At 53.1% G+C, this 57,671-nt stretch carries 51 protein-coding genes and 1 tRNA gene (2 of these 52 cut by a window edge); 27 read left to right on the top strand and 25 right to left on the bottom strand.

The features are described 5' to 3' along the window. From napB to QNN86_RS02155, 10 genes are all read left to right on the top strand, one after another. Positions 1-264, top strand: partial view of a nitrate reductase cytochrome c-type subunit gene (napB, locus tag QNN86_RS02200; protein WP_096756433.1) — the 3' portion only. The gene continues 186 nt to the left of window position 1, outside the view; 264 of the gene's 450 nt are visible here — the last part of the coding sequence; the start codon falls outside the window, past its left edge; its stop codon occupies positions 262-264. A 9-nt stretch (positions 265-273) separates the two neighbouring features. Continuing rightward, a complete protein-coding gene (napC, locus tag QNN86_RS02195) occupies positions 274-876 on the top strand; it encodes a cytochrome c-type protein NapC (protein WP_096756434.1) in 603 nt (200 codons plus the stop codon). Between the two features lie 13 nt (positions 877-889). Beyond that, positions 890-1,516 (top strand): cytochrome c biogenesis heme-transporting ATPase CcmA, encoded by a 627-nt coding sequence (gene ccmA, locus QNN86_RS02190; RefSeq protein WP_414210653.1) that lies wholly within the window; start codon positions 890-892, stop codon positions 1,514-1,516. Continuing rightward, on the top strand, positions 1,513-2,172 hold the full coding sequence (gene ccmB / locus QNN86_RS02185) for a heme exporter protein CcmB (protein ID WP_045445367.1): 660 nt from the start codon (positions 1,513-1,515) through the stop codon (positions 2,170-2,172). The genes ccmA and ccmB overlap by 4 nt, the downstream gene beginning before the upstream one ends. A gap of 82 nt (positions 2,173-2,254) precedes the next feature. Further along, positions 2,255-2,992 carry a heme ABC transporter permease gene (locus QNN86_RS02180; protein ID WP_181637829.1) on the top strand — a complete coding sequence of 246 codons (738 nt, stop codon included), beginning with the start codon at positions 2,255-2,257 and terminating at the stop codon, positions 2,990-2,992. Continuing rightward, positions 2,989-3,201 carry a heme exporter protein CcmD gene (ccmD, locus tag QNN86_RS02175; protein ID WP_414210556.1) on the top strand — a complete coding sequence of 71 codons (213 nt, stop codon included), beginning with the start codon at positions 2,989-2,991 and terminating at the stop codon, positions 3,199-3,201. The genes QNN86_RS02180 and ccmD overlap by 4 nt, the downstream gene beginning before the upstream one ends. Further along, positions 3,198-3,677, top strand: coding sequence for a cytochrome c maturation protein CcmE (gene ccmE, locus QNN86_RS02170; RefSeq protein ID WP_096756438.1), 480 nt, complete (start codon positions 3,198-3,200; stop codon positions 3,675-3,677). The genes ccmD and ccmE overlap by 4 nt, the downstream gene beginning before the upstream one ends. Next, entirely contained in the window at positions 3,674-5,629 is a 1,956-nt protein-coding gene (locus QNN86_RS02165; protein ID WP_414210555.1) for a heme lyase CcmF/NrfE family subunit, read from the top strand. The genes ccmE and QNN86_RS02165 overlap by 4 nt, the downstream gene beginning before the upstream one ends. Beyond that, positions 5,626-6,183 (top strand): thiol:disulfide interchange protein DsbE, encoded by a 558-nt coding sequence (gene dsbE / locus QNN86_RS02160; protein ID WP_096756440.1) that lies wholly within the window; start codon positions 5,626-5,628, stop codon positions 6,181-6,183. The genes QNN86_RS02165 and dsbE overlap by 4 nt, the downstream gene beginning before the upstream one ends. Next, positions 6,180-7,229: a cytochrome c-type biogenesis protein CcmH gene (locus tag QNN86_RS02155; protein ID WP_117343445.1), complete on the top strand. Its 1,050-nt coding sequence runs from the start codon at positions 6,180-6,182 to the stop codon at positions 7,227-7,229. The genes dsbE and QNN86_RS02155 overlap by 4 nt, the downstream gene beginning before the upstream one ends. Positions 7,230-7,330: 101 nt before the next feature. Here QNN86_RS02155 and narP read toward each other — a convergent pair whose 3' ends face one another. The 6 genes from narP to QNN86_RS02125 form a co-directional block, all read right to left on the bottom strand. Further along, positions 7,331-7,978 carry a nitrate/nitrite response regulator protein NarP gene (gene narP / locus QNN86_RS02150; protein WP_279277910.1) on the bottom strand — a complete coding sequence of 216 codons (648 nt, stop codon included), beginning with the start codon at positions 7,976-7,978 and terminating at the stop codon, positions 7,331-7,333. A 270-nt stretch (positions 7,979-8,248) separates the two neighbouring features. Next, on the bottom strand, positions 8,249-10,513 hold the full coding sequence (locus QNN86_RS02145) for a cbb3-type cytochrome c oxidase subunit I (protein WP_182295672.1): 2,265 nt from the start codon (positions 10,511-10,513) through the stop codon (positions 8,249-8,251). A 322-nt stretch (positions 10,514-10,835) separates the two neighbouring features. After that, positions 10,836-11,126, bottom strand: a complete 291-nt coding sequence (locus QNN86_RS02140; protein ID WP_115257957.1) for a Bor family protein — start codon at positions 11,124-11,126, stop codon at positions 10,836-10,838. A gap of 366 nt (positions 11,127-11,492) precedes the next feature. Next, a tRNA-Pro gene (locus tag QNN86_RS02135) sits at positions 11,493-11,569 on the bottom strand. Positions 11,570-11,642: 73 nt separating this feature from the next. After that, positions 11,643-13,403, bottom strand: a complete 1,761-nt coding sequence (yejM, locus tag QNN86_RS02130; protein ID WP_414210554.1) for an LPS biosynthesis-modulating metalloenzyme YejM — start codon at positions 13,401-13,403, stop codon at positions 11,643-11,645. A gap of 31 nt (positions 13,404-13,434) precedes the next feature. After that, positions 13,435-13,662 carry a YejL family protein gene (locus tag QNN86_RS02125; RefSeq protein WP_096756447.1) on the bottom strand — a complete coding sequence of 76 codons (228 nt, stop codon included), beginning with the start codon at positions 13,660-13,662 and terminating at the stop codon, positions 13,435-13,437. Positions 13,663-13,796: 134 nt separating this feature from the next. On the opposite strand from QNN86_RS02125, the gene yejK reads away from it, so the two are divergent. Continuing rightward, positions 13,797-14,804, top strand: a complete 1,008-nt coding sequence (yejK, locus tag QNN86_RS02120; protein WP_005129293.1) for a nucleoid-associated protein YejK — start codon at positions 13,797-13,799, stop codon at positions 14,802-14,804. A 122-nt stretch (positions 14,805-14,926) separates the two neighbouring features. Here yejK and rplY read toward each other — a convergent pair whose 3' ends face one another. Continuing rightward, a complete protein-coding gene (gene rplY / locus QNN86_RS02115; protein ID WP_045445132.1) occupies positions 14,927-15,211 on the bottom strand; it encodes a 50S ribosomal protein L25 in 285 nt (94 codons plus the stop codon). A 124-nt stretch (positions 15,212-15,335) separates the two neighbouring features. After that, positions 15,336-17,096, bottom strand: a complete 1,761-nt coding sequence (locus tag QNN86_RS02110) for a DEAD/DEAH box helicase (protein WP_414210553.1) — start codon at positions 17,094-17,096, stop codon at positions 15,336-15,338. A gap of 152 nt (positions 17,097-17,248) precedes the next feature. Here QNN86_RS02110 and rsuA point away from each other — a divergent pair, with 152 nt between their 5' ends. The 3 genes from rsuA (at position 17,249) to QNN86_RS02095 (ending at position 19,841) form a co-directional block, all read left to right on the top strand. Next, positions 17,249-17,956, top strand: a complete 708-nt coding sequence (gene rsuA / locus QNN86_RS02105) for a 16S rRNA pseudouridine(516) synthase RsuA (protein WP_115258005.1) — start codon at positions 17,249-17,251, stop codon at positions 17,954-17,956. Positions 17,957-17,971: 15 nt separating this feature from the next. Then, a complete protein-coding gene (locus tag QNN86_RS02100; protein WP_115258006.1) occupies positions 17,972-19,168 on the top strand; it encodes a Bcr/CflA family multidrug efflux MFS transporter in 1,197 nt (398 codons plus the stop codon). A 328-nt stretch (positions 19,169-19,496) separates the two neighbouring features. Then, complete coding sequence (locus tag QNN86_RS02095) at positions 19,497-19,841, top strand: YejG family protein (protein ID WP_029139605.1); 345 nt, start codon at positions 19,497-19,499, stop codon at positions 19,839-19,841. Between the two features lie 3 nt (positions 19,842-19,844). Here QNN86_RS02095 and yejF read toward each other — a convergent pair whose 3' ends face one another. The 9 genes from yejF to QNN86_RS02050 form a co-directional block, all read right to left on the bottom strand. Next, entirely contained in the window at positions 19,845-21,434 is a 1,590-nt protein-coding gene (yejF, locus tag QNN86_RS02090; RefSeq protein ID WP_414210552.1) for a microcin C ABC transporter ATP-binding protein YejF, read from the bottom strand. Between the two features lies 1 nt (position 21,435). Further along, on the bottom strand, positions 21,436-22,461 hold the full coding sequence (locus QNN86_RS02085) for an ABC transporter permease (RefSeq protein ID WP_181617353.1): 1,026 nt from the start codon (positions 22,459-22,461) through the stop codon (positions 21,436-21,438). After that, complete coding sequence (locus tag QNN86_RS02080) at positions 22,461-23,555, bottom strand: microcin C ABC transporter permease YejB (RefSeq protein ID WP_096756455.1); 1,095 nt, start codon at positions 23,553-23,555, stop codon at positions 22,461-22,463. The genes QNN86_RS02085 and QNN86_RS02080 overlap by 1 nt, the downstream gene beginning before the upstream one ends. Then, complete coding sequence (locus QNN86_RS02075; protein ID WP_414210551.1) at positions 23,556-25,415, bottom strand: extracellular solute-binding protein; 1,860 nt, start codon at positions 25,413-25,415, stop codon at positions 23,556-23,558. A gap of 58 nt (positions 25,416-25,473) precedes the next feature. Next, positions 25,474-27,036 carry a cyclic di-GMP phosphodiesterase gene (locus tag QNN86_RS02070; protein WP_279277914.1) on the bottom strand — a complete coding sequence of 521 codons (1,563 nt, stop codon included), beginning with the start codon at positions 27,034-27,036 and terminating at the stop codon, positions 25,474-25,476. A gap of 182 nt (positions 27,037-27,218) precedes the next feature. Next, complete coding sequence (mepS, locus tag QNN86_RS02065) at positions 27,219-27,788, bottom strand: bifunctional murein DD-endopeptidase/murein LD-carboxypeptidase (protein ID WP_096756458.1); 570 nt, start codon at positions 27,786-27,788, stop codon at positions 27,219-27,221. Positions 27,789-28,201: 413 nt separating this feature from the next. Further along, the gene (locus tag QNN86_RS02060; RefSeq protein WP_414210550.1) at positions 28,202-28,915 is read right to left on the bottom strand and encodes a phosphatase PAP2 family protein; all 714 of its coding nucleotides are present in this window, start codon (positions 28,913-28,915) and stop codon (positions 28,202-28,204) included. 33 nt (positions 28,916-28,948) lie between these two features. Next, entirely contained in the window at positions 28,949-29,935 is a 987-nt protein-coding gene (locus QNN86_RS02055; protein ID WP_115258013.1) for a CobW family GTP-binding protein, read from the bottom strand. Positions 29,936-30,054: 119 nt separating this feature from the next. After that, positions 30,055-31,521 carry a mannitol dehydrogenase family protein gene (locus QNN86_RS02050; RefSeq protein ID WP_414210549.1) on the bottom strand — a complete coding sequence of 489 codons (1,467 nt, stop codon included), beginning with the start codon at positions 31,519-31,521 and terminating at the stop codon, positions 30,055-30,057. A 202-nt stretch (positions 31,522-31,723) separates the two neighbouring features. Here QNN86_RS02050 and uxuA point away from each other — a divergent pair, with 202 nt between their 5' ends. Continuing rightward, a complete protein-coding gene (uxuA, locus tag QNN86_RS02045) occupies positions 31,724-32,914 on the top strand; it encodes a mannonate dehydratase (RefSeq protein WP_181617347.1) in 1,191 nt (396 codons plus the stop codon). Between the two features lie 46 nt (positions 32,915-32,960). On the opposite strand, the gene QNN86_RS02040 is transcribed toward uxuA, so the two are convergent. Then, complete coding sequence (locus QNN86_RS02040; protein WP_414210548.1) at positions 32,961-34,433, bottom strand: PLP-dependent aminotransferase family protein; 1,473 nt, start codon at positions 34,431-34,433, stop codon at positions 32,961-32,963. 166 nt (positions 34,434-34,599) lie between these two features. On the opposite strand from QNN86_RS02040, the gene torC reads away from it, so the two are divergent. Genes torC through torD form a run of 3 tightly spaced genes read left to right on the top strand, consistent with a single transcriptional unit; the run spans position 34,600 to position 38,863 of the window. Continuing rightward, positions 34,600-35,727, top strand: coding sequence for a pentaheme c-type cytochrome TorC (torC, locus tag QNN86_RS02035; RefSeq protein ID WP_414210547.1), 1,128 nt, complete (start codon positions 34,600-34,602; stop codon positions 35,725-35,727). Positions 35,728-35,742: 15 nt separating this feature from the next. Then, on the top strand, positions 35,743-38,241 hold the full coding sequence (torA, locus tag QNN86_RS02030; protein WP_414210546.1) for a trimethylamine-N-oxide reductase TorA: 2,499 nt from the start codon (positions 35,743-35,745) through the stop codon (positions 38,239-38,241). Continuing rightward, positions 38,231-38,863: a molecular chaperone TorD gene (gene torD / locus QNN86_RS02025; protein WP_279277920.1), complete on the top strand. Its 633-nt coding sequence runs from the start codon at positions 38,231-38,233 to the stop codon at positions 38,861-38,863. The genes torA and torD overlap by 11 nt, the downstream gene beginning before the upstream one ends. Before the next feature lie 56 nt (positions 38,864-38,919). Here torD and yeiP read toward each other — a convergent pair whose 3' ends face one another. Next, positions 38,920-39,492 (bottom strand): elongation factor P-like protein YeiP, encoded by a 573-nt coding sequence (gene yeiP / locus QNN86_RS02020; RefSeq protein WP_096756467.1) that lies wholly within the window; start codon positions 39,490-39,492, stop codon positions 38,920-38,922. Positions 39,493-39,649: 157 nt separating this feature from the next. Between yeiP and QNN86_RS02015 the strand changes: the two genes are divergently transcribed. Beyond that, positions 39,650-39,904, top strand: coding sequence for a YkgJ family cysteine cluster protein (locus QNN86_RS02015; RefSeq protein WP_096756468.1), 255 nt, complete (start codon positions 39,650-39,652; stop codon positions 39,902-39,904). Here QNN86_RS02015 and setB read toward each other — a convergent pair. Continuing rightward, on the bottom strand, positions 39,901-41,082 hold the full coding sequence (setB, locus tag QNN86_RS02010; protein WP_181498407.1) for a sugar efflux transporter SetB: 1,182 nt from the start codon (positions 41,080-41,082) through the stop codon (positions 39,901-39,903). The genes QNN86_RS02015 and setB overlap by 4 nt on opposite strands. A gap of 368 nt (positions 41,083-41,450) precedes the next feature. Here setB and fruB point away from each other — a divergent pair, with 368 nt between their 5' ends. The 6 genes from fruB to QNN86_RS01980 all read left to right on the top strand — a co-directional run bounded on the left by fruB (position 41,451) and on the right by QNN86_RS01980 (position 48,791). Beyond that, positions 41,451-42,581, top strand: coding sequence for a fused PTS fructose transporter subunit IIA/HPr protein (gene fruB / locus QNN86_RS02005; RefSeq protein WP_096756470.1), 1,131 nt, complete (start codon positions 41,451-41,453; stop codon positions 42,579-42,581). Continuing rightward, the gene (gene fruK / locus QNN86_RS02000; protein WP_003834544.1) at positions 42,581-43,519 is read left to right on the top strand and encodes a 1-phosphofructokinase; all 939 of its coding nucleotides are present in this window, start codon (positions 42,581-42,583) and stop codon (positions 43,517-43,519) included. The genes fruB and fruK overlap by 1 nt, the downstream gene beginning before the upstream one ends. A 16-nt stretch (positions 43,520-43,535) precedes the next feature. Further along, on the top strand, positions 43,536-45,224 hold the full coding sequence (gene fruA / locus QNN86_RS01995; RefSeq protein ID WP_414210545.1) for a PTS fructose transporter subunit IIBC: 1,689 nt from the start codon (positions 43,536-43,538) through the stop codon (positions 45,222-45,224). A gap of 356 nt (positions 45,225-45,580) precedes the next feature. After that, positions 45,581-46,522, top strand: a complete 942-nt coding sequence (locus QNN86_RS01990) for a pseudouridine kinase (RefSeq protein ID WP_414210544.1) — start codon at positions 45,581-45,583, stop codon at positions 46,520-46,522. Next, on the top strand, positions 46,510-47,445 hold the full coding sequence (locus QNN86_RS01985) for a pseudouridine-5'-phosphate glycosidase (protein ID WP_414210543.1): 936 nt from the start codon (positions 46,510-46,512) through the stop codon (positions 47,443-47,445). The genes QNN86_RS01990 and QNN86_RS01985 overlap by 13 nt, the downstream gene beginning before the upstream one ends. 95 nt (positions 47,446-47,540) lie before the next feature. Beyond that, positions 47,541-48,791 (top strand): NupC/NupG family nucleoside CNT transporter, encoded by a 1,251-nt coding sequence (locus tag QNN86_RS01980; RefSeq protein WP_182269573.1) that lies wholly within the window; start codon positions 47,541-47,543, stop codon positions 48,789-48,791. 80 nt (positions 48,792-48,871) lie between these two features. Here QNN86_RS01980 and QNN86_RS01975 read toward each other — a convergent pair whose 3' ends face one another. The 3 genes from QNN86_RS01975 to QNN86_RS01965 form a co-directional block, all read right to left on the bottom strand. Continuing rightward, a complete protein-coding gene (locus tag QNN86_RS01975; protein ID WP_182269574.1) occupies positions 48,872-49,963 on the bottom strand; it encodes a sugar kinase in 1,092 nt (363 codons plus the stop codon). A gap of 2 nt (positions 49,964-49,965) precedes the next feature. Next, complete coding sequence (gene nfo / locus QNN86_RS01970) at positions 49,966-50,823, bottom strand: deoxyribonuclease IV (protein ID WP_182269575.1); 858 nt, start codon at positions 50,821-50,823, stop codon at positions 49,966-49,968. Positions 50,824-50,965: 142 nt separating this feature from the next. After that, positions 50,966-52,015 carry a YeiH family protein gene (locus QNN86_RS01965; RefSeq protein ID WP_181617335.1) on the bottom strand — a complete coding sequence of 350 codons (1,050 nt, stop codon included), beginning with the start codon at positions 52,013-52,015 and terminating at the stop codon, positions 50,966-50,968. 131 nt (positions 52,016-52,146) lie between these two features. Here QNN86_RS01965 and yieE point away from each other — a divergent pair, with 131 nt between their 5' ends. Both yieE and lysP read left to right on the top strand, forming a co-directional pair. Then, on the top strand, positions 52,147-53,016 hold the full coding sequence (gene yieE / locus QNN86_RS01960) for a DNA-binding transcriptional regulator YeiE (protein ID WP_181498402.1): 870 nt from the start codon (positions 52,147-52,149) through the stop codon (positions 53,014-53,016). A 160-nt stretch (positions 53,017-53,176) separates the two neighbouring features. Further along, entirely contained in the window at positions 53,177-54,652 is a 1,476-nt protein-coding gene (gene lysP, locus QNN86_RS01955) for a lysine-specific permease (protein ID WP_181617334.1), read from the top strand. 67 nt (positions 54,653-54,719) lie between these two features. Here the strand turns inward: lysP and QNN86_RS01950 are convergent, their stop codons facing one another. After that, positions 54,720-56,705, bottom strand: coding sequence for a ligand-gated channel protein (locus tag QNN86_RS01950; RefSeq protein WP_182269576.1), 1,986 nt, complete (start codon positions 56,703-56,705; stop codon positions 54,720-54,722). 275 nt (positions 56,706-56,980) lie between these two features. Next, on the bottom strand, positions 56,981-57,671 hold the 3' portion of the coding sequence (fghA, locus tag QNN86_RS01945) for an S-formylglutathione hydrolase (protein ID WP_414210542.1). 146 nt of this gene lie beyond the right edge of the window; the window shows 691 of its 837 coding nt (coding positions 147-837); its start codon lies beyond the right edge, outside the window; its stop codon occupies positions 56,981-56,983.

The following is a 57,671-nucleotide window of genomic DNA, read 5'->3' as shown; positions in this document are numbered from 1 at the left end:
CAGCCGCCGATGGTCCCGCACAGCGTTGACGGTTACCAGGTAACGACCAACACCAACCGCTGCCTGCAATGCCACGGCGTCGAAAGCTATCGCACCACCGGCGCGCCGCGCATTAGCCCGACGCACTTTATGGATAGCGATGGCAAAGTACTGGCGGAAGTCGCGCCGCGTCGCTATTTCTGTCTGCAGTGCCATGTCCCGCAGGCGGATGCTGCACCGATTGTCGAAAATACCTTCACCCCCTCGAAAGGTTACGGGAAATAAGAGGTCATTATGGAAAATTCTAACCGTAAACCAGGCTGGATTAAGCGCGTCTGGCAATGGTGGCGTCGCCCCAGCCGTCTGGCGCTCGGCACGCTGTTGTTAATCGGCTTTGTGGGCGGCATTATTTTCTGGGGCGGCTTTAATACCGGTATGGAAAAGGCCAATACGGAAGAGTTCTGCATTAGCTGTCACGAAATGCGCAACACGGTATACCAGGAATACATGGAAACCGTACACTACAACAACCGCAGTGGTGTACGAGCTACGTGTCCTGATTGCCACGTCCCGCACGAGTGGGGCCCGAAAATGATCCGTAAGATCAAGGCCAGCAAAGAACTGTACGCGAAAGCACTGGGGTTGATAGATACACCGCAAAAATTTGAAGACCATCGTCTGACGATGGCGCAAAATGAATGGCGGCGTATGAAAGACAATAATTCGCAAGAGTGTCGTAACTGCCACAACTTCGAGTTTATGGATTTAACTGCCCAGAAAGGCGTGGCGGCTAAAATGCATGACCAGGCCGTAAAAGAAGGGCAAACGTGTATTGACTGTCATAAAGGGATTGCACACAAACTGCCTGATATGCGCGAAGTCAAACCGGGCTTTTAACAGGATGTAAATAATCAGGATGCTTGAAGCCAGAGAACTGCTCTGTGAGCGAGATGACAGAATACTGTTTAGCGGGCTGTCATTTCGCGTTAACGCAGGGGAATGGGTGCAAATTACCGGAAGTAACGGTGCGGGGAAAACGACCCTGTTGCGGTTGCTTACCGGGCTGGCTCGTCCTGATGCCGGAGACGTTCTCTGGCAAGGTCAACCGCTGCATCAGGTGCGGGACAATTTCCATCAGGAACTGCTGTGGATCGGACATCAGCCGGGGATAAAAACCCGGCTTTCGGCGTTGGAGAATCTGCGGTTTTTCCATCATGATGGCGATATCGCCCAGTGTCTGGAGGCGCTGGCGCAGGCCGGTCTTGCCGGATATGAAGATATTCCGGTCAATCAGCTCTCCGCCGGGCAGCAGCGTCGTGTTGCGCTGGCTCGCCTGTGGCTAACCCGCGCCCGACTGTGGATCCTCGATGAACCGTTCACTGCGATTGATGTTAATGGCGTTGAGCGCCTCACCCAACGTATGGCACAGCATACGGAGCAGGGCGGCGTTGTTATTCTGACGACTCACCAACCTCTCAATGTAGAAACCAATAAAGTGCGGCGCATCGCGCTGACCCGCGAGAGGACAGCGCAATGATGTGGCGAATTTTCCGTTTAGAACTGCGGGTTGCGTTTCGTCATAGTGCGGAGATCGCCAATCCGTTATGGTTCTTCCTGATTGTGATTACGTTATTCCCGCTGAGCATTGGCCCAGAGCCACAGCTGCTGGCGCGCATTGCGCCGGGGATTATCTGGGTGGCGGCATTGCTGGCGTCGTTGCTGGCGCTGGAACGCTTATTCCGTGATGACCTGCAGGACGGTAGCCTTGAGCAGTTGATGCTGTTGCCGTTACCGTTACCGGCTGTGGTGCTGGCGAAGGTGATGGCGCATTGGGTAGTGACCGGTCTGCCGCTGCTGATCCTCTCACCGCTGGTGGCGTTGCTGCTGGGCATGGATATGTACGGGTGGCAAATTATGGCGCTGACGCTGCTGCTCGGCACGCCGACGCTGGGTTTTCTCGGGGCACCGGGTGTGGGGTTAACGGTGGGTTTGAAGCGCGGCGGCGTATTGTTAAGCGTACTGGTGCTACCGCTCACGATTCCATTACTGATTTTTGCTACCGCCGCGATGGACGCTGCCTCAATGCACTTACCCGTTGAAGGCTACATGGCGATTTTGGGCGCACTGTTGGTTGGTAGCGCAACGTTAAGTCCGTTTGCGACAGCGGCGGCGCTACGTATTAGCGTGCAGTAACTGTAGGCCGGATAAGGCGCAAGCGCGGTTATCCGGCACCAAGGTAATTTCATTTGTTTTGCTTGAGTCTGGTGACTGAACTATGTGGAAAATACTTCATCAACTGGCGATGCCCCCACGGCTCTATCAGATCTGTGGCTGGTTTATCCCGTGGCTGGCCATTGCCAGCGCAGTGGTACTGGTAACGGGCTGGATCTGGGGATTTGGCTTTGCACCCGCGGATTATCAGCAGGGGCAGAGTTATCGCATCATCTACCTGCACGTCCCGGCGGCAATCTGGTCGATGGGCATTTACGCCTCAATGGCGGTTGCCGCGTTTATCGGCCTGGTCTGGCAGATGAAAATGGCCAACCTGGCGCTGGCGGCGATGGCGCCCATTGGTGCGGTGTTTACCTTTATTGCCCTGGTGACCGGTTCTGCATGGGGTAAACCGATGTGGGGAACCTGGTGGGTGTGGGATGCCAGGCTCACCTCTGAACTGGTGCTGCTGTTTCTCTACGTTGGGGCGATTGCGCTGTGGCACGCCTTTGATGACCGCCGTGTAGCAGGGCGTGCCGCGGGGATTCTGGTGCTGATTGGCGTGGTGAACTTACCGATCATTCACTACTCGGTAGAATGGTGGAATACGCTGCACCAGGGGTCAACCCGTATGCAGCAAAGCATCGACCCGGCGATGCGCACGCCACTGCGTCTGGCGATCGTCGGTTACCTGTTACTGTTTGTCACGCTGACGCTGATGCGCATGCGTAACCTGATTTTGTTGATGGAAAAACGCCGCCCGTGGGTGAGTGAACTGATCTTAAAAAGAGGCCGCCAATGACCCCTGCATTTGCATCCTGGAGTGATTTTTTCGCCATGGGCGGCTACGCCTTGTATGTCTGGCTGGCCGTGGCGATGAGCGTTATTCCGCTGACGGTGCTGGTACTGCATTCCGCGCTACAGCACCGCGCGATTTTACGCGGCGTGGCGCAGCAGCGGGCAAGAGAATCCCGCATGCGTGCGGCGCAAGTACAACGGGAGGCGGCGTGAATATTCGACGTAAAAATCGGCTATGGATAGCCTGTGCGGTACTGGCGGGTCTGGCATTGACCATCACGCTGGTGCTTTACGCGCTGCGTTCCAATATCGACTTGTTCTATACGCCGGGCGAAATCCTCTACGGCAAGCGTGAAACCCAGCAGATGCCAGAAGTTGGCCAACGCCTGCGCGTGGGTGGCATGGTCATGCCGGGCAGTGTAAAGCGTGACCCGCAATCGCTGAAGGTGAATTTCAGCATCTATGATGCCGAAGGCGTGGTGGATGTGACGTATGAAGGCATCCTGCCGGATCTGTTCCGTGAAGGGCAGGGCGTCGTTGTTCAGGGTGAGCTGGGCGAGGGGAATCATGTTCAGGCCAAAGAAGTTCTCGCCAAACATGATGAGAATTACACCCCGCCGGAAGTCGAAAAAGCTATGCAGGAAAACCATCGTCGCCCGGAAAGTGTGTATAAGGATAAAACGTCATGATGCCTGAAATTGGCAACGGGCTGCTGTGCCTGGCGCTTGGCGTCGCATTGCTGCTCTCGGTTTATCCGCTGTGGGGCGTTGCGCGCGGCGATGTACGGATGATGGCCTCTGCACGGCCCTTTGCCTGGCTGTTGTTTATCTGTGTGATGGGCGCGTTTTTGGTGTTGATTAACGCCTTTGTGGTCAATGACTTTACCGTCACCTACGTCGCCAGTAACTCCAATACCCAGCTTCCGGTCTGGTATCGTGTGGCAGCCACGTGGGGCGCGCATGAAGGCTCGCTGCTGCTGTGGGTGCTGCTTATGAGTGGCTGGACCTTTGCCGTGGCGCTGTTTAGTCAGCGTATGCCGCTGGATATCGTCGCCCGTGTGCTGGCGGTGATGGGGATGGTTAGCGTCGGCTTCCTGCTGTTTATTCTGTTTACCTCCAACCCGTTTGCCCGCACGTTGCCGGACTTCCCGATAGAAGGGCGCGATCTGAACCCGCTGTTGCAGGATCCGGGGCTTATTTTCCACCCGCCGCTGCTGTATATGGGCTATGTCGGCTTCTCCGTTGCCTTTGCTTTTGCCATTGCGGCGCTGATGAGCGGGCGTCTGGACAGCACCTTTGCCCGTTTTTCGCGCCCGTGGACGCTGGCGGCGTGGGTGTTTCTGACGCTGGGTATTGTGCTCGGTTCGGCCTGGGCTTACTACGAGTTGGGCTGGGGCGGCTGGTGGTTCTGGGATCCGGTAGAGAACGCCTCGTTTATGCCGTGGCTGGTAGGGACGGCGCTGATGCACTCCCTGGCCGTTACGGAACAACGCGCCAGCTTTAAGGCCTGGACGCTACTGCTGTCGATCTGCGCGTTCTCGCTGTGCCTGTTGGGGACGTTCCTCGTGCGCTCGGGCGTACTGGTGTCGGTACATGCCTTCGCCTCCGACCCGTCGCGCGGGATGTTTATCCTGGCCTTTATGGTGCTGGTGATTGGTGGTTCACTGCTGCTGTTTGCGGTACGTGGGCATAAGGTTCGCTCGCGGGTCAATAACGCGCTGTGGTCGCGTGAATCGCTACTGCTGGGGAACAACGTTCTGCTGATTGCCGCCATGCTGGTAGTGCTGCTGGGCACGCTGTTGCCGCTGGTGCATAAACAGCTGGGACTGGGCAGTATTTCGATTGGTGAGCCGTTCTTCAATACCATGTTCACCTGGCTGATGGCGCCGTTCGCGCTGTTGCTGGGGATTGGGCCGCTGGTGCGCTGGGGACGCGACCGACCGCGCAAACTAAAAACGTTGCTGATTATCGCTTTTGTCACCACGCTGGTACTGTCCGTGTTGCTGCCGTGGCTGTTTGAAGACCGCATTGCCGCGATGACCGTCGTCGGAATGGCGATGGCCTGCTGGATATTTGTGCTGGCCATGTCTGAGGCAGTCCTGCGTATTTCACGTGGCACGAAGCTGACGCCGAGTTACTGGGGTATGGTGTCGGGTCACGTAGGGCTGGCCGTCACCATTGTCGGTATTGCGTTTAGCCAGAACTACAGCGTTGAGCGCGATGTGCGCATGAAGGCGGGCGATAGTGTCGGCATTCATGATTACCAGTTCACCTTCCGTGAAGTGAAAGATATCACCGGTCCTAACTATCGCGGCGGTGTCGCGATTATTGGCGTCACGCGTGACGGCAAACCGGAAGCGACGCTGCATGCGGAAAAACGCTTTTATAACAGCACCAGCTCGATGATGACCGAGGCGGCCATTGACGGCGGATTTACCCGTGACCTGTACGCGGCGCTGGGCGAGGAGCTGGACAACGGCGCATGGGCCGTACGTCTGTATTACAAACCGTTTATTCGCTGGATTTGGGCCGGAGGGTTACTGATGGCGCTGGGCGGATTGTTCTGCCTGTTTGATCCGCGCTATCGCCAGCGCACGCGTCCCCGCACTGCCGGGCAAGAAAAAGCGCCGGAGGCTGTATGAAGCGCAACGCACTGTTAATTCCGTTTATTATTTTTCTCGTGATTGCCGCAGCGTTGCTGTGGCAGCTGGCACGTAACGCGCAGGGCGACGATCCTACAAATCTGGAGTCGGCGCTGATCGGTAAACCGGTGCCGACATTCCGTCTGGAGTCGCTGGAGAACCCGGGTCAGCATTATCAGGCCGATGTGCTTACGCAGGGCAAGCCGGTACTGCTTAACGTCTGGGCGACCTGGTGTCCGACCTGTCGCGCTGAACATCAGTATCTGAACCAGCTTTCAGCGCAGGGCATTCGGGTTGTGGGTCTGAACTACAAAGACGATCGCCAGAAAGCTATCGTCTGGCTGAAAGAGCTGGGTAATCCGTATGCGCTGAGCCTGTTTGACGGCGACGGGATGCTGGGTCTGGATCTGGGGGTGTACGGCGCGCCGGAAACGTTCCTGATCGACGGGAAAGGCATTATTCGTTACCGCCATGCCGGTGATTTAAACGCCAGGGTGTGGGAGAGCGAGCTCAAACCGTTGTGGGATAAGTACAGTAAGGAGGCCGCGCAATGAGGTTTTTACTGGGCGTGCTGATGCTGATTGTCTCAGGTTCGGCGTTGGCCACTATCGATGTAATGCAGTTCAAGGACGAAGCGCAGGAGCAGCAGTTCCGCCAGCTTACCGAGCAGCTGCGTTGTCCAAAATGTCAGAACAACAGCATTGCTGATTCGAACTCGATGATTGCCACCGACCTGCGTCAGAAAGTGTATGAGCTGATGCAAGAAGGGAAAAGCCAGAAAGAGATCGTCGATTATATGGTGGCGCGTTATGGCAACTTCGTGACCTACGATCCGCCGCTGACACCACTGACCGTACTGCTGTGGGTGATGCCGCTGGTGGCGATTGGTCTGGGAGGCTGGATTATCTTCGCCCGCTCTCGTCGTCGCGTTCGCCTGAAGCAGGAAGAATTTCCTGACGATACCACACCGGATGGCACGCGGGGTGGATGGTGGCTGTTTGCACCTGGCGTGGTGGTGGCGCTTGTGGTGGGTGCGGTGAGCTATTATCACACCGGTAATTATAAACAGGTAAAAGTCTGGCAGCAGGCCACCGCCCAGGCTCCGGGGTTGCTGGAACGCGCGTTGGATCCGAAAGCCGAGCCGCTGAATGAAGAGGATATGACGCGCCTGGCGCTGGGGCTGCGTACGCGGCTGCAATCTGACGCCGGAAACGTTGAAGGCTGGATCATGCTCGGGCGTATTGGCATGGTATTAGGCAATGCCAGTACGGCGACCGAAGCCTACGCTAACGCTTACCGGCTGGATCCGAAAAATAGCGATGCCGCGCTGGGTTATGCGGAAGCGTTGACCCGTTCCTCCGATCCGGACGATAACCGCCGGGGTGGAGAACTGCTACGTCAACTAGTCAGAAGCGATCATGCCAACGTCCGTGTGCTGAGCATGTATGCGTTTAATGCGTTTGAGCAGCAGCGCTTCGGTGAAGCGGTCGCCGCGTGGGAGATGATGCTGAAATTATTACCTGCCAACGATACCCGCCGCTCGGTGATTGAGCGCAGCATTAAACAAGCGCTGGAACAGCTGTCGCCGCAGGAGAAATAAGCGTGGAAGATGCCGGATGGCGACGCAAAGCGTCTTATCCGGCCTACCGATGCACGCAACTTGTAGGCCCGATAAGCGAAGCGCCATCGGGCAATATCTGGTTATTGCATGCCGCGTGTTTGTAAAAACAGGATGGTAGCCGCAACGCGAGAACGCACGTTAAGTTTGCGCAGCAGATTGCGAATATGCACCTTTACTGTTTGTTCGGAGATATTCAACACTGACGCGATCTGTTTGTTTGACAGCCCCTGTGCCAGTTCGTGTAATACATCCAGTTCGCGTTCGGTCAGCATGCTGAATGGATCTTCTTCTGCGCCAAATAGCTCACGTTCACGCAGGTAGTTGCTGACGCGTTCGCTGAAGGCTTTACCGCCTTTCGCACCGCTGCGAATAGCTTCGAGCAACACTTCCGGATCGCTGTCTTTCAGCAAATAACCGTCAGCGCCAGCATCAATTAAGGCATAAACATCGCTGGCGGAATCCGATACGGTAAGAATGATAATTTGTGCTGTGATGCCATCCCGGCGCAGCGCATTCAGGGTATCCAGTCCGCTCATACCTTTCATATTGAGATCCAGCAGGATCACATCCAGGTCAAGCCGATTTGCCAGATCGATAGCACTCGCGCCGTCGCCTGCTTCGGCAACCACGTCAAATGCGTTATCCAGCTGCAGTAATTGACTGATTCCTCGCCGCATGAGTGGGTGGTCATCAACGATCATCACCTTAAAAGGTGTTAATTCAGGCATCTTCTTCTCCTGAGCACTCTTAATTTCGTTATATTTCGGGGCATGGGATAATCCTGATTTATCACGCAGATGATAAGGCAACGTGACCCTACTTTTTACAGGTGCAAATAGTATATCCTGACTCAAAAAGCTCTCATTGGAATTTTTACAAAGAATACTCTTTATGACTTGAATCAAGGTGCTGCCGGTTTGCGAGACGAAATAAAAAAACCGCAACGACTGGCGCTGCGGTTGCCTTTTAATTGCTGAGCGTCATCTTAAAAATGGCGCTTAGTTTTTCTCGTTTGCCAGCGTCATCGATTTAGCGTTGGCTTTGGTAAGCAGCTTCAGCGCAAAGAGCGCCAGCAGCAGTCCACCGATACCGAAGATGATGTCGCCCGGGACACGCAGCCAGACCAGTGTTTCAACGATATGCGAGTGAATCACTTCCGGAGAACGCGCGTACCACAGCCCTTTATCAATGCTGGCCCATGACTGATAAATCCCCACCGGCAGCAGCGAGACAAAGACCATCCACGTTAAGCCGATGTTCATCAACCAGAATGCCCATTTCAACAGAGAATCAACCCAATGGTTGTCCGGCAGCAGACCACGCAGACAGAACAACATTAGACCAATACCGAGCATACCGTATACGCCAAACAGCGCGGCATGAGCATGCGCTGCTGTCAGGTTCAGACCCTGTACGTAGTACAGTGAAATCGGCGGGTTGATGGCGAAGCCCAGCAGGCCAGCACCGACCATATTCCAGAATGCCACGGCCACGAAGAAGAAAATCATCCAACGGTAACGCTGTACCCACGGTGCCTTACGCGCCAGTGAGTAACTGTGTGCAGCTTCAATCCCCACCAGCGACAGCGGAACCACTTCCAGTGCAGAGAAAATTGAACCCCAGGCAATGACGGAGATCGGTGCGCCGGTGAAGTACAGGTGGTGCAGCGTTCCCAGAATGCCACCAAACAGGAAGATGATGGTCGAGAACAGTGTTGCTTTGTTCGCCGCGCTACTACGAATAAGACCCAGACGACAGAAGATAAGCGCAATCACGGCGGTGGCGAAGACTTCAAAGAAACCTTCTACCCACAGGTGAACCAGCCACCAGCGCCAGTATTCAATAATGGCGTAATGCGTCTTAAAGCCCCAAATCAGGGACGTAGAGTAGAACAGGCCGATACAAATGGCTGCCAGGAACATCAGCATGATCAGACCACGGTTTTCTGATGGACGGGTGAGGGCAGGCCATAATGCACGTCCCACCAGTACCAGCCAAATCATCAGGCCGATAAACAGCAGCCACTGCCACATGCGTCCCATGTTGGTGAACTCGAGACCCTGGGCACCAATATAGAAGTTCTGTTTGGCGTCCAGATAGCCCATTGCACCCAACCAGCCGAAGCCCAGCGAACCAACCACCAGAATCAGCAGCGCAACAAACAGAATATTAACGCCCAGACGCTGGAATGCGGGTTCTTTGCCGGAAATCAGCGGGGCGATATACAGACCGGTTGCCAGCCACGCGGTAGCAATCCACAGAACTGACAGCTGGGTGTGCCAGCTACGCAGTACGGTGTACGGTAAGATTTTCGATAGCGGGATGCCGAAGAAATCCTGGCCTTCCACGCTGTAGTGCGCAGTCATCGAACCGAGGAAAATTTGCACCATAAACAGGGCGATAACCACGTAAAAATATTTTGTGGTTGCGCGCATCGACGGTGTCAGGGTCAGCCGGAACAGCGGATCGCTGGCCGGGGAGACAATGGTTTCGTCTTCTTCGTTACGAAAATGGTACCAGACCAGGGCACCAATACCGCCCAGCAGCAGAATGACGCTGGCAATAGACCAGATGCCTAAGCTGGCACTTGGCGTATTACCCACCAGCGCTTCATGCGGCCAGTTGCTGGTGTAAGTGATGGTATCATTTGGGCGTTCGGTGGTGGCAGCCCAGGCGCTCCAGAAGAAGAAGGCGCCGAGATCCTGCCGGTCCAGAGAAGAGGAAAGTGTGTTTTCCTTCATCGCATAGTCAACGCGCAGCGCGTGGAAATCAGGCGCGTCGCTGAACAGACCGTCATAATGCGCGGCAACCTCACGAATGGCTTTGGCGCGCTCCGGTGTAATAATGATGACATTACGCAGCGCGTCATAGCTATTATGGCGCATCTCCTGTTTCATCAGGCCGCCCGCAACCAGCTGTTGTTCTTGCGTTAGCGCATCGAACGGTTGCTGATATTTTTTCTCGGCGATGATGTCGCGTAAGGCAAGCGCTTCACGGTGCAGCCAGTCCGCAGACCAGTCAGGCGCAACGTAGCTGCCATGGCCCCAAACGGAACCCAGCTGTTGACCGCCAGATTTAAACCAGGCTTCCTGCCCATCCTGAATTTGTTCCCCGGTGAAAACCTGCTCACCATCCGTCGTGATAACTTGTGCCGGAATAGGCGGAGCCTGCTGATAAATCTCGCCGCCCAGCCACAGTAGCACGCCAAAGGACGCCAGGCAGATAACGAGAAGCGTTAGCCATAAACGCTTTGAGTAATGCATAACCTAACCTTTTTTATTGTACAAAGCCTGAGCCATCGCGACGCAGGAGGGGGAAGGTACTTTCCCCTGACATATCTTTACACATATAAACATGTATTTTAAATACGACTTTGTGTGTATAAAGAGGGTTATGCGTTGATTTTGATTTATAAGTAAGTCGATGGGGCGAGTACGGAAGTGTCACTATCAACAGATAGCGTTAAATGTGTTTCTTAACGACACAAAAATTATTCAGTTATTACGTCACTATTTTTTAATCGTGTTAAATAATGCCAGGCACATTATTGCTAAGCAGGTATCCATCGAACACCTGCTCATCGTATTATTTAGCGCAATACACTCTCGCCTCACGAGGTGTGTAGATACCGATAGTAATAATACGCAAGAAAACATCCATTCCCGATTCCTGTACTTCGGTACGGATAACTTTGTCTGCACCACCACAAACAAGTGCTGCATCAATGGTTTGTGACTGGCCTATGCCGTGAACAAAAAAGCTCTGTTTGACCTCTTGGGTCGGTTTTTCGGCAATGCCGTTATTTATTTTAAAGGTTTGCTGTGCACAACCTGATAACGCTACAGCTGCCACTAATGCCATCATTAACTTTTTCATTTTTACCATCGTAGGGTTAGGATAGAAATGTCATGTTCTTATTTATTTTATTTCGCACATATCCGACCAGCGATTCATTCTGCTATGAAATGCTTAACGTTTAAGCAGGGTTTATTAAAGTGAAAAATTAATAAAATATTTGTGTCATTACTGTAATCTCGATTTGCTGTTTGACAACATTAATTAAATATCAACTTTAATGAGCGGCAATAATAAATAATGTTGATATTAAAGATGCAAGCAGCTGGAAGAGAAGTCAGCAGGGTGAATTATGCCAGGCACCGGCCAGGAAAGAGGGCGCTGAGTCCCGGCAAATTGCAGACATAAAAAAACCAATCGTAGAAGATTGGTTTTTTTGGGGAATTTTGGTCGGCACGAGAGGATTTGAACCTCCGACCCCCGACACCCCATGACGGTGCGCTACCAGGCTGCGCTACGTGCCGACACTATGGCGCTAATACTACTGCTTTCCACCACGATTGCAAGAGGATGGTTTACTAACTGATTTATAATTAATCAGTTAGCAATAAAACGTTTCTCATCCGTCAGAACCTGTAGCAGTAAGCTCAGCTGTGGTTTCTGATCTTTAATCTTCTCGCCGCGCAAATCATAGGTCTGGTAATTACCGTTGTTGTTGAGCACCAGCGTCATTTCTGGAGTGGTTATCGCCATTGTGCTGCTGTCGGCGGCCGTTACCCAATAGTGGCGTCGCGTGGCATTAAACAAATCCTGGCCTTGCGAATATTCGTTTGCCGGCGTGCTGACGTGCAGCAGTCGCTGCATCAGCGTGGTCATCAGGTCGGTATGATCGGTCAGGCTATTAATGCGCTGAGCGGGTGTACCCGGCCAGTGAATTATCAGTGGAACCTGAAGACGACCGCGCGACCAGTCGAAGCGATTCTCATCCTGCGACAGTGGGACACCCCGACCGGCGGTAATAATCACCACCGTGTTGTTGAGCTTACCCGAATCACGCAGGGCGCCCAGAACGCGGTTAATGTTCGCATCTACGTCCTGAGCGGCGTTGGCGTAGCGTTTAGCAAAGTTCTTCTGGTTGCTGTCATCAATGTTAGTCCCGTTAAAGGAGACCCATGAGAACCAGCGGTTATCTTCCTGCGCGTAGCGGCCCAGCCAGTTGATCCATTGGTTCGCCGTTTGTTCGTCAGATTGTGTCTGCACGCTTGGCATGGAGAAGTCTGACAGCAGCGCCTGGCGATAGAGCGGGCTGGTAAAGCCGTCAGAGGAGAATAACCCCAACTGATAACCTTGTTGATTCAGGGCAGAGATCAGCGCGGCAGGCGTTCTGCTTGCCAGAATGCCGTCCATATAGCTTGGTGACACGCCATAGAACAGGCCAAAAATACCGTTATCGGAGGTATTACCGGAACTCATATGGCGCGTGAAGGAAATATTTTGCCCGGCAAATTCCGCCAGGGCTGGCATCTGTTTTTCAAAGCGCGAGTAGTTCAGACCGTCTACGGTGATCAGCAGGACGTTCTGGCCGGTACCCATATCACGATAGCGTAAATCGCTAAGCGGATACTGCACGGAGACCGCTTCCGGATTACCTTGTTCGATCAGGCGGCGCTGATACTCTTGCGCATCCAACAAACCATGTTTTTCCAGGAACTTACGCGCTGTCATTGGGTAAGACAGCGGCAGGTTTGCGCGCTGCATAGTGATCGGCCGATAGAAATTGGCGTCCGCCCAGATGTACACCACATGCGATGCGATGAACGATACGAAAAAGAAAGCGGCTAAAGGTTTCGCGAAATGACGGCGACGTGTCAGGCTGCGCAGCTTTTGCCAGCTCCAGGTCGCAAACAACATTTCTATTAGCAGAATAATCGGCACGCTGATGAACATCAGCTGCCAGTCACGCGCCGTTTCGTTCTGATCGGGGTTAATGACCAGTTCCCAGACAATCGGATTGAGATGCAGGTGGAAACGGGTGAACACTTCGCTGTCAATCAACAGCAGCGTCATGCCCACGGTCGCCAGGATGGCTGATAAGAATCGCATCAGCCTCTGGGACATGACGATAAACGTCAGGGGGAACAGGATCAGCAAATAGGCGGCAAACACCAGGAAGCTAAAATGCCCGACAACGCTCAGATAAGAATAAACACGACCTGCAAGCGTTGTCGGCCAGTCGGCGACAAACAGGTAACGACTCCCGAGCACCATGGCCAACAGAATGTTGAACAAGGCGAACCAGTGCCCCCAGCTAACCATCTGGGAGACTTTCTCACGGTAGCGTTGACGATGAGTTACCATAAACTGTTGTTCGTTTCCCCGGAGCAGGCTCTTAGTGCGCTTGGTCGTCGTTTATCGAAGACTGCAATGCGCGGGCAAATGAATTCGCAATCGCCTGGCGCTGGGCCGGTGCGACGCTTGTATTGATAAGGTTAGTGACCATGTTTCCCAGTACCATCAGGGAAAGATCGGTCGGTGCCTTATGTTTTTCCAGTACGTTGAGCATTTCATTCAGCAATTGTTCAACGTGTTCGTCACTATAGCGGGAAATTTGTGGCATAAATCGAAATCTGTCTGTTCATGAAAGGGCAACATATTACCGTAGCGACAGTTTTTTTTCTGCTTTTTTATCTTCTATTGCGTCACTGCCCGGCAGGTGGTTGAATACCGCCCGGTCTTAAAGGAGAGTTTATCATGAGTCTGGATATCAACCAGATTGCCCTGCACCAGCTTATCAAGCGTGATGAGCAGAACCTTGAGCTGGTCTTGCGCGATTCATTACTGGAGCCGACGGCGACCGTTGTCGAGATGATGGCTGAGCTGCATCGGGTATATAGCGCCAAGAATAAAGCCTATGGCCTGTTTAGCGAAGAGAGCGAACTGGCGCAAACGCTGCGTTTGCAGCGTCAGGGCGAAGAGGATTTTCTGGCGTTCAGTCGTGCTGCAACCGGGCGTCTGCGCGATGAGCTGGCGAAATATCCGTTTGCTGACGGCGGGATCGTGCTGTTCTGTCATTACCGTTACCTGGCGGTAGAGTACCTGCTGGTGGCGGTGCTGAACAACTTAAGCAGCATGCGCGTGAATGAAAATCTGGATATCAACCCGACGCACTATCTGGATATCAATCATGCTGATATCGTGGCGCGTATTGATTTAACTGAGTGGGAAACCAACCCGGAGTCCACGCGGTATCTGACGTTCCTGAAAGGACGGGTAGGACGCAAAGTTGCCGATTTCTTTATGGATTTCCTCGGCGCCAGCGAAGGGCTTAATGCTAAAGCGCAAAACCGTGGCCTGCTGCAGGCGGTCGATGACTTCACTGCCGAAGCTCAACTGGACAAAGCTGAACGCCAGAACGTGCGTCAGCAGGTTTACAGCTACTGCAACGAGCAGCTTCAGGCCGGTGAAGAGATTGAACTGGAGTCTCTGTCAAAAGAGCTTTCCGGCGTCAGTGAAGTCAGCTTCAGTGAATTTACCGCGGATAAAGGCTATGAGCTGGAAGAGAGCTTCCCGGCAGATCGCAGCACGCTGCGTCAGTTAACCAAGTTTGCCGGTAGCGGCGGGGGGTTAACGATCAACTTCGACGCCATGCTGCTGGGCGAACGCATTTTCTGGGATCCGGCAACGGACACCTTAACCATCAAAGGTACGCCGCCTAACCTGCGCGATCAGCTGCAGCGCCGTACTTCTGGCGGGAAATAACATGGATGATGCCGGATGGCGGCGTAAATGCCTTATCCGGCCACATGTCATACGTTGTCATCGGTTAAAAATGACATAAAAAAACCCCGCCGAGGCGGGGTTTTTCTTCAACTTGTTGGCGATTACGCGCGAACGAAGTCGATGTGAGCCAGTTTCGGCTTGAACGGGTGACGCTGTACAGCCTGAGCTTTAACTTTAACTTCTTTACCGTCAACAACGATGGTCAGAACTTCGCTGTAAAATTCAGCTTTAGCTTGCATGTTCATGATTGAATCGTGATCCAGTTCGATAGCAATCGGGGCTTCTGCGCCACCGTAGATGATTGCCGGGAACTTGTTAGCGGTACGCAGGCGGCGGCTCGCACCCTTACCCTGCTCTTTACGTACTTCAGCGTTGATAGTAAACATTTAAATCTCTCTTTAATAATTCCTGCTACAGGCGACCCAGCAACAGGTAAGTGATCTGCTTTGCGTATGCAAAAGCGGGCGAGATTCTATCCTCAAATGACAGGTACATCAATCAAAAGTACGATTAACCGCGTAATTCATGTGCCCGGCGGAAGCGGCCTTCATAATCAAAGACCTTTTCACGTACCTGCCAGTACTGACCTTTCATGCGAGCGACCACAAAATCGGGATGGCGTAACAGCGCCTGCTGCGCCAGGATGTCGGCGGCGGTTATCCAGCGTATAGGGATGCCGGGCGTGCGGGTGTGTGGGCGAATAAACAGCTGTTCAAAGGCGGTACGTTGAGCGGGGGTGTGCAAACGAAATCGTTCGCTGACGTCGGCGCCATCCTCATCATAATACGTTATTTTCAGCCATTCACCTTTGTCATCCTGGCCATGCTGTAACGCCATGCCGCTACAGCGCAGTACCAGCGCATCCTTGAGCCTGAGCGCCGCCTTCAGCATATCGTCCGGATCGACCAGTATGGTATCGCATGCCCGACAGCGGCGAGCGGCAATGTCATTTTCAGCATTGCACTGTGGGCAGTTTTTAAAACGAAAGCGGAAGTCACATTGTTCACGGTGACCGTCATCATCTTCAAACCAACCCTGACAGCGACGGCCAAAGTGTTCGATCAGCGTGCCATCGGCTGTGGTCTTACCCCAGAAGGTGTTAGCAAACCCGCAGGCGGGGCAGAATACCTGCACCGGAACGTTGTCGCTTTTGCCCTTCGGCGCACCCACTTCCGGGGCGTACAAATCGTGAGGATTGCCCGCGTAGTCGAGGATCAGACAATCCGTTTTTCCCGGCGCCAGACGCAGCCCTCGTCCGACGATTTGTTGATACAGGCTAACGGACTCGGTAGGGCGCAGGATCGCAATGAGATCGACGTGTGGGGCGTCAAACCCGGTGGTCAGCACCGACACGTTAACCAGATAGCGGAAACGCTGGGCTTTGAAATCCTCAATCAACACATCTCGCTCTGCGCCAGGTGTGTCGCCGGTGATAAGCGCTGCATCGTCTATGGGCAGCAGGCCAACAATCTCTTTAGCGTGCTCTACGGTGGCGGCAAATATCATGACGCCTTTACGCGTCTGGGCAAATTCGACAATCTGGCTGATGATATGCGGCGTTATCCGCTGCTGTTTTTTCAGCTCATGATTAAGGTCAGCTTCGCTGAACAAACCGTTACTTTGTGCTTGCAGGCGGCTGAAGTCATACTGGACGACCGGCATGTCGAGGCGCTCTGGCGGCGTCAGATAGCCGTGTTTAATCATGTAGCGCAGCGGCAGCTCATAAATACAGTCGCGAAAAAGCGCTTTTTCATCGCCGCGCACCATACCGTGATAATGAAAATGGTAAATCCAGCCTTTACCGAGGCGAAAAGGTGTGGCAGTCAGCCCGAGCAGGCGTAAGTGAGGATTAACACGCGTCAGGTGAGTCAGGATTTGCTGATACTGGCTCTCTTCGTCGTCACCAATGCGATGGCATTCGTCGACGATGAGCAGGGAAAATTCACCCTGAAACGCTTCCAGATTACGTGCCACCGACTGTACGCTGCCGAACACCACTTTACCGTGGCTCTCTTTACGCTTCAGACCCGCGGCAAAGATATCGGCGTCCAGCCCCAGCGCACAATATTTGGCATGGTTCTGCGCGACCAACTCCTTCACATGCGCCAGCACTAGTACGCGCCCACGCGCCACACGCGCCAGTTCAGCAATCACCAGGCTTTTACCGGCCCCGGTTGGCAGGACGATGACCGCAGGTGTGCGGTGGTGGCGAAAATGGTTGAGCGTGGCATCCACGGCTTCTTGTTGGTAAGGGCGAAGTGTAAAAGTCATGGTCTCACTAGGGTAAACAATAACAATGAATAGTATGCCACGAATCTTTTTCCCTTGAGGGAAGTTGTTAGCCCGCTATACTGAGCGGAAAACGGCTCCACTTTTCGGGCATAACGCTCGATTTCCGTATTGTTACAGGCAAAATCACACTCATGCGACTTGATAAATTTATCGCTCAGCAACTCGGCGTCAGCCGCGCTATTGCCGGGCGTGAAATCCGTGGTAACCGCGTTACCGTCGATGGCGAAATCGTCAGAAATAGCGCCTTTAAACTGCTGCCAGAACATGACGTCGAATACGACGGTAATTCACTGGCTCAGCAAAATGGCCCACGCTATTTTATGCTCAACAAGCCTCAGGGCTATGTGTGTTCCACGGAAGACCCGGATCATCCGACAGTGCTTTATTTCCTCGATGAACCTGTTGCCCACAAGCTGCATGCGGCAGGGCGTCTGGATATCGACACCACCGGGCTGGTACTGATGACCGATGACGGTCAGTGGTCACACCGCATCACCTCCCCGCGCCACCATTGTGAGAAAACCTATCTGGTGACGCTGGAGTCGCCGGTGGCGGAAGACACCGCCGAACAGTTTACCCGTGGCGTACAGTTGCATAATGAAAAGGATCTGACAAAACCGGCGGTGCTGGAAGTGATTACGCCAACCCAGGTGCGTTTGACCATCAGTGAAGGGCGCTATCATCAGGTTAAGCGTATGTTTGCCGCCGTCGGCAACCACGTTGTGGAACTGCACCGCGAGCGCATCGGCGCCATCAAGCTTGATGACGACCTTGCCCCCGGTGAATATCGCCCCTTGACCGAAGAAGAAATCGCCAGCGTTAACGTAACCCCTCGTTAATTTCAGGAGCTAAATGTGACCACCCGGCAGAACTCTTCAATTGCCATTGTTTTTATCCTTGGCTTGTTGGCCATGTTAATGCCGTTGTCGATTGATATGTATCTTCCGGCGCTGCCGGTGATCTCTGCTCAGTTTGGCGTGCCTGCGGGCAGTGCGCAAATGACCCTCAGTACCTATATTTTGGGGTTTGCAGTGGGGCAGTTGATCTATGGGCCGATGGCCGACAGCATCGGACGTAAGCCGGTGATTCTGGGGGGAACGCTGGTGTTTGCGGCAGCGGCAGTCGCCTGCGCGCTGGCACAAACTATCGATCAATTGATCACTATGCGTTTCTTCCACGGCCTGGCGGCTGCGGCGGCGAGCGTGGTGATCAACGCCCTGATGCGCGATATTTATCCGAAGGAAGAGTTTTCACGCATGATGTCCTTCGTCATGCTGGTCACGACGATTGCGCCGCTGCTGGCGCCGATTGTCGGCGGCTGGGTGCTGGTATGGTTAAGCTGGCACTACATCTTTTGGATCCTGGCCGTGGCGGCGATACTGGCTTCGGTGATGATTTTCACCTTGATCAAAGAGACCTTGCCCGTTGAGCGACGCCAGCCGTTTCGTTTGCGTACCACAATGGGCAATTTCGCCTCGCTGTTTCGCCATAAGCGCGTGTTGAGCTATATGCTGGCCAGCGGATTTAGCTTTGCCGGCATGTTCTCGTTTCTCAGCGCTGGTCCCTTTGTCTACATTGAGATCAACCATGTTTCGCCGCAGAACTTTGGCTATTACTTTGCGCTGAACATTGTCTTCCTGTTTGTGATGACCATTATCAACAGCCGCTTTGTTCGGCGGGTTGGGGCATTGAATATGTTCCGTACCGGGCTGTGGATCCAGTTTGCGATGGCGGGCTGGATGGTATTTAGCGCGCTGTTCGGGTTGGGCTTCTGGGCGCTGGTGGTCGGTGTTGCGGCGTTTGTCGGATGCGTATCGATGGTGTCATCTAACGCGATGGCGGTGATCCTCGATGAGTTTCCGCATATGGCTGGCACGGCGTCGTCGCTGGCGGGAACCTTCCGCTTTGGCATTGGCGCCATTGTGGGCGCGCTATTGTCACTGGCGACCTTTAACTCTGCCTGGCCGATGATCTGGACGATTGCCTTTTGTGCGTCCTGTTCCATTCTTTTCTATCTCTATGCCAGTCGAGCCAAAAAAACGGTGATCTAATACACAACCTGGGGGGCATTTGCCCCCCGGAGTTGATGTACATCAACCGCTAATCTATCTATTCCCCTGGTTATGTTTATTTTATGTAAAATCAATTTATGTAAAAAGTCACATCATTGTAGTTAAAAAGGTTGAGTTAGATCGCAGAAACGCGTACATATAGCCCGGAAAACTGCCAGAACCGTTGAATAAATTTAAATATTGGGTTCGGAAAGTGGCATACGGACAGGGTGTAAACGTTTGCCAACTGTCTAAAGACGTATTGTCAATGATGTGTTAATATTGATGTAAAATAATTGTGAAGTAATTGTACTTCCAGGGAAAGAAAGTGATGACATTACAACTCTCAATCGTTCACCGTCTGCCGCAGTGCTATCGTTGGTCGGTGGGTTTCGCAGGTTCAAAAGTTGAACCGATTCCGCAAAACGGCCAGAGCAATGAGAATAGCCTGGTGGCGCTCAAGTTACTCAGTCCGGACGGTGACAGTGCGTGGTCGGTAATGCATAAACTCAGCCAGGCGTTGAGCGACATTGAAGTTCCGTGTTCCGTACTGGAATGTGAAGGGGAGCCGTGTCTGTTCGTCAATCGTCAGGATGAATTTGCAGCGACCTGCAGACTGAAAAATTTCGGCGTGGCTATCGCAGAACCTTTTTCAAATAATAACCCATTTTGAGCGTCAGCTTAGCGCGAGCAGCTGACGCGTATAGGCTTGTTGTGGCGCGTTGAAGACGTGCTCGCATTGCCCCTGTTCCACGACCTCTCCTTGCCGTAGCACAATAACCTGATGGCATAGCGCACGTACAACATGCAAATCGTGGCTGATAAAGATGTAGGCCAGGCGATGCTTTTGCTGTAATGACTTAAGCAACGTCAGGATTTGCGCCTGGACGGTCCTGTCGAGTGACGATGTCGGCTCATCCAGAATAATCAGCGATGGTTTTAAAATCAGTGCTCTGGCAATCGCAATACGTTGACGCTGACCACCGGAAAACTCGGCAGGGTAACGATGCCGCGTGTCGCTATCCAGACCCACTTCGGTCATCACTGCTTTGACTTGCGTTTCGCGTTGTTCAGCAGATAGCGCTGGCTGATGAACGCGTAATCCCTCTTCAATGATCTGTAACACGCTCAGACGCGGATTCAGCGATGAGTTAGGGTCCTGGAACACCACCTGAATGCGATGGCGTACCGGTAACAGCTGACGGCGATTTAAGCCATGCAGTGGTAAACCGTCAAACACAATGCGTCCTTGTGAGGCGATGAGCCTCAGCAGTGCCAGACCGGTAGTACTTTTCCCCGATCCTGATTCACCGACCAGTCCCAGCGTTTCTCCCGGCTTCAGGGAAAAACTGACATTGTTGACCACCACGTTATGGTCCACCACGCGTTTAAGCAGCCCTTTACGGATGGGGAAAGCGACGCGAAGCTGCTCCACTTCCAGTAAGGGGGGGTGTCCGGTGGGTAAAGGCACTGGATCGCCGGCAGGTTCACTGTTGAGCAATTTCTGCGTGTAAGGATGGGTGGGGGCGGAAAGCAGTTGCCTGGCACGGTTTTGTTCAACGCACTGACCGTTTTGCATCACCGCAACGGTGTCAGCTAACTTTTTGACGATACTGAGATTATGGGTGATGAACAGCAGGCCCATATTCAGCTCGCGCTGCAGTTCGCGCAGCAGTTGCAGGATCTGCGCCTGCACGGAAACATCCAGTGCGGTGGTGGGTTCGTCGGCAATCAGCAGTTCAGGGCGAGTGAGTAACGCCATGGCAATCATCACGCGCTGACGCTCTCCGCCGGAAAGCTGGTGTGGGAAATCCGCCAGACGTTTGGCGGCCTGACGGATCCCGACGCGATCCAGACAGGTCAGGATCTCTGCCCGCGCGGCTTCCCGACGCATCCCCCGATGCAGAGACAACACTTCATAGAGCTGTTTTTCCAGCGTGTGCAGCGGGTTGAGCGACACCATCGGTTCCTGGAAAATCATGGCGATTTTATTCCCCCGTACGCCGCGTAGCGTTTGCTCGCTGGCGTGGAGTAGTGATTCACCGTGAAAGCGGATATCACCGGCAAGATAGACCGCCGGAGGGGTGGGGAGCAAACGTAAAATCGAGAGTGCGGTGACGCTTTTACCCGAGCCGGACTCGCCGACCAGCGCCAGGGTTTGCCCAGCTTCGACGTGCAATGAAATTTCGTTCACCACGGTACGTACGGTTCCCTGCTGACGAAAACCGACCGATAAATTGTCAATGGCTAACAGAGGTTGCGTCATCTTATACCGCCTTGTTGGGATCAAACGCGTCGCGTACCGCTTCACCAATAAAGATCAGCAGCGATAACAACAGGGCTACCGACACGAATGCGGTGATCCCAAGCCACGGTGCCTGTAAGTTGTTTTTACCCTGCAACAGCAGTTCCCCTAGCGACGGGGAGCCGAGAGGTAAGCCGAACCCCAGAAAATCCAGCGAGGTCAGTGTGGTAATTGAGCTACATAAAATAAACGGCAAAAAGGTCAGCGTGGCGACCATCGCATTCGGCAGCATGTGGCGCAGGATAATGCTGCGATCGCTCACGCCAAGCGCCTGTGCGGCGCGGATATAATCAAAGTTACGCGTGCGTAAAAACTCGGCGCGCACCACGCCAACCAGGCTCATCCAGCCAAACACGACCGTAATGGCCAATAGCCACCAGAAGTTGGGCTGGACGACGCTGGAGAGCAGGATTATCAAAAATAGCGTCGGCATCCCGGACCAGACTTCAATGAAGCGTTGCCCCCACAGGTCAATCTTTCCGCCGTAATAGCCCTGCAGCGCACCGGCCATCACGCCCATGACGCTGGAACACAGGGTTAACATCAAACCAAACAGGATGGAAATGCGGGTCCCATAGAGGATGCGCGCCAGTACGTCGCCGCCGTTGGCATCGGTGCCCAGCCAGTTTTGTGCGGACGGCGGGGAAGGGAAGGGGGTGTCGGTGGCAAAGTTAATGCTGGTGGCGCCAAAGCGCACGGGTGCCCACAGGATCCATCCCTGGCTTTCCAGACGCTGCTGCAGCCACGGATCCTGATAATCTGCTTTGGTGGCTAACGGGCCGCCGAAATCGCTTTCACTGTAGTTTTTGACCAGGGGAAAGTACCAGCTGCCGTCATAGCGCACCAGCAGAGGCTTATCATTGGCAATCAGCTCGGAACACAGGCTTAAGCCGAACAGCAGCAGAAAAATCCACAGCGACCAGTAGCCACGGCGATTGTGGCGAAAACGCGCCCAGCGGGCCTGATTGACGGGGCTTAAGCGCGACATTAGCGTCCCTCGAAATCAATACGCGGATCGACCAGCGTATAGCTAATATCACTGAGGATATTGAGCAGCAGGCCGATCAGCGTGAAGATATAAAGTGTACCAAACATCACCGGATAGTCGCGTGACACGGTCGATTCATAGCCCAGTAATCCCAGACCGTTCAGCGAGAACATGACTTCAATCAACAGTGAGCCGGTGAAAAACATACTGATGAAGGTGGCTGGGAAACCGGCTATCACCAACAGCATGGCGTTACGAAAGACGTGTTTGCGCAGAATGTTTTTCTCGCTAACGCCTTTAGCGCGCGCGGTGACGACATACTGTTTGCGAACCTCATCCAGAAAGGAGTTTTTGGTCAGCATCGTCAGCGCGGCAAATCCACCCACCACCGTTGCCAGCACCGGCAGGGTGATATGCCACAGATAATCGGTGATTTTTTGATACCAGGGCAGAGCGTCAAAATTGGCGGAAACCAGACCGCGCAGCGGGAAAAGGTCGTAATAGCTGCCGCCGGCAAAGAAAACGATCAATAAAATTGCAAACAGGAAGGCGGGGATGGCGTAGCCGATAATAATGAATGCGCTGCTCCACACGTCAAAGCGGCTGCCGTTGTACACCGCTTTGCGGATCCCCAGCGGAATCGACACCAGATAGATAATCAGCGTACTCCATAATCCCAGCGTGACGGAGACGGGCAGGCTGTCTTTGATTAATGTCAGGACCGAGGCGCTGCGAAACAGGCTGTCGCCAAAATCGAAGCGGATATAGTTCCAGAGCATGTTGAAATAACGTTCGTGAATCGGTTTATCGAATCCGTAACGGCGGGTGATTTCAGCAATCACTTCCGGATCCAGGCCGCGACCACCACGATAATTGCTGTCGCTGATGTTCCCGACGCCGGTTTGCGCGTGGCTGGCACGCACACCTTCACTGCCTGCACCCGGTAGTGCGCCGCTTTGCCCGAACTCAATGGCGGCAACGGCCTGCTCGACCGGGCCGCCTGGGGCAATCTGCACGATAAAAAAGTTGATGGTAATGATGGCCCACAGCGTCGGGATCACCAGCAGCAGACGTCGAATCAGATATGCGCCCATTTATTCTCCCTGTCGTCTGGCAGCGGGAAGTTTGGCCGCTTTGTTGACGTCATACCACCAGTTGTCCACGCCGATGGTGTAAATCGGGCGAACGGCAGGCTGCGAAAATTTGTCCCACCATGCCAGCCTGTCTTCGGCCATAAACCACATCGGCAACATGTAATAATTCCAGGTTAACACGCGGTCCAGCGCGCGTCCCAGCGGGATAAGTTTTGCTTTATTACCTTGCGCCGCAATGATCTGGCTAATCAGCTTATCAATGACCGGGCTTTGCACGCCGGGGGCGTTATAGCTGGAATCAATATATTCGGAAGCCCACAGAATTTGCAGATCCGAGCTGGGCCACGGCATCGCACGATACAGCCTTGGCATCATGTCATAGTCGCGGCTGCGCAGGCGGCTGGTGATTTGTGAGTTATCGACCTGGCGGATATTCATCGTAATGCCCAGCCGCTGCAGGTTATGCTGGAACGGCAATACCCATTGGCTGTTACTGCCTGCCGGGAGCAACAGCTCAAAAGTCAGCGCTTTGCCGCTGGTGATGTTGACCCGCTGCTGCCCCTTCAATACCCATCCGGCCTTGTCCAGGAGTGCACTGGCCTTCAGCAGGTTTTCACGATCGTAACCGTCGCCTTTTGATGTGGGTGGCTGATAGATTTGGCTGAAGACTTCGGGAGGCAGATCGTTTTTCATCGGTGCAAGTAGCACCAGCTCATCCGCGTCGGGATAATTTTTGGCGGCATATTCGGTGTTCTGGAAATAGCTGGTCGTCCTGCTCCAGGCATTATAAAACAACGCCTTATTCATCCATTCAAAATCAAAAGCCAGCGTGATCGCCTCACGAACACGGCGGTCGCTGAACACCGGACGCTGGATGTTAAACGCTAACCAGCGCGTATCCTGCGCCGACTCGTTTTTTTGTTCGGCTTTGACGATGTACTGTTTTGTGAAGTTCTTACCGGTATAACGTGTTGCCCAGTTTTTGGCATCGTTCTCAAGACGCAGGTCAAATGCACCGGCTTTAAATGCTTCAAAGGCCACGTTGTCATCAAGGTAATAGTCGTAGCGGAGGGTATCAAAATTCCAGCGCCCACGATTAACCGGCAGGTCAGCGGCCCAGTAATCTTTGACCCGTGAGTAGACAATATACTGCCCCATTTTCCATTGGGTGATGCGGTAAGGTCCGCTGGCAAGGGGTGGGGAGGATAACGGGTCGCTGAGCTTGTGATCTTTCCAGTATTTCTCTGGCATCACCGGTAATGAAAACAGGCTGAGCATGTCTTCTTTACCCGGTTTGGCTAACTCAATTCGCACGGTTAACGGGGCGATCGCTTTAACGGTGGTCCCTTTGTATACCAGACGAAACTGCGGCACGCCTTCGGTCATAAATTTGTGGAAGGTAAAGGCAACGTCGCGGGCGGTGATCGGCGACCCGTCGTGAAAACGCGCGCGAGGATTAATGGCGATTTCAACCCAGGAATAGTCGTCCGCGTAGCGGGCGCTGTCGGCAATGAGCGGGTAATAGCTACCGGGTTCATCATCGGAAGTGGTAAACAGCGCATCGTAAAGTGATTCAGTCCGGGCGCCGGGATTCCCTCGCATCGAGTAGCGGTTGAAATTATCGAAGGTGCCGATGGACGAGAGCGTGATTTGCCCCCCTTTGGGGGCAGCGGGATTCACATAGTCGAAGTGGGTAAAATTGAACGCATACTTGGGTTCGCCCAGTACGGAAAATGCATAGCTTTCTTTGATGGACTGAGCCTGAGCGCTAAAACCTATAACGGTGAAAAATAGCAGCAGTACGCGAACAATCCTATGCACGGGTTTTCCTTTTCTTGTCCACCAGCCGATGGACCTCATGTCCGAGCCTCGGGGAGGTTCCGGCAAGCGTAGTATATCGACGAATCGCACTGTGCGATCACCACTTTGGCATATCTGGCTTCGCCATCCAGCGTACGAAATCAGCCAGCTTTAACGGACGGCTGACCCAGTAACCCTGGAAGAAATGCACGCCGCGATCGCGCAGCCACCGGGCCTGCTCCTGCGTTTCTACGCCTTCAGCAACCGTCAGCATATTGAGGCGTCTGGAGAGTGTCAACACGGCATCCAGTACCGGCGACGTTAGCGTTTCGGTACCAATGGCATTGATAAATCCACGGTCAATCTTCAGGTAATCGACCGTAAAACGTTCCAGATAGATAAGGGCGCTATGGCCGGTGCCGAAATCATCAATGGCAATTTCGAGTCCGGCAGCATGCAGCCATTCAAAAATTTTCGTGGCTTCGTGCTGATCGAGCATATCGCGTTCGGTAATTTCCAGTACCACCTGAAAATAGTTGGCGGGTAACGAGGCGCTCAGTTCCTGAATATCTGCTTTGAAACTCTCACCATGCAAATGTGAAGGAGCAATGTTGATCCCCAATTTTGCGCCCTTGGGGAGTACTTTTTGCAGGGCAGGGGCATCGCTGGCCACCAGCTTAAAGAGATGCTGCGTGAGTGGCACAATCATTTGCTGCGATTCGGCGTAATGAATAAAGGCATCAGGTGGGATCTCGCCCGTCGTCGGATGACGCCAGCGTAATAAGACTTCTACCCCTTTTACCTCCAGCGTTTGCATCTCCATGACCGGTTGGTAGACCACATAAAACTGATTGTGCTTGATGGCGTTCAGAATATCTTTCCCGGGCCGTAAACGGAGGGTGTAGATGTAGTACCAGACAAGCAGGGCCGCCATAATTCCAGCCATGCATCCCAGCATGAGGGAATACCAGATATCGTTATACGTCCACTCTTCTGCGTACAATCGAACGGTCACCGGCAGGCCGTCAATCGTCGCCTGTCGTGGGGTTGAGGCATCAGGAAGATCGGAGACGGGTATCAGGTGAGCTGAAAATGTCGAAATAGCCATATTGCCCACGATAATAGCAATACCGTCAAAATCATCTTGCCGGGCGGTATAGAGAAGATAGGGGGCCAGATTGATGTTCAGTGAACTAAATACGCCGCTATTCGGCAAAGCAGGATGACGATACCAAATCATTATTGCGGGTTTGTCAGGCACCATCGGCGTACCCGGGAGCAGGGCCACATCGATATCGTGGTTGATATTAATCGACGGCATCAGCTCCTGGATGGGGGTGTTCATGGGGCCCGTTGCGGAAGAGCAAAATGCGATGCTGTCTTTTACCAGCAAAAAAGCCCGTACGTTCAGGCTAAAGGCTGCACTGGAGGTTAGTTTCGTGGCAACTTGTTGGCAACTGTCAGTGACCAGGGGTTGTAGTTCATCGGTGGTCGTTTTGAGTTCTGAGAAGTAACTTTTGACGTAATTCTGTATATCGGAGAGCAGCGTGTCGTACTTCACTTCTCGTTTGTGCCACGAGACGAAAAATTGCAGTGTGCTGACGAGTAAGGCGACGACGAGCCCCGTTAAAATACAGGTGATCAGGATTTTCCGACCGGAAGAAGAGGCACGTTTGAACATAGTTCTTTATGTTTACCTGCAGTAACTGCTTATTATTAAACCGCTTAATTTGTAAGACTATAGCCTGGATTGACGCTTATCGTGAGATTTTTCTGTTGTGTAAAAGAAAAGCAAAAAGCACCGCCTAAGCAGTGCTTTTGATTTGTCTCATCAGGATAGCCAAGGGATAGCTGCCAAACGAATTAACTGCGACTCAGAACCCGGCGGGCTTCGTTGTAACGCTTTTTCCAGTAAGGCTCGTTCATACTGGAAATGACAACGCCGCTGCTGGTCGAGGCATGTACAAACTGGTTGTTACCGATATAAATACCGACGTGACGGCCCGTAGAGCCCGCACGGAACAGAACCAGATCGCCGGTGCGCAGATTGGTGCGCGAAACGGATTTACCCGTTTCCTGTTGTTCGTAGGTTGAGCGAGGAAGCTCTAAACCAAATTGTTCACGGAATGTACGTTGTACAAAACTTGAACAATCAATCCCTTTCTTAGTGCTGCCGCCAAGGCGGTAACGCACGCCTTTCCAGTCAGCGTATTGGTCCATAATACGAGATTTAACATCGATATTACGTACCATACTTTCAAATTCATCCTGAGAGGCTTGCAGTGAAGAGTTATCTCCATTGCCCACAGCATGCGTCTCAGAATGCATATTCTTGGCGGTGTTCGTTGTGCTACATGCAGAAAGCAGAACCGCAACTGCTATCGCGGGTATGCCCCGCAAGATATATCTCAAAATCGGTTGAGATTTGACCATGTTGTTTGTTTTCCCTTGAAGTCCTTAACGATAAATATCGTTATAAAAAATGCCAAACGTGACGAGACTAATTACCTACGCACGATGAGACAATTCTTTATGGTCAAATCTGTGGTAGAACGCACAAATTTATTCGTAAAGAGAATAATTATCTCGCGAGGCAAAACGAGTTCGAGATTACCCGATCGCCACAGTCATTGCGAGTGATTTTACGTGATTTCTTATAAGAAAAATTGATACAGAAAGTGAATAAACGGCATTGGCTAAATTAAGAACAATTAGGCTGAAAAACACGCAATTCATTCATTTTCAACAGGAATAAGATGACAAGAGAATGACAGTCAGCAAGAGATATTATCGTCAGATATCATCAGGGAATCAGAAGTATCCCTGATGATGTTAATTACTCTGCGTTATTTGTTTAAAAAATGTTTGTTTTTACCTGGGAGATAATTCGTGAACAGGGTGACCAAACGGTCGCTTAATGGCGTCATTAGCCACCAGGGCAGGCCAATCAAAACGACGGTCATCGAACCGACCACGATATCAGTAAGCCAGTGAGCACCAATCATTACGCGAGGAAAGGCAAAAACCACAGCGATAATAAGGCCGATTAATCCTGCGACTTTTCCGAAATACCGCAGCATAAATGCGGAAAAAATAAGCAGCATCATGCCGTGATCGCCCGGGAAGCTGTCTCTTGACGCATCTTTGGTTGAAATATGCAGCAGCTCGCTGACACGATGAATATTATCCAGCATCAACGTCGGACTGGCGCGTTTAACCGGAATAAGCGCCTGGCCTAACTGATTTAATACCACCGCTGTGAGCAGCATCACCAGACCAATTGCGATGATACGGCGGCGCCCGTCCGGGGTTTCTTTGCGCCAAAAACTCAGCATCAGGGCACCCATTGCCAGCAGCGAGCAGCCGTCAAACGCGCGGTTGTTGGTGATTGCGACAACCCACAGGAACATTGGGCTGTCGACCAGTTTCTGGTTGAAGAAATGGAAAACACCAAAATCGATGGAATACCAGAATCCATGTCCGGCTGGAATATACCAGGACAGAAACAGCGTCAGACCTGCGATATTAAGCAGGAGAATAAAAGGGTATCGGGTTTTCATCGTCGTTCACCATTGCCAAAATCGCAGGCAACCTTACGCGTTAGCGTCTAAACGAAGCTTCAACAATGCACCCTGTAACGCGTTCCAGTCAGTCTCGGTGTCCGAGATGAGTTCAATACGGCTGTCCGGAGGTGCGACGTTTTGGGTCTCGATGTGCCAGTCATCACCCTGACGGTTGATGCGCACCAGTCCTTCCTTGATTCGCATGACGCCTTTTACGCGACCTACCGGCGCGAGACGCGACCATTCCAGCAGGCCGATGGTATCGAACACGGTGTCGGCATCGAAAATCCAGCCGCAGGCCTGATGCCCCTGACCGCTGTTGAGACTACGACGCCAGCGCTGCTGTGCCGGCAGGCTCAGTGCCGCCAGTCCCTTTTTGTCGGCATGCTGATGGGCGTGTGCCGCACTTGCGGGAAGTTCCGCCAGATTCAGACGCGGTAAATCGAGTAACTGCGTGTCAATGTGTCCATGATCGGCATGAACCAGCTGACGGTGACCGCCGTAGTGCTGCCACCAGGTTTGCAGAGCATGTTCACTTTCAGCCGTAGCGCGATCGGTTTTGTTGGCGACGATAACGTCAGCGGCGGCCAGCTGGTCGCGGAAATTCTCATTGGCGACGCTTTTTTCATCCAGCAGCAAGCGTGGATCAAGGATACAGAGTGTGGCGCGCAGATCGATCCACGGTTCGTAAACCGGGGCGGTGAGTAAATCCAGAATCTGTTTTGGGTGTCCGAGCCCGGTCGGTTCGATCAGTAACCGATCCGGTTTGCCCTGACGCAGTAACGTATTAAGGCCTACCTGCATCGGCAAACCGTTAACACAACACATGCATCCTCCGGGGATCTCTTTTAGCAGTGCGCCGCTGTCGGCCAACAGCGCGCCGTCAATACCGACTTCGCCAAACTCATTAACCAGCACAGCCCACTTCTCAGCGGGATCTTTGTTGGCGAGTAAATGAAGAATAGAGGTGGTTTTACCGCTGCCGAGAAAACCGGTAATGAGGTTGGTTTTGGTCACGTTGGCTCCAGAATCATCAAATGCTGTTATAGCGTTCAACAATCCTGGCGAAAAAAGGATAAAAAGAGAAGGGCAGAGAGGACGAAGGTGCGCTTCGTCCCGCTGAATGGCAGAAATTGTTAATTTTTTAACGTCTGCATGACGGCCTGATGCGCGCCATATTGCGCAATATTCTGCCAAGCCTGCTCGATAGCTGCGACGAATTGCGGATTCTGCACCAGATCGGGGGCAAAAATCTCGCGCAGGGAAAGCAGTGCGCTGACGCGCTCTGATAGGGAACTGTGCTCGACAAGCGCGCGGATCTTATCACGCAACGGATCGCGCACATCAATGGCTGCACCCGCATCATCAATGCCGCTCACGTAGCGCATCCAGCCCGCAACGGCCAGTGCCAGCAGAGGCCAGTCGCTTTGCCGTGATAAATGTATGCGGATCCCTTCCAGCATTCTTTGCGGCAATTTTTGGCTGCCGTCCATCGCGATTTGCCATGTCTTATGCTTCAGTGCTGGATTGGCAAAACGTTGCAGCAGGCTTTCGGCATACTGATTTAGATCGACGTTAGTGATGTGCAGCGTGGGGGCCTGCTCCGTCATCATCAGACGGTAAGCCGCTTCACGAAAGGCGTTGTCCTGCATGCAATCGCTGATGTGCTGAAACCCGGCCAGATAGCCAAGATAGGCCAGAAATGAGTGACTGCCGTTTAGCATCCGCAGTTTCATCTGTTCCCACGGCAGCACGTCATCAACCATCTGGACACCGGCGGTTTCCCACTGCGGGCGGCCGGCGACAAAATTGTCTTCAATCACCCACTGGATAAACGGCTCACAGCTGATGCCACAGGGGTCAGCGATGCCCAGCGCTTGGGCAATTTCTTCCAGCGATTCGTCGGTTGCGGCAGGGACAATTCTGTCGACCATGGTGCCCGGAAAACTGACCTGCTGTTGTATCCACGTCGCCAGCTCAGGCGAACGTTTTTGCGCCATGCCCAGGATCGCGTTTTTCACCACATGCCCGTTGTCCGGGATGTTATCGCACGAGAGTACGGTAAACGGCGGTAATCCGCGTTCGCGTCGGCGATGCAGGGCTTCGACGATAATGCCCGGCGCTGAGTGCGGTTCATTCGGCGACTGCAAATCATGAATAATGCGTGGGTTTGTGACATCAAGCGACCCGGTGGCCGGATCGATGCAATAACCTTTTTCCGTGATGGTTAACGACACAATCGCCACCTGAGGTTCACAGAATTTTTCAATGATGGCCGCCAGCGAATCCAGCGTGGCGTTCAGGCATTCGTTAACGGCACCAATCACCATCGGCTGATTACCGTCAGCGCCTTTTTCTAACACGGTATACAGATGATCCTGCTCACGAAGCTGGCGCATCAGTCGATCGCCGCTAAACAGGCTGATCTCACAAATTCCCCAGTCTCCTCCCTGCGCATTGAGTACGCGATCGGTCAATAACGCCTGATGCGCGCGGTGAAAAGCACCGAAACCGAAATGCACGATCCGCGAGGTTAACCGTTGGCGATCGTACTGTGGCATGCGTACATTTTTGGGGAGTGAAGCCGAGGCAATTGTCTTCATTAAATACACCTGATTAACCATTAATTAACAATGGCAGTATAAAGTTATATGACAGCAAGTTAAATTGGTGTGCCTTATTTATCCGGGGAATGTGAGCTGGATCAATCAATCATCGGCGTTCTGTTGATCATCCCCCCGATGCCTGTATGGTAGTCGTCATGCAGCTAACTTAATTTGGTATAACAACTTGTGAGGTGAAGCAATGGAACAAACCTGGCGTTGGTACGGACCTAACGATCCGGTATCGCTTGATGATGTGCGTCAGGCTGGCGCAACCGGTGTTGTGACCGCCTTGCACCACATTCCTAATGGTGAAGTGTGGCCGGTAGAAGAGATTCAAAAGCGACAGGCTATTTTGGCTGAAAAGGGGCTGACCTGGTCGGTGGTGGAAAGCATTCCCGTTCACGAAGACATCAAAACCCAGTCCGGACAGTTTCAAACGTGGATCGCCAATTATCAGCAGAGTATCCGTAATCTGGCGGCCTGCGGCATTGATACCGTGTGCTATAACTTCATGCCGATCCTCGACTGGACGCGCACTGACCTTGAATATCAGCTCCCGGACGGCTCTAAAGCGCTGCGTTTTGATCAAGTTGCCTTCGCGGCCTTTGAGCTGCACATCCTGCAGCGCCCCGGCGCGGAAGCGGATTACTCCGCCGAAGAACAGCGTCAGGCGCTGGACTATTTCAATGCCATGAGCGAAGCCGACGTAGAGAAGCTGACCCGCAATATTATCGCCGGTCTGCCGGGTGCTGAAGAAGGTTATACGCTGGACAAGTTTCGCGCGCGCCTGGCGGAGTATGACGGGATCAGTAAAGACGACCTGCGCAATAATATGGCTGTATTCCTGCGCGCAATTGTGCCGGTAGCTGAAGAAGCAGGCGTGCGCCTGGCCGTGCATCCTGACGATCCGCCGCGCCCGATCCTAGGCCTGCCGCGTATCGTTTCTACCATTGAAGATATGCAGTGGTTGAAAGAAACAGTAGACAGTATCTATAACGGCTTCACCATGTGTACCGGTTCTTACGGTGTACGGGCGGATAACGATCTGGTGAAAATGATTGAAACCTTTGGCGATCGTATTCACTTTACGCATTTGCGTTCGACCTGCCGTGAAGATAACCCGAAAACCTTCCATGAAGGCGCTCACCTGCAGGGCGACGTGGATATGGTCTCGGTGGTGGCGGCGATCCTCCGGGAAGAACAGCGCCGTAAGAAGGCGGGCGATCTTCGTCCTATCCCGATGCGTCCGGATCACGGGCATCAGATGCTGGACGATCTGCACAAGAAAACCAATCCGGGTTACTCCGCCATTGGTCGTCTGAAAGGGCTGGCAGAAGTTCGCGGCGTTGAGCTGGCGCTGAAACAAACGCAGTTCCGCGATCTGTTGTAATAGCATCAACAGGGATTGGGCGAGTAGCTCGATCCCTGTTCTGCCTTCAGGGCTGAATTAACGCCTGCCCCAGCTCCCTCAGCACTCTATTGATCTGCGGTAACTGCAACCCGCCAAAACCGAAAAACATCACCCCGGCGTTGTTCTCCTTGCGCCAGATTTCTTCTGAACCATTTTCAATGTCCTGTAACGTATCAAAGCGAACACCAGCCTGCAGGCAGCGCTGTTGCAGCAAGGCGATGACGTCGGGCGAGCGGTCAATATGTAAAGAGAGATGCAGGCCCGCCGTTGCGCCGTCAATTTTTCCGTCGGGGAACAGCGCAGAAAGACCGTCCCGGAGAAGCGCGAGCCGTGACGCGTAGCTGCAGGCCAGTTTGCCGAGGTGGGTATAAAAAACCTGATTTTGCATTAACTCAGCGAGAAACTGCTGCAATAACCACTGGCTGCCGTTGTTGTTTAACGCTTTCATATTCTGCACTGCCGGGAGCAGTTCATCCGGGCAAATGAGATAGCCAAGACGCGCGCCCGGCCCCAGCGTTTTTGAGAATGTCCCCATATAGATAACCCGATCGTGATAATCCATGGCTTTCAGCGCAGGGAGGGGATTTTCGCCGTACGTAAAAACGGCATCATAATCATCTTCGATAATGTACGCCCCGACACGCTGCGCCCAGGTCAGTAACGACAGACGCCGCTCCAGTGAAAGCACGCTCCCCATTGGATACTGATGTGCGGGCGTCACGTAACAAAGTTGAGTTGCATATTCGGGTAATTTATCCGTACACAGTCCCTGATTATCCACCGCGATAGGCGTAATGTCGGCACCGTAGTAATTAAACAGATGCCAGGCTCCAGAATAACAAGGGGATTCGGTCACAATATGGCACTTTTTATCCTGACTTGCCGCGTGATGAATAATAAATATTTGGCTGAGTAGCGATAACCCTTCCTGAATTCCGTTGGTAATAATGATGTTTTCTGCGCGAGTATTAATTCCCCGGGATAGATTAAGGTATCTGACCATTTGCTCACGCAATGAAAATAATCCATTTGGTGAATGATATCGGGTAAACAATTGCTCTTTTAGTACACTGGGAGCATTATTCCATTTTCGCCAGCTTGACCAGGGAAAGGCATTGGGATCGGGGACGCCCATCCGGCAATAAAAATCCCGTCCCATCTCACCGTAAACATCGGTGGAAACACCAGCGGGTTCAGGCTTCACTGGCGGTGAACCCTGGGCTAATGGTATGTGTGCCGCGGGTGTACGTACTGGTGTAGTGAAGATCACCTCATAGCCAATACCCTGTCGGCTCTTAATCAACCCTGCCGCCATCAATTTTTCATACGCCATAACGACCGTGATTTTGGCCACGTTCAGCGCCTGCGCCTGCTCGCGGATAGAAGGAAGTTTGTCCCCGCACAGCAAATTCCCCCGCTGAATAGCCTGAAAATAAAATTGAAAGATCTGCAGTTGCAGCGATGTACGGCTTTCTCTGTTGAGAAACAGTTTCAGCATGAGAAATTCCTTATTAAAACGATAGCGACATATTACGAGTTTCTGTTTTTAACTATTTTGACTCGCCTCATAGAGTGAACGCTGTTCCTATACTCTGCTGATGCTGTCTCTATTCTCCTTTTTTAATATCCCTTAGCGTGTCGCTATTAAAATAAGGGAGCCAAATATGTCGTGGATGAGAAAGAACGTACTATGGTGGGCATTCGGTGGAGCCGTTGCCATGGCCTTTGCCATTTGGGGAACGTGGCAAGGCGTGCATTACACCAGCAGCACCGAGTTTTGTTTGTCGTGCCATTCGATGCGCACGGTGGGGGAGGAATATCAGACCAGCATACATTTTCGCAATGCCTCCGGCGTGCGTGCCGAGTGTAAGGATTGCCATATTCCACCAGGCATCGTTCCGACGCTTATCCGCAAAACGGAAGCCTTGAACGACATTTACCATACGTTTATTTCACCGTCTATCGATACCCCGGAAAAGTTTACCGCCAAGCGGGCAGAACTTGCTCAGAGGGAGTGGGCGCGAATGAGCGCCAATAATTCAGCTGCCTGTAAATCCTGTCATAGCTATGAGGCGATGGATCACGGCAAGCAATCGACGAATGCAGCGGCACAAATGACCGCAGCGGCGGCGAAAGACAGCAACTGCATTGACTGTCACAAAGGTATTGCCCATCACAAGCCTGATATGAGCAGCGGCTTTCGCGATCGGTTTAAGCAACTCCAACGCCAGGGAGAGACGCCGTCGGAGGCGACCACGCTGTTTTCGTTAGGCGAGAAAGACCTGACGGCAACGGCTGGGAGCCCTGCCGGTAAAGCGCTACTTTTTCCGGCCACCGAAGTCAGAGTGCTGAAAAAAGAGGGCAGCAATGTCCAGTTGGGAGTGACGGGCTGGCGTGAAAGCAAAGGCCGTGGGCGGGTAATCACTCAGTTTATGGGTAAACGCGTTTTTTCCGCAGTGCTTGATGATTCCCTGATGGCAAACGTAAAAATCCTGCAAACCCAGGTTGACCCTGATTCTCACCAGCAGTGGCAGCAGGTGAGTGTGACCGCATGGACTTCTGCACAGGGGCTTATCACCAGTATTACACCAGTGTGGGAATACTCGGAGCAAATGCTGCAATCCACCTGCAGCGCCTGCCACAGCACACCGCCAACTGCCCGCTATACCGCCAATGGCTGGATTGCCGGACTAAAAGCGATGTCGACCTATTACCGGCTTAATCCGGTGGAAGAACGCACGCTGTTGAAATACCTCCAGACACACGCCAGCGATGTGCCTGCCCCCCAATAATAAAGAGGAAAATGTATGGATATTCATGATTTTAATCCGTCTCGCCGCCGTTTTCTGAGCGGTATGCTGGCGGTAGGTGCCGCCAGTGCGCTGGCGCCGAACCCGCTGATATCAAAAGTATGGGCGGCAGGAGAAAACCCCGAGCAGTGGATCCAGTCCGGCTCCCATTACGGCGCCTTTGAAGCCAAAGTGGTCAACGGCGAGTGGACCGAAACCCGGCCCTTTAAACACGACAAATACCCGTGCGATATGCTGAATGCGGTACGTGAAGTCGTCTACAACCCCTCGCGAGTCCGCTACCCGATGGTCCGTCTGGACTGGTTACGTAAGCGTGAAAAATCAGATCGCAGCCAGCGTGGGGATAATCGGTTTGTGCGGGTCAGTTGGGATCGGGCGCTGGATCTGTTTTATGAAGAGCTGGAGCGGGTGCAAAAAACCTACGGTTCTTCCGGTGTCTTTACCGGGCTGGCCGACTGGCAAATGGTGGGTAAATACCATAAGGCGGGCGGGGCGATGGACAGAGGGCTTGGCCTGCACGGGAGCTATGTCACCACCGTTGGCGACTACTCGGCGGCTGCTGCACAGGTCATCTTGCCGCATGTGATTGGCTCGCTGGAAGTCTACGAGCAGCAAACCTCGCTGCCGCTGGTGATTGAGAATACCAATACCATCGTGCTGTGGGGCTGCGATCCGATTAAGAATTTGCAGATTGAATTCCTGGTACCCGACCACGAAGCGTTCGGTTATTGGCAGCAGATTAAAGAGGCGGTCGCACAGGGTAAAATGCGTGTCATCAGCGTTGATCCGGTGCGCAGTAAATCGCAAAACTTTCTCGGTGCTGAACAACTGGCGCTGCGACCGCAAACCGATGTCGCCTTGCTGCTGGCGCTCGCGCATACTTTGCATGAAGAAAAACTCGTCGACACGACGTTTATTAACGATTACACCGTCGGCTTTGAACAGTTTTTACCGTATCTGACGGGTGAGACTGACAAGCAGGTGAAAAACGCTGAGTGGGCAGCCCCAATCTGTGGCCTGAGCGCAGAACAGATCCGTGACTTCGCCCGCCTGTTGGTGAAAGGCCGCACGCAGTTTATGGGCGGTTGGTGCGTACAGCGTATGCATCATGGCGAGCAGTATCCCTGGATGCTGGTGGTGCTGGCGAGCATGGTCGGACAAATTGGTTTACCGGGCGGCGGCGTAGGGTTTGGCTGGCACTACAACGGCGGCGGTACGGTAACGTCGGCCGGGCCTGTGCTGTCGGGTTTGGGGAGTATTAACAATCCCCCCGAGGCAAAATATAAAGCAGATTTTCGCGGCGCATCGGAGCATATTCCCACCTCGCGCATTGTTGATTGCTTGCTCGCGCCGGGCAAGAAAATAGCCTTCAACGGTGAAACGCTAACCTGGCCTGATATCAAAATGGCCATCTACAGCGCGGCCAATCCGTTCCACGCTCAGCAGGATCGCAACCGCATGATTGAGGCATGGAAGAAACTGGAAACCGTGGTGGTGTTGGATCATCAATGGACCGCATCCTGTCGTTTTGCCGATATTGTCCTGCCCGTCACCACGCGCTTTGAGCGTAACGACATTGAGCAGTTTGGTACCCATTCGAATAAGGGGCTGATGGCGCTGCATCAGGTAGTCAAACCGCAATTTGAAGCGCGTCATGACTTTGATGTGTTTGCCGGGCTGTGCAAGCGCTTTGATAAAGAGGCGGTATACCGTGAAAACCGCGATGAAATGCAGTGGATACAAGCGCTTTATGACGAAGGCGTGAAGATGGGCGCATCGCTCGGCGTCACCTTACCGGACTTTGATACCTTCTGGAAAGGGGACGGATATATTGAATATCCGGCGGGGCAGCCGTGGGTGCGGCACGGTGAGTTCCGCGATCAGCCCGATCTTAATCCGTTAGGCACCCCGTCGGGGCTTATTGAAATCTACAGCAAAACCATCGCGGGTTTTCAATATGAAGATTGTCCAGGACACCCGGTGTGGATGGAGCCGTTTGAACGTAGCCATCAGGGCAAGACGAATAAATATCCGCTGCATCTGCAATCCTGTCACCCGGACAAGCGTCTGCACTCGCAGTTATGCTCAAGCGAGGCGTTTCGTAACACCTACGCGGTGGCCGGCAGAGAACCGCTCTACATCAGCGAGCAGGATGCAACCGCCCGCGGTTTAAAAGCCGGAGATATTGCTCGCGTCTTTAACGCCCGAGGTCAGGTGCTGGCGGGCGTAGTGATTAGCGCCGATTTTCCCGCTGGCGTGATCCGCATTCATGAGGGCGCGTGGTATTCCCCGCAGGAAGGCGGGAAAACCGGGACGCTATGTACCTATGGCGATCCGAATGTCCTGAGTGCGGATATTGGCACATCGCAGCTGGCGCAAGGTCCTTCCGCGCATACTGTGTTAGTAGAGGTTGAACGCTACCAGCAGCAGGCCCCGCAGGTGACGGCATTCGGCGGACCTGAGACTGTGAAAGAGGAGGGGGCCAGTGCCGCATAATCATATTCATCAGCAGCGGGCTGTGGTGTATCAGTGGTTTTCGCAACTGCTGTTTCGTGAACTGGACGAGAAGCAATTAGCCCGTCTTGAGAGCGAGGAGAGCCGGGAGTGGATGACCTCACTGACGGGGATCCCCGGACTGGCTGCTGACGTCAAAAAGTTAGCGCGTAGTCTGGCTCAGGTGCTGCGGCGCGAATGCCGACAACTGGAGCTGGCGGCCGATTTTGCTTCACTGTTTTTGCTGGCCCCTCCACAGAGCGTGTCTCCTTATGCAGGGCATTATCCGCACACGACGGCACCTGAAGAACGACGGCAAATGAATGTGCTGTTAGTCGAACAGGGGCTGGCTGCGCGGGAGAATGAACCTGCCGATCATATTGCGGTACAGCTGGCGTTAATGGCGAAAATGGTAGACAAAGAGCAGAGCGTCGCTGAGCAATATTACTTTTTGCATCATCATATTATGTGCTGGGCATCATTGTTCCGGGATAGCTGTCTGCATCGCGACGGCGAGGGCTTTTACCCTCAGGCGGTTAATGTCATCGTGCGTTTTATGCGCGAGGATGAGCAGTATCTGGAATCATTATTGATGGATGATTTTTATCTCAGCAGTCAGCGCTGAAAACAGCAAAGGGACAGCGTGCGCTGTCCCTTTTAGTCTGTGTCTTAGCAGGAACGTTAGTCTGCACGCCCCATATAACGGCGTTCTTCGATATGAATGCGGATTTTCTCACCGGCACTCAGATACTCAGGAACCAGGATCACCAGGCCGGTGGTCAGGGTGGCTGGCTTGTTACGTGCACTGGCTGACGCACCTTTAATGCCAGGTGAGGTTTCAACGATCTCAAGGTCTACGGTCTGCGGCAGTTCAAGCGCCAGCAGTTGGCCATCCCAGGTCAGCACCTGCATGTCCGGCATTCCGCCTTCCGGGATAAACAGCAACTCTTCTTCGATCTGGTCTTTGGTGAAGGTATACGGGGTATAGTCTTCTTTATCCATAAAGACATATTCGTTGCCATCGACGTAAGAGAAATCAACGCCACGACGGCTCAGGGTGACGGTATCCACAATATCGTCGCCTTTGAAGCGCTCTTCGACTTTTAGGCCGGTACGGACATCAGAAAAACGCATTTTGTACAGCGTGGCTGCACCACGTGCGCTCGGTGATTGAATATCAATGTCTTTTACAATCAGCAGCTTGCCGTTGTAGTTAAGTACCATACCTTTTTTAATTTCGTTCGCTCTTGGCATCGAAAAAATCCTGTAGTGAGGAGTGTCTAAAATATCGCGTCAAACTACTCGCGCCGGGTCATTCAGGCAAGCGGAATTCGCACTTTTGCGGGTGCAAAAAAGGTGGTACTGTTCGCTACCTACACAATCCGCGGGTTTACCTTAAAGAGAATATTGTATGGAATGCCGTCCGGATTGTGGCGCATGTTGCACTGCGCCTTCTATCTCCAGCCCCATCCCCGGCATGCCTGAGGGCAAGCCCGCCAATACGCCATGCGTTCAGCTTGATGAATTCCTGCGCTGTAAAATTTTTGGTTCCGCACTGCGGCCAAAAGTGTGTGCAGGCTTACAGCCCAGCGCTGAAATGTGTGGCCAGACAACGCGCCAGGCTATGGTGTACCTTATTGAGCTTGAAGCGCTCACCGCACCTTAAACGTCTTTGATCCGCGCCAGGCAAAAGACCGTGGCGATAATCATCACCAGCGCAAACCAGAACACCGCATGGTAGTTCCAGATTTCAGCGGCAATACCGGCCAGCGATCCGGCAATAATCCAGCCCACGCGGATGGTGTTGGTGTAAAGAGTGGTTGCAGAACCCGCCTGTCCTGGCATTAAGTCCTGGAAATAGAGCATGCCAATACCGCCGAGGATACCGATGTAAATCGCGTTCAGCAGCTGTAAGCTGAGCAGAATAACCGGCGAATGTGCCAACAGCATCCCGGCATAAAAGAAGAATCCGGCGACCACGGCGATTCGCATCAACAGACGTTTGCCCAGACGTTTAGCAAAGTATCCGGCGATGAGCATCGTCGGTATTTCCAGCCCGGCGGCGGTGCCCATCATAATGCCCGCGAGCTTTTCCGGCAGATGCAGTTCATTGATGATAAACAGCGGCATATTAATGATGTACAGGCTGTTGGTGCCCCACATTAATGTGCAGATAGCGAACAGCAGCAGGGTATCGCGCCGGTTACGACGCGGGGCTTCCACCGCGCCCGTGGCGAGGGACGCATTTTTGTTCATCGACGGTAAGAACAACCAAACCATCACACCGCAGACGATAAACGCGACGGCGGCACTCAGATACATCACCGTAAAGCTGAAACCCATGGCCAGCGCGTAAGCTAATGGCGGGCCAATCACCCATGCCAGCGAAACCTGCGCACGCAAAATAGAGCTGAACATGACGGCTTCCCGGCCCGTGCGGTCGGCATGCTCGCGGGCGAGGGCAAACATTTGCGGGTTAGCGGTCGAACCAAAGCTACTGAGGAAGACGCCGACAAACAGCAAAATAAAATAGTTACGGTTCCAGGCAAACAGCACACAGGCCAGCATCCCCAGTACGCAGCAAAAAACGATCAGATTTTTGCGATCGCCCTTCTTATCAGAACGCCCAGCTAAAAACTGGCTTACCAGGATGCCGATGACAGCGCTACCGGTAAAAAAGAAACCGACCATACCCGGACGGGCATGAACTTCATCGGTCAGAAAAAGGCTGAGCGTAGGGGTCTGCAATGCGCCGGCGATACCCGTAAGAAAAGCGACAAGCAGGAACGCCGAAGACGTTAAATCAAACGACCTGGGGGAGGCGGCTACCGGGGTGTTATGCATGTTTCAATATCTGTGATGTGAAGAGACGCGGAGTTTACGCTGCCTGTCAGAAAATAAACAGGGCGCGAAATCAAAATCGGCATGAAAAATCAAAATAGCATTTCAGTCTACAAAACAAGTCTGCTGACGATGCTGAAGCTGTGAAGTTAACGTCGTTTCGCCGTCAGCAATTCGGGATGACTGGTAGAGAAAATGTGCGGCATATCTAAATTCAGCAAGTAAATTGCTAACTTTACTTGCGTGCTGAAGCAGAAAGCGCAAAACTTCTTGAAACGTTTCAGCGTCATCTTTTCTTAAGTGTTGGAGTTGGGTGGCGCCTTTTTTCTCATGTTAGCTGAATCGTTTCAATTCAGCAGGAGAGGAGAACCATGTTCCAGTTATCTGTTCAGGATATTCACCCGGGCGAACAGGCCGGAAATAAAGAAGAGGCCATTCGCCAGGTTGCTGCCGCGTTAGTGCAGGCTGGCAACGTGGCGGAAGGCTACGTCAACGGCATGCTGGCGCGCGAGCAGCAAACGTCTACCTTCCTCGGCAACGGTATTGCTATTCCTCACGGTACCACGGACACCCGTGACCAGGTGTTAAAAACCGGGGTGCAGGTATTCCAGTTTCCGCAAGGTATTACCTGGGGTGAAGACCAGGTTGCATATGTGGCCATTGGTATTGCGGCCAGCTCCGACGAACATCTGGGTTTACTGCGTCAGCTGACACACGTACTCAGCGATGATTCGGTGGCTGAACAGCTGAAGTCCGCCACCACCGCAGAAGAACTGCGCGCGTTGCTGATGGGTGAAAAGCAGAGCGAACAGCTCAAGCTCGACAACGACATGCTGTCGCTGGACGTGGTCGCCGGTTCGCTGGTCACGCTGCAAGCCCTGAATGCCGCGCGTCTGAAAGAAGCGGGTGCGGTTGATGCTAACTTTGTTGCCACGGCTATCAATGAGCAACCGCTGAACCTCGGCCAGGGGATTTGGCTGAATGATTGTGCTCAAGGCAATCTGCGAAGCGCAGTTGCGCTCAGCCGAGCGGCAAATGCCTTCGACGTAGAAGGCGAGACGGCCGCGCTATTGGTGACCGTCGCGATGAATGACGATCAGCCCGTGGCAGTGCTCAAGCGCCTTAGCGATTTGCTGCTGGAAAATAAAGCTGACCGCTTGCTGAAAGCGGATGCAGCGACCGTACTGGCCCTGCTGACCAGTGATGATGCGTTAACTGATGATGTGCTGAGCGCAGAGTTTGTTGTGCGCAATGAGCATGGTTTACACGCCCGTCCGGGCACCATGCTGGTGAATACCATTAAACAATTTAACAGTGAAATTACCGTGACAAATCTTGATGGAACCGGAAAACCGGCAAATGGACGCAGTCTGATGAAAGTTGTGGCGCTGGGCGTGAAGAAAGGACATCACCTGCGCTTTACCGCCCAGGGTGAAGATGCTGAACAGGCGCTGAAAGCGATTGGCGAGGCCATCGCAGCCGGTCTTGGGGAGGGCGCATAATGAGCAGACGTGTCGCAACTATTACCCTGAATCCAGCCTATGACCTGGTCGGCTTTTGTCCGGAAATTGAACGCGGTGAAGTGAACCTGGTAAAAACGACCGGCCTGCATGCCGCGGGTAAAGGCATCAACGTTGCCAAGGTACTGAAAGACCTGGGGATCGACGTCACGGTGGGTGGTTTTCTGGGTAAAGATAACCAGGATGGCTTTCAGCAGTTGTTCAGCGAACTGGGGATTGCCAACCGTTTTCAGGTGGTGCAGGGGCGTACCCGTATTAACGTCAAGCTGACTGAAAAAGACGGTGAAGTTTCTGACTTCAATTTCTCCGGTTTTGAAGTCACCCCGGCGGACTGGGAACGCTTTGTGAATGACTCCCTGAGCTGGTTGGGCCAATTCGACATGGTCTGCGTCAGCGGCAGTCTGCCAACCGGCGTGAGTCCGGAAGCCTTCACCGACTGGATGACGCGCCTGCGCAGTCAGTGTCCATGCATTATCTTTGATAGTAGTCGTGAAGCGCTGGTCGCAGGTCTGAAAGCTGCGCCGTGGCTGGTAAAACCCAACCGTCGTGAGCTGGAAATCTGGGCGGGCCGTAAGCTGCCAGAAATGAAAGATGTGATTGAAGCTGCGCATGCGCTGCGTGAGCAGGGGATTGCGCATGTGGTGATTTCCCTTGGTGCGGAAGGTGCATTGTGGGTTAACGCATCTGGTGAATGGATTGCTAAACCGCCGTCAGTTGAGGTGGTCAGCACCGTAGGCGCAGGGGATTCGATGGTTGGCGGCCTGATTTACGGCTTGCTGATGCGTGAGTCCAGCGAACACACTCTGCGTCTGGCGACTGCTGTTGCCGCCCTGGCGGTAAGTCAAAGCAATGTGGGTATTACCGATCGTCCTCAGTTGGCCGCAATGATGGCGCGTGTCGACTTAAAACCGTTTAACTGACAGCAGGAGAGGCATAATGAAAACGCTGCTGATTATTGACGCTAATCTCGGCCAGGCTCGCGCTTACATGGCGAAAACCCTGCTTGGAGCGGCGGCACAAAAAGCGCATCTGGATATTATCGATAATCCGAATGATGCAGAAATGGCAATTGTCCTGGGTGACACCCTGCCTGACGACAGTGCGCTGAACGGCAAAAAAGTCTGGCTGGGAGACATCTCCCGTGCGGTGGCGCATCCTGAACTGTTCCTGAGCGAAGCGAAAGGTCATGCGAAACCCTACAGCGCACCGGTTGCGGCAGCGCCTGTAGCTAGCAGTGGCCCCAAACGCGTGGTGGCGGTAACGGCCTGTCCGACCGGCGTGGCGCATACGTTTATGGCGGCGGAAGCCATTGAAACCGAAGCCAAAAAACGCGGCTGGTGGGTGAAGGTTGAAACCCGTGGTTCAGTAGGCGCAGGCAATGCGATTACCCCGGAAGAGGTGGCGCAGGCCGATCTGGTGATTGTGGCGGCGGATATTGAAGTTGATCTGGCGAAATTTGCCGGAAAACCGATGTACCGCACCTCTACCGGACTGGCGCTGAAGAAAACCAAGCAAGAGCTGGATAAAGCCGTAGACGAAGCGACGCCGTACCAGCCTGTAGGGAATGGGCAGTCCGGAGCAACAGAAGGTAAGAAAGAGAGCGCAGGTGCATACCGTCACCTGCTGACCGGCGTGTCTTACATGCTGCCGATGGTGGTTGCCGGTGGTCTGTGTATTGCACTGTCTTTTGCCTTTGGTATTAAAGCATTTGAAGAGCCGGGCACGCTGGCTGCGGCGTTGATGCAAATTGGCGGCGGTTCAGCCTTTGCGCTCATGGTGCCGGTTCTGGCGGGTTATATTGCATTTTCCATCGCTGACCGTCCCGGTCTGACGCCGGGTCTTATCGGCGGTATGCTGGCGGTTAGTACCGGTTCTGGCTTTATTGGTGGGATTATCGCCGGTTTCCTTGCCGGTTACGTGGCGAAACTCATCAGCACCAAGCTGAAGCTGCCGCAAAGTATGGAAGCGCTGAAACCAATCCTGATCATTCCGCTGCTATCGAGCCTGGTGGTTGGGCTGGCAATGATTTACCTGATTGGTAAACCGGTTGCCGGTATTCTGGAAAGCCTGACCCACTGGCTGCAAACCATGGGAACGGCGAACGCAGTGCTGCTTGGGGCGATTCTTGGCGGCATGATGTGTACCGACATGGGTGGTCCGGTCAACAAAGCGGCGTATGCTTTCGGTGTAGGCCTGCTCAGTACGCAGACGTATGCACCGATGGCGGCTATTATGGCGGCGGGGATGGTTCCCCCTCTGGCGCTGGGTCTGGCTACGCTGGTGGCGCGTCGTAAATTCGATAACGCGCAGCGTGAAGGGGGCAAAGCGGCTCTGGTGCTGGGCCTGTGCTTCATCACCGAAGGGGCGATCCCGTTCGCCGCCCGTGACCCGATGCGTGTGCTGCCATGCTGTATCGTCGGTGGCGCGCTGACTGGCGCACTGTCGATGGCGGTGGGTGCGAAGCTGATGGCACCACATGGCGGTTTGTTCGTACTGCTGATCCCTGGCGCGATTACGCCGGTAGTGGGATACCTGCTGGCGATTATTGCCGGTACGCTGGTGGCGGGTCTGTCCTATGCCTTCCTGAAACGTCCGGAAGAGGCGGATATCGCCAAAGCGGCATAATGTAACACCTTGTGCCGGATGGCGGCGTGAGCGCTTTATCCGGCCTACGGATACCGATCTTGTAGGCCGGATAAGACGCAGTAGCGTCGCCATCCGGCATTTCTCTGCCCATCTTTATTTCTCCAGTTTGTGTCCTGTCTCTCAATTTTCTCCTTCCTTGCAAACTGTATCTAAAAAAAATTGTGATTCTGTTCATATCTATTCGCTTTAGATCTTGCGGATGGATTTACTTTGTCAAAAACATGCCTACTATGAACATATGTTTAAATATGAACATGTGCTCTAATAACTACTGCTGTGGCGGTGGTTATTTTTAACGAACTCATTTGTGGCATTTTATTGCCAGGGGACGTGCTATGCGTGAAAAGGAATACATAGTAACCATTGGCTCGGCCAATATGGATGTTGCCGGGTATTCGCATGCTTCTCTCAATTATGCGGATTCGAACCCGGGGAAAATAAAATTTACCCCCGGTGGCGTAGGTCGCAATATTGCACATAATTTGGCGTTGCTCGGGAAGAATTCATGGCTGCTGACAGCTGTGGGCAACGATTTTTATGGACAGTCGTTACTGGCACAGACCAACCAATCCGGCGTCTATGTTGATAAATGCCTGATAGTATCCGGAGAAAATACATCGAGTTATTTGTCGCTGCTGGATAATACTGGCGAAATGCTGGTTGCTATTAATGATATGAGTATTACCGATCACATCTCAGCCGCGTTCTTGTCGCAACATGTCGATTTTATTCGTAATGCGAAAGTGATTGTTGCCGACTGTAATATCAGTGAGGACTCGCTGGCATGGGTGCTGGAAAATGCGGGCGAGGTCCCGGTGTTTGTGGACCCGGTATCGGCATGGAAATGCGTCAAAATTCGTGAACGGCTCGACAGGATCCATACCTTAAAACCTAATCGACTTGAAGCGGAAACCTTAAGCGGCATTGCGCTTTCTGGTCGTGAAGACGTCGGAAAAGTGGCCGAATGGTTTCACCAACGCGGTTTACATCGTCTGGTGCTCAGCATGGGGGGTGACGGTGTTTACTATAGCGATATAACGGGAACCCGCGGCTGGTCGCCCCCGATTAAAACCAATGTAATTAATGTGACGGGGGCGGGTGACGCCATGATGGCAGGGCTGGCTTCCTGCTGGGTCGACGGCTTGCCCTTTATTGATTCGGTTCGTTTCGCGCAGGGGTGCTCATCAATGGCACTGGCCTGCGAATATACCAATAACCCTGATTTGTCTGTTGCGAATGTTAGCTCAATAGTGGAGAACACAGAATGTCTGAATTAACTCTTTCCTCTGAATTATTACAAATATCGCCAGAAGTACAGGAAGCCTTAAAAACTAAAAAACCAATTGTTGCGCTTGAGTCGACCATTATTTCTCATGGCATGCCATTCCCGCAAAATGCACAGACAGCGATTGAAGTAGAAGAAACTATCCGTAAACACGGTGCGGTACCAGCAACCATTGCCATTATTGGCGGGGTAATGAAAGTTGGTTTGAGTAAAGAAGAAATTGAATTATTAGGCCGCGAAGGGCATAACGTAACGAAAGTAAGTCGTCGTGATTTACCGTTTGTGGTTGCCGCTAGGAAAAATGGTGCGACGACCGTTGCGTCGACCATGATTATTGCCGCACTGGCTGGCATTAAGGTATTTGCAACCGGCGGTATTGGCGGCGTTCATCGTGGGGCTGAACATTCCTTTGATATTTCCGCTGACCTGCAGGAACTGGCGCATACCAATGTGACGGTGATTTGCGCGGGGGCGAAATCTATTCTCGACCTCGGATTAACCACTGAGTATCTGGAAACTTTTGGGGTGCCATTAATTGGCTATCAGACCACAGCGCTGCCGGCATTTTTCTGCCGCACCAGCCCGTTTGAGGTCAGTATCCGTCTGGACAGTGCGCAAGAGATTGCGCGCGCCATGGCGGTGAAATGGCAGGCCGGCCTGAACGGTGGTCTGGTGGTCGCAAACCCGATCCCTGAGCAGTTTGCGATGGCGGAAGAGAAAATTAACGCGGCAATCGATCGGGCTGTTAAAGAGGCGGAAGAGCAGGGCGTTGTGGGAAAAGAGAGTACACCGTTCCTGCTGGCGCGAGTTGCGGAGCTAACCGGAGGCGATAGCCTGAAATCGAACATTCAGCTGGTGTTTAACAATGCAGTACTGGCCTGCGAGATAGCGAAGGAATACCAACGCCTCGCCTGATCGACCTGTCGGGCAGAAGGCGGTCGCCCTTGAAGAGCAAACCTACCAAAACCTGGCGTTAACGCCGGGTTTCCTGGCATGAAGGGAATATCATTATGGATATAATGAGAAGTGTTGTGGGCATGGTGGTATTACTGACAATCGCGTTTCTGCTGTCAGTAAATAAAAAACATATCAGTTTGCGAACCGTTGGCGCTGCGCTGGTACTGCAAATCGCCATCGGGGGAATAATGCTGTATTTCCCGCCGGGAAAATGGCTGGTTGAACAGGCTGCGCTCGGTGTGCACAAGGTAATGTCCTACAGCGATGCGGGGAGTGCGTTTATCTTTGGTTCGCTGGTCGGGCCAAAAATGGATGTGCTGTTTGACGGCGCGGGTTTTATTTTCGCTTTCCGCGTGCTCCCGGCCATCATTTTTGTCACCGCACTGATTAGCCTGCTCTACTACATCGGCGTGATGGGGCTGTTAATCCGAATTCTTGGCGGCATTTTCCAGAAAGCACTGAACATTAGCAAGATTGAATCTTTTGTCGCGGTGACGACCATTTTCCTCGGACAAAATGAGATCCCGGCAATTGTGAAACCGTTTATTGACCGCCTGAATCGCAATGAATTATTTACTGCGATTTGTAGCGGGATGGCTTCTATCGCCGGTTCGATGATGATTGGTTACGCCGGAATGGGGGTGCCGATTGACTATTTGCTGGCAGCGTCGTTGATGGCAATCCCCGGCGGGATTTTATTTGCGCGCATGTTGAGCCCGGCAACGGAAGAATCTAAAGTCACTTTCGAGAACTTGTCATTTACTGAAACACCGCCGAAAAGCATTATCGAAGCTGCGGCAAGCGGAGCGATGACTGGCCTGAAAATTGCTGCAGGTGTGGCAACCGTGGTGATGGCGTTTGTGGCTATTATCGCCTTGATCAACGGCATTATTGGCGGTATCAGTGATTTATTAGGCTTTGGTCCGGCCTCACTTGAAGGGATTTTTGGCTGGGTTTTAGCGCCACTGGCCTGGATTATGGGCGTGGACTGGAGTGATGCGACGCTGGCGGGTAGCCTGATTGGTCAGAAACTGGCGATTAACGAGTTCGTTGCCTATCTCAATTTCTCCCCGTATCTGCAAACTGGCGGGACGCTGGATGTAAAGACTATCGCGATTATTTCGTTTGCCCTGTGTGGCTTTGCTAACTTTGGGTCAATTGGCGTCGTTGTTGGGGCATTTTCCGCTATTGCGCCGCAGCGTGCTCCGGAAATCGCACAACTCGGAATGCGGGCGCTGGCGGCGGCAACGCTCTCCAACCTGATGAGTGCCACGATAGCCGGTTTCTTTATTGGTTTAGCGTAACCGAAGTATTGCCGGATGGCGGCTACGCCTTATCCGTCCTACGGTGGTAGTCACATGTAGGCCAGATAAGCGTAGCGCCGTCAGGCAGGGTGTTGCAGCAGATAAAGGGCGTTGTCGGCGGAGAGCGTTGGGTTGTTGATACTGACGCTGGCACGCGATAATGCCGCGCAGGCCATTGCAAAATGCGCACTCTCACGGAACTCGCTGCCTTCCAGAAAACTGTACAGCAATCCGGCCATGAAAGCGTCATCTGCTCCAAAGCTGTCGACTACCGGATGTCCGGGAGGTGTCAGTAAAAATTGCTCGCCGTCCTGTTCACTGCAAAAAACAGATTCATCTTCCAGACAAACAAAAATGCGTTTTACCCCCTGTTGGTGGAGGGCATTGACGGCCAGTACGCGGTCTGCATCAGAGTGGATTGACTGGCCCCATAAAATCTCCAGCTCTTTCTGCGTGGGTTTCAGCGTATGAATCCGCGTAAACCAGGTTTTCATTTTTGCCGCTTTGAACTCTGAAACCGTATCGATAAATACCGGAATATCATCAGCAATAGTAAAGACCCATTCAATGGCTTCGGCGGTCAGGTTGCAATCTGCCAGAACGACACCTGAATGGCGGATCAGATCCCGCGAACCGTTCAACAGTTGCGGGGTCAACTGTTGCAGGATGTGGGTATCGTTAATGGCCAGTACCGTCTCTTCCTGCTGCGTGGCGATCGACAGATAGGTTGAGGTGTTATGCCCGTGCAGACGAATACAGCTGGAAACGTTGACGCCTGCCTGACGTGTCTCTTCCAGCAACGTTTCGCCATAAAAATCACTGCCGACGGCGGAAATTAAATGCACATCACGTCCCAGCAGGGCCAGGTTGTGGGCGATGTTGCGACCCACACCGCCAGCAGAACAGTGAATACTGCCGGGATGAGAGGCTGCCTGCGGGTAATGGATGTCAGCGACGCCGCGAATGTCCATATTGATAGCCCCAACCACCACGCAATAATCCTGTTCGGTGAGGATATAGCCTTTGCCTTTAATCATTCCTTTGCGCATCAGATCCATAATATGCGCGGCGACGCGCGAACGACTGATCTGCAAGATATCCGCAATTTCATTTTGTTGAATTAACGGATTGCGCCGCAGGATCTTAAGGATCTGTTTTTCCCTGTCGTTCATGATTACGCAACCGCTTTTTCTGTTTGCTGTGCTTTCAGCCAGGCGATTTCTTCCGCCCAGATATCCGGATTGATGGTTTCCAGCACCAGAGGAATGCCGTCAAAACGGTCATCCTGCATAATCCAGCGGAAGGCGTCGTGACCGATATTGCCTTCACCTAAGCTGTGATGGCGGTCAACGCGGCTGCCAAACGTGCTTTTGGCATCGTTCAGGTGCATCCCACGTAAATAGTTAAAACCAACAATACGTTCGAATTCGGCAAAGGTCTTTTCACACTCGGCGGCGCTGCGCAGATCGTATCCGGCGGCGAAGGCATGGCAGGTATCAATGCAGACGCCCACGCGGGATTTGTCTTCTACGCCATCGATAATGGCGGCCAGATGTTCAAACTTAAAGCCAAGGTTGCTGCCCTGACCGGCGGTGTTTTCAATAACGGCGGTCACGCCCTCGGTCTGCGCGAGGGCAATGTTGATGGATTCAGCGATCCGCGCCAGGCATTCGTCTTCCGGGATCTGCATCAAATGGCTGCCCGGATGAAAGTTAAGCAGGGATAACCCCAGCAGTTCGCAACGCTGCATTTCATCAATAAAGGCATCGCGTGACTTTTCCAGCGCCTCGTTGACCGGGTGGCCGAGGTTAATCAGGTAGCTATCGTGAGGAAGAATTTGTGCAGAGGTAAAATGATACTTCTCGCAGGCCGACTTAAAGTCATCAATGACGTCGGTGGTCAACGGCGCGGCACGCCATTGGCGCTGATTTTTGGTGAACAGGGCGAATGCGGTGGCATCGATTTCTGCGGCGCGAATAGCGGCATTAGCCAGACCGCCAGCGGCGCTTACGTGCGCTCCAATATATTTCATAATTGATTCCCCAAATAGTTCGAGTTGCAGGACAAAACGCAATGCGCTTTGAGCTGCGCCTGCAACTTGAAATATGACGGGAAAACCCGCCACACTCAAAACGGGAGAGTATAGCGGGTCAACGGGAGTTAGTCGTGTTTGATTATGCCATCACGCTGTGAATCAAAACGTTGATTGCACCACCACCGACAATCAGCCAGGCAAACAGTACCAGCGCCATCAGTAACGGTTTGGCACCAGCCTTTTTCAGAGCACTGACGTGAGTGGTCAGCCCAAGTGCGGCCATCGCCATTGCCAACAGCACCGTATCGAGGGTGACCAGCATGTTCACCACAGACTGCGGCAGCAGGTGGAACGAGTTAAATATCGCCACCACAATGAACAGGATGGCAAACCACGGAATGGTGATTTTGCTCTTTTCGCCGCCGTTAGCCGGAGACAGTTGTTTCACACGAGCTGCCAGCAGGATGAGGAACGGAGCCAGCATCATGACGCGCAGCATTTTGGCAATTACGGCTGCGTTTTCTGCATCCGGGTTAATCGCATGTCCGGCAGCAACAACCTGTGCGACTTCATGCATGGTTGACCCAATATAAATCCCATAGGTTTCCGGGCTAAACCAGTGCGCCAGTAGCGGATACATCGCCGGATACAGGAAGATAGCAATGGTACCGAAGATGACCACGGTGGCGACAGCGACCGTCACTTTACTGGCCTCTGCTTTCACTACCGGTTCTGTGGCCAGTACTGCCGCGGCACCACAAATGCTGCTCCCGGCACCAATCAGCCAGCTTGTGTGTTTGTCCAGACCAAACACCTTCTGGCCGAGGAAGCAGGCAAGCATAAAGGTGCTGGTCAGCGTCAACGCATCGATCACAATCCCGCTGACGCCAACGTCAGCAATCTGCGAGAAGGTGAGACGAAAGCCGTAAAGGATGATCCCCAGTCGCAATAAATGTTGTTTCGCAAACAGTACGCCGCCGTCACAGCTTTTCCAGATGTGCGGATAGACGGTGTTGCCGAGGACCATCCCCAGTAAAATGGCTAAGGTGAGGGCGCTGAACCCGGCCCCCGCAACCGCGGGGATAGAACCACCCCATAACGCGGCTCCGGTGATGACTGCGCTCAGGGCAAGCCCCGGAATAAAATGCCACACTGTACGTCGATGATTCTGTAGGGCGAGATCGGTCATAACCCCTCCTGTCAATGGAATGATTTCTTGGAGAAAATAGTAAGGTGAAGTGGTTTAAAAATAAAATTGATTATATATTTATAATTAATCTGAATAAGTGGTAAACACGGGCCATCTAGAGGAAAACGACCATGCATATCACCCTGCGACAACTTGAAGTGTTTGCCGAGGTACTGAAAAGTGGCTCGACAACCCAGGCCTCTGTCATGCTGTCATTGTCGCAATCCGCAGTGAGCGCAGCGCTGACCGATTTGGAAGGGCAGCTTGGCGTGCAACTGTTCGACCGTGTGGGCAAACGTCTGGTGGTCAATGAGCACGGGCGTTTGCTGTATCCTCGTGCGTTGGCGCTGCTTGAGCAAACGGCCGAGATAGAACAGCTTTTCCGGGAAGATAATGGGGCGATTCGCGTCTATGCCAGTAGCACCATTGGCAATTACATTTTACCTGCCTTAATTGCCCGCTATCGGCAGGATTTTCCCGATCTGCCGTTGGAACTGAGCGTGGGGAACAGCCTGGACGTGATTAATGCCGTACTGGATTTCCGGGTCGATATTGGACTGATAGAAGGGCCGTGCCACAGTACGGAAATCATCTCAGAACCCTGGCTGGAGGATGAGCTGGTGGTGTTTGCTGCGCCGACGTCACCGCTGGTAAACGGTCCCGTGACGCTTGAACAACTGGCGGCTTCACCGTGGATCCTGCGTGAGCGCGGGTCCGGTACGCGTGAATTGGTGGATTACTTGCTGTTATCTCATTTGCCGCGATTTCAGATGGCCATGGAGTTGGGTAACTCCGAGGCCATTAAGCATGCTGTGCGTCATGGATTAGGGATTAGCTGCCTGTCACGTCGGGTGATTGAGGAGCAGCTACAGGCGGGAACGCTGAGTGAAGTGCCTGTACCGTTACCGCGTTTAGTCCGTACTCTTTGGCGTGTCCATCACCGTCAAAAACATCTCTCCAATGCGCTGCTGCGCTTTTTACGCTACAGCGACCAGCAGTAGGGCGGCGATGTTTTGTCAGGCAACATGCCGGCCATTTTCTGCTTTACTTATAATCCACGGCCAGTCATGAAGGTCTCTTATAACAGCGTATTTGTGCCGGAAGAATGCCATTTCGTCTGCTACAATCGCGCCTCATTTTTTGGATGGATAGCATTTTCCCATGGTTTCCGAAACTAAAACCACAGAAGCGCCCACGCTACGTCGTGAACTGAAGGCGCGCCACCTGACGATGATCGCCATTGGTGGTTCCATCGGTACAGGTCTTTTCGTTGCATCTGGTGCAACCATTTCTGCGGCGGGTCCAGGCGGCGCGCTGTTTTCCTATATTCTGATTGGCCTGATGGTGTACTTCCTGATGACCAGCCTTGGTGAACTGGCTGCGTATATGCCGGTTTCTGGTTCGTTCTCCACTTACGGTCAGAACTATGTAGAAGAAGGCTTTGGCTTCGCGCTGGGCTGGAACTACTGGTACAACTGGGCGGTCACCATTGCCGTTGACCTGGTCGCCGCGCAGTTGGTGATGAGCTGGTGGTTCCCGGATACGCCAGGCTGGATCTGGAGTGCGCTGTTCCTGTGCGTCATCTTCCTGCTGAACTACATCTCTGTTCGCGGTTTTGGTGAAGCAGAGTACTGGTTCTCGCTGATCAAAGTCACCACCGTCATTATCTTCATCGCGGTTGGCGTGCTGATGATTTTCGGCATCTTCAAAGGCGCTCAGCCGGTGGGCTGGAGCAACTGGACCACGGGAGATGCACCTTTCGCCGGTGGCTTTGCGGCCATGATTGGTGTGGCGATGATTGTCGGCTTCTCCTTCCAGGGGACTGAGCTTATTGGTATTGCGGCGGGTGAATCTGAAGATCCCGAGAAGAACATTCCGCGCGCGGTGCGTCAGGTGTTCTGGCGAATCCTGCTGTTCTATGTCTTCGCGATCCTGATTATCAGCCTGATTATTCCGTATACCGATCCAAGCCTGCTGCGCAACGATGTGAAAGACATCAGCGTCAGTCCGTTTACGCTGGTCTTCCAGCACGCGGGCCTGCTTTCTGCGGCTGCGGTAATGAACGCTGTGATCCTGACCGCGGTGCTGTCGGCGGGTAACTCCGGTATGTATGCCTCAACGCGCATGCTCTACACCCTGGCATGCGACGGCAAAGCGCCGCGTATTTTCGCCAAATTGTCTCGTGGCGGCGTCCCGCGTAATGCGCTGTATGCGACCACAGTGGTGGCAGGTTTGTGTTTCCTGACCTCCATGTTTGGCAACCAGACCGTGTACCTGTGGCTGCTGAACACTTCCGGGATGACGGGCTTTATCGCCTGGCTGGGGATTGCCATCAGTCATTATCGCTTCCGTCGCGGTTATGTGATGCAGGGGCGTGATATAAACGATCTGCCGTATCGCTCAGGCTTCTTCCCGCTCGGACCGATCTTTGCCTTTGTGCTGTGTCTGATCATCACCCTGGGGCAAAACTACGAAGCGTTCCTGAAGGACACCATTGACTGGGGCGGCGTGATGGCAACCTATATCGGTATCCCGCTGTTCCTGATTATCTGGTTCGGCTATAAGCTGACCAAAGGGACGCGTTTCGTGCGTTACAGCGAAATGCACTTCCCGGACCGCGTGAAGAAATCGTCTTAAGAGGCCTGGCTTGAAATAACAAAAAACCCCGGCAGGATTAATGCCGGGGTTTTTTATTGCGCCAAACTTAGAAGTTGTAGGTCAGGCCAACCGTGTAACGGCGACCATCGAGTATGGTGTCATAGGTATCGTAATCGATTTGCTTATCCAGCACGTTGTACACGCCAGCCGTGGCCAGCACATCCTTGCTCACGTAGTAACGCACACCAACATCGACCTGGGTATAAGACGGCGTTCCCTGGGCCATTGAGGTGCGGCTCAGGTATTCAGAGGTTTTCCCGCGCAGGTTCAGGCGGCTCCAGAAACCGAGATCCTGCGTGGCCTGCCAGTCCAGCGTGGTGTTAAACATATGCTTCGGCATTTTGTTTAGCGGCTGACCGGAGAACTGACCGCTTTTCTGTTCAGATTCGGTGTAGGTGTAGTTTGCCGTCCAGTTGAGATCGGAGGTGATTTTCCAGCCGAAGGTAGATTCTACGCCGCGCATATTGGCTTCATCGACGTTAACGCGATCGCTGACAAAATCGTAGTGGGTCCCGCCGATGGTGCAGGCCGGATCGGCGCTGCTGTTACAGCGGCGAACTTCAGTGATCTTATCTTTGAAGTCGGTATTGAACAGCGTCACGCCCGCGTTGAGGTCGTTGCCGTTATCCCACAGCAGGCCGATTTCTTCGCTCAGGCTCTTTTCCGGTTTCAGATCCGGGTTGCCCACTATGATGCCGTTCAGACGACCACCGCCGGTCACCTGTCCCCAGCTAGCCGAAGACTGGCGCAGATCCGGTGCGCGGTAGCCCGCAGACACGCCGCCTTTCAGAGTCCATTGATCGCTGAGATGCCACACGCCGTAGCCACGCGGCGTCCAGTTGTCACCGTAGTTTTCATCTTTATCCATACGCAGGCCGCCGGTCAGCGTGAAGGAATCGGTTACGGCCCATTCATCTTCAGCAAACAGCGCCCAACTCCAGCGGGTCAGCTTGTTCAGACCGTCTGCCGCTTCCAGTTGGTTACCATTATCGCGCAGTTTTTCATAACGGTACTGTCCGCCTGCCGTCAGGGTATGTGCCCCGAGGAAAATCTGGTTCTGATTGTTAAAAATAGTGTTATAGGACTTCATCTGACGACCCGGGTTATCGGTCTCTTCCTGCTGAACATAGCTGGTGGTGTTGAAGTCGTCGTAGTAACCACTGTGGGTTAATGAATAGGTCGTGTGCACATACTTGTTTTCGCTTTTGCTGTTTGGTTTACAGCTTCCGTTGCGACAGCTTTCTTCTGCTGTGGATTTACCCGGCGTACTGTCGCGATCCTGCAGTTCACGGGCGTAATCGAAGTCAATGTCGTTTTTATCATCCGGCGTAAGGTTCAGGGTTAATCCCCCGTTACGCATGCGCTGTTCGTTATAACCATTGACGATTTCATCTTCGGCACGGTGAGAGAATAACCCGGTGACTTTTGCGCCGAGTAATCCGTCAATCAGCGGCCCGGACGCATAGGCGTTAGTCTGGTAAATATCGCCGGAGTCACGGTCTTCCTGGAAGGTGGCGTCACCATGTAGAGAACCACTCCAGCCTTTGGTATTCGATACCTTTTTGGTGATCACGTTAATCACCCCGCCCATTGCATCGGAGCCGTACAGCGATGACATGGGGCCACGGATCACTTCGATGCGTTCAATGGATTCCAGCGGCGGCAGCCAGCCTTGTTCAATGCCGGAGTTATCGCTGTTCGGTCGCGTGCCGCGTGTGCTGATCCGCTTACCGTTGACCAGGAAGAGCGTGTACTGCGAGGCCATCCCGCGGATGCTGATATCACTGCTGCTACCGCCACCCGTGACGACGACGCCAGGCACATCTTTGAGCGCATCGGTGACATCGCGGTAGGCTTTATCCTCAATTTGCTGCTTGGTGATCACAGAAATAGAGGCGGGGGCATCCTGAATCTTTTGCTCGAAACCGGTCGCGGTGACCACTACGGTATCCTGGTCAGCGGCATAGACGAGTGATGGGAGGCTGGCGACGCATACTGCGGCGGCAACGGCCTTAACGTGAGGTATAGTCATTTGTATCATTCCATTTAAATGAATCTAACTGCGTGTCATGTGAAAGGCCATGACAATTGTATGTATTTGTCTTTTAAAGACTCTTTTCAGTAAAGAAGCGGAGGGATTGTACAAAAGTATGAATTTTTGTAAACACAAATGATAATGGAAATCATTTGTGTTTAATGTGGTATTCTGGGAAGTGTTTATAAAATCAAAGAGATAGCTGTTAAATAAAAAAGGAGAAAAAGTGAAGGAATGATGGAGAAATCAAGAGGGCTTGCGCCCTCGGGGGGTTACTTCAGCAGATACTGTGCGTGGAAGCGCAGATGATCCTCAATAAATGACGCAATAAAGTAATAGCTGTGATCGTAACCCGGCTGGATACGTAACGTCATTGGCCACGCGGTCTGGCGGGCGGTCTCTGCCAGTACTGCGGGCTGGAGCTGATCGGCGAGGAACTGATCGCTATCTCCTTGATCAATAAGCGTTGGAATCGCATCATCTGGCTTGCTGGCCAGCATTAACGCGCAGCTGTCCCATTCGGCCCAGGTCGATTTATCCTCGCCCAGATAGGCGCTAAACGCCTTCACGCCCCACGGTACGCGACAGGGGTTAACGATCGGCGCAAAGGCGGAAACGCTGGTGTATTTGCCGGGGTTTTTCAGCGCCATAATCAATGCGCCGTGACCGCCCATGGAGTGTCCGCTGATGGCGCAGCGCTCGCTGACGTTAAACTGCGCTTGAATAAGCTGCGGCAGTTCATCCCGCAAATAGTCATACATGCGGAAATGCGTGGCCCAGGGGGCCTGGGTGGCATTGAGATAAAAGCCGGCGCCCTGGCCTAGATCGTAGCCGTCATCGTTGGCAACGTGTTCACCGCGCGGGCTGGTATCCGGCATCACCAGTACGATCCCCAACTCAGCTGCAATGCGCTGCGCACCCGCTTTGGTGGTAAAGTTTTCATCATTACAGGTCAGGCCCGAC

It is taken from the genome of Citrobacter sp. C348, assembly GCF_047467975.1.
Classification (GTDB): domain Bacteria; phylum Pseudomonadota; class Gammaproteobacteria; order Enterobacterales; family Enterobacteriaceae; genus Citrobacter; species Citrobacter gillenii.
Note: the sequence above shows the minus strand (reverse complement) of the source record. Positions and strands in the feature narration are given on the sequence as shown.

Excerpts from the sequence above, each read along its gene's own strand:
- QNN86_RS01990 (WP_414210544.1), top strand. The coding sequence starts at position 45,581 with ATGCGTGAAAAGGAATACATAGTAACCATTGGCTCGGCCAATATGGAT.
- rplY (WP_045445132.1), bottom strand. The coding sequence starts at position 15,211 with ATGTTTACTATCAACGCTGAAGTACGTAAAGAGCAGGGTAAGGGTGCG.
- QNN86_RS02075 (WP_414210551.1), bottom strand. The coding sequence starts at position 25,415 with ATGAGGTCCATCGGCTGGTGGACAAGAAAAGGAAAACCCGTGCATAGG.
- torC (WP_414210547.1), top strand. The coding sequence starts at position 34,600 with ATGTCGTGGATGAGAAAGAACGTACTATGGTGGGCATTCGGTGGAGCC.
- ccmD (WP_414210556.1), top strand. The coding sequence starts at position 2,989 with ATGACCCCTGCATTTGCATCCTGGAGTGATTTTTTCGCCATGGGCGGC.
- torA (WP_414210546.1), top strand. The coding sequence starts at position 35,743 with ATGGATATTCATGATTTTAATCCGTCTCGCCGCCGTTTTCTGAGCGGT.
- QNN86_RS02140 (WP_115257957.1), bottom strand. The coding sequence starts at position 11,126 with ATGAAAAAGTTAATGATGGCATTAGTGGCAGCTGTAGCGTTATCAGGT.
- yeiP (WP_096756467.1), bottom strand. The coding sequence starts at position 39,492 with ATGCCAAGAGCGAACGAAATTAAAAAAGGTATGGTACTTAACTACAAC.
- fruB (WP_096756470.1), top strand. The coding sequence starts at position 41,451 with ATGTTCCAGTTATCTGTTCAGGATATTCACCCGGGCGAACAGGCCGGA.
- yieE (WP_181498402.1), top strand. The coding sequence starts at position 52,147 with ATGCATATCACCCTGCGACAACTTGAAGTGTTTGCCGAGGTACTGAAA.
- QNN86_RS01980 (WP_182269573.1), top strand. The coding sequence starts at position 47,541 with ATGGATATAATGAGAAGTGTTGTGGGCATGGTGGTATTACTGACAATC.
- QNN86_RS02050 (WP_414210549.1), bottom strand. The coding sequence starts at position 31,521 with ATGAAGACAATTGCCTCGGCTTCACTCCCCAAAAATGTACGCATGCCA.
- QNN86_RS02145 (WP_182295672.1), bottom strand. The coding sequence starts at position 10,513 with ATGCATTACTCAAAGCGTTTATGGCTAACGCTTCTCGTTATCTGCCTG.
- lysP (WP_181617334.1), top strand. The coding sequence starts at position 53,177 with ATGGTTTCCGAAACTAAAACCACAGAAGCGCCCACGCTACGTCGTGAA.
- QNN86_RS02070 (WP_279277914.1), bottom strand. The coding sequence starts at position 27,036 with ATGTTCAAACGTGCCTCTTCTTCCGGTCGGAAAATCCTGATCACCTGT.
- yejF (WP_414210552.1), bottom strand. The coding sequence starts at position 21,434 with ATGACGCAACCTCTGTTAGCCATTGACAATTTATCGGTCGGTTTTCGT.
- QNN86_RS02080 (WP_096756455.1), bottom strand. The coding sequence starts at position 23,555 with ATGGGCGCATATCTGATTCGACGTCTGCTGCTGGTGATCCCGACGCTG.
- fruK (WP_003834544.1), top strand. The coding sequence starts at position 42,581 with ATGAGCAGACGTGTCGCAACTATTACCCTGAATCCAGCCTATGACCTG.
- napC (WP_096756434.1), top strand. The coding sequence starts at position 274 with ATGGAAAATTCTAACCGTAAACCAGGCTGGATTAAGCGCGTCTGGCAA.
- QNN86_RS01985 (WP_414210543.1), top strand. The coding sequence starts at position 46,510 with ATGTCTGAATTAACTCTTTCCTCTGAATTATTACAAATATCGCCAGAA.
- QNN86_RS02040 (WP_414210548.1), bottom strand. The coding sequence starts at position 34,433 with ATGCTGAAACTGTTTCTCAACAGAGAAAGCCGTACATCGCTGCAACTG.
- QNN86_RS02125 (WP_096756447.1), bottom strand. The coding sequence starts at position 13,662 with ATGCCACAAATTTCCCGCTATAGTGACGAACACGTTGAACAATTGCTG.
- dsbE (WP_096756440.1), top strand. The coding sequence starts at position 5,626 with ATGAAGCGCAACGCACTGTTAATTCCGTTTATTATTTTTCTCGTGATT.
- QNN86_RS02180 (WP_181637829.1), top strand. The coding sequence starts at position 2,255 with ATGTGGAAAATACTTCATCAACTGGCGATGCCCCCACGGCTCTATCAG.
- rsuA (WP_115258005.1), top strand. The coding sequence starts at position 17,249 with ATGCGACTTGATAAATTTATCGCTCAGCAACTCGGCGTCAGCCGCGCT.
- QNN86_RS01950 (WP_182269576.1), bottom strand. The coding sequence starts at position 56,705 with ATGACTATACCTCACGTTAAGGCCGTTGCCGCCGCAGTATGCGTCGCC.
- QNN86_RS02015 (WP_096756468.1), top strand. The coding sequence starts at position 39,650 with ATGGAATGCCGTCCGGATTGTGGCGCATGTTGCACTGCGCCTTCTATC.
- QNN86_RS02165 (WP_414210555.1), top strand. The coding sequence starts at position 3,674 with ATGATGCCTGAAATTGGCAACGGGCTGCTGTGCCTGGCGCTTGGCGTC.
- QNN86_RS01965 (WP_181617335.1), bottom strand. The coding sequence starts at position 52,015 with ATGACCGATCTCGCCCTACAGAATCATCGACGTACAGTGTGGCATTTT.
- QNN86_RS02060 (WP_414210550.1), bottom strand. The coding sequence starts at position 28,915 with ATGAAAACCCGATACCCTTTTATTCTCCTGCTTAATATCGCAGGTCTG.
- yejK (WP_005129293.1), top strand. The coding sequence starts at position 13,797 with ATGAGTCTGGATATCAACCAGATTGCCCTGCACCAGCTTATCAAGCGT.
- QNN86_RS02085 (WP_181617353.1), bottom strand. The coding sequence starts at position 22,461 with ATGTCGCGCTTAAGCCCCGTCAATCAGGCCCGCTGGGCGCGTTTTCGC.
- uxuA (WP_181617347.1), top strand. The coding sequence starts at position 31,724 with ATGGAACAAACCTGGCGTTGGTACGGACCTAACGATCCGGTATCGCTT.
- ccmB (WP_045445367.1), top strand. The coding sequence starts at position 1,513 with ATGATGTGGCGAATTTTCCGTTTAGAACTGCGGGTTGCGTTTCGTCAT.
- fruA (WP_414210545.1), top strand. The coding sequence starts at position 43,536 with ATGAAAACGCTGCTGATTATTGACGCTAATCTCGGCCAGGCTCGCGCT.
- narP (WP_279277910.1), bottom strand. The coding sequence starts at position 7,978 with ATGCCTGAATTAACACCTTTTAAGGTGATGATCGTTGATGACCACCCA.
- QNN86_RS02155 (WP_117343445.1), top strand. The coding sequence starts at position 6,180 with ATGAGGTTTTTACTGGGCGTGCTGATGCTGATTGTCTCAGGTTCGGCG.
- mepS (WP_096756458.1), bottom strand. The coding sequence starts at position 27,788 with ATGGTCAAATCTCAACCGATTTTGAGATATATCTTGCGGGGCATACCC.
- nfo (WP_182269575.1), bottom strand. The coding sequence starts at position 50,823 with ATGAAATATATTGGAGCGCACGTAAGCGCCGCTGGCGGTCTGGCTAAT.
- QNN86_RS01975 (WP_182269574.1), bottom strand. The coding sequence starts at position 49,963 with ATGAACGACAGGGAAAAACAGATCCTTAAGATCCTGCGGCGCAATCCG.
- yejM (WP_414210554.1), bottom strand. The coding sequence starts at position 13,403 with ATGGTAACTCATCGTCAACGCTACCGTGAGAAAGTCTCCCAGATGGTT.
- setB (WP_181498407.1), bottom strand. The coding sequence starts at position 41,082 with ATGCATAACACCCCGGTAGCCGCCTCCCCCAGGTCGTTTGATTTAACG.
- QNN86_RS02110 (WP_414210553.1), bottom strand. The coding sequence starts at position 17,096 with ATGACTTTTACACTTCGCCCTTACCAACAAGAAGCCGTGGATGCCACG.